Annotated in this window: 42 protein-coding genes and 1 riboswitch; of the genes, 34 read left to right on the forward strand and 8 right to left on the reverse strand. The window is 39.0% G+C overall.

Annotated features, from left to right (window positions below):
• The 6 genes from ADH02_RS09440 to pepF all read left to right on the forward strand — a co-directional run.
• A partial coding sequence (locus ADH02_RS09440) for an LPXTG cell wall anchor domain-containing protein (RefSeq protein ID WP_048782249.1) occupies positions 1-861 on the forward strand: 861 nt, incomplete at its 5' end.
• A gap of 157 nt (positions 862-1,018) precedes the next feature.
• Positions 1,019-1,675 carry a 5-bromo-4-chloroindolyl phosphate hydrolysis family protein gene (locus tag ADH02_RS02255; RefSeq protein ID WP_048782250.1) on the forward strand — a complete coding sequence of 219 codons (657 nt, stop codon included), beginning with the start codon at positions 1,019-1,021 and terminating at the stop codon, positions 1,673-1,675.
• A gap of 6 nt (positions 1,676-1,681) precedes the next feature.
• The gene (locus ADH02_RS02260; RefSeq protein ID WP_048713294.1) at positions 1,682-2,884 is read left to right on the forward strand and encodes a toxic anion resistance protein; all 1,203 of its coding nucleotides are present in this window, start codon (positions 1,682-1,684) and stop codon (positions 2,882-2,884) included.
• 192 nt (positions 2,885-3,076) lie between these two features.
• Positions 3,077-3,544: a helix-turn-helix domain-containing protein gene (locus ADH02_RS02265; protein WP_048782252.1), complete on the forward strand. Its 468-nt coding sequence runs from the start codon at positions 3,077-3,079 to the stop codon at positions 3,542-3,544.
• Positions 3,545-3,555: 11 nt separating this feature from the next.
• Positions 3,556-4,047, forward strand: a complete 492-nt coding sequence (locus tag ADH02_RS02270; protein ID WP_048782254.1) for an endolytic transglycosylase MltG — start codon at positions 3,556-3,558, stop codon at positions 4,045-4,047.
• Between the two features lie 126 nt (positions 4,048-4,173).
• Positions 4,174-5,967, forward strand: a complete 1,794-nt coding sequence (pepF, locus tag ADH02_RS02275) for an oligoendopeptidase F (RefSeq protein WP_048782256.1) — start codon at positions 4,174-4,176, stop codon at positions 5,965-5,967.
• Positions 5,968-6,014: 47 nt separating this feature from the next.
• On the opposite strand, the gene ADH02_RS02280 is transcribed toward pepF, so the two are convergent.
• A complete protein-coding gene (locus ADH02_RS02280) occupies positions 6,015-6,968 on the reverse strand; it encodes a type I phosphomannose isomerase catalytic subunit (protein ID WP_048782258.1) in 954 nt (317 codons plus the stop codon).
• Between the two features lie 11 nt (positions 6,969-6,979).
• A complete protein-coding gene (locus ADH02_RS02285) occupies positions 6,980-7,708 on the reverse strand; it encodes a GntR family transcriptional regulator (RefSeq protein ID WP_048782260.1) in 729 nt (242 codons plus the stop codon).
• A 156-nt stretch (positions 7,709-7,864) separates the two neighbouring features.
• Between ADH02_RS02285 and ADH02_RS02290 the strand changes: the two genes are divergently transcribed.
• From ADH02_RS02290 to ADH02_RS02325, 8 genes are all read left to right on the forward strand, one after another.
• Complete coding sequence (locus ADH02_RS02290; protein WP_048782262.1) at positions 7,865-9,274, forward strand: glycoside hydrolase family 1 protein; 1,410 nt, start codon at positions 7,865-7,867, stop codon at positions 9,272-9,274.
• Positions 9,275-9,291: 17 nt separating this feature from the next.
• The gene (locus tag ADH02_RS02295) at positions 9,292-10,587 is read left to right on the forward strand and encodes a PTS sugar transporter subunit IIC (protein ID WP_048782264.1); all 1,296 of its coding nucleotides are present in this window, start codon (positions 9,292-9,294) and stop codon (positions 10,585-10,587) included.
• Between the two features lie 4 nt (positions 10,588-10,591).
• Complete coding sequence (locus ADH02_RS02300) at positions 10,592-10,894, forward strand: PTS sugar transporter subunit IIB (RefSeq protein ID WP_048710215.1); 303 nt, start codon at positions 10,592-10,594, stop codon at positions 10,892-10,894.
• A gap of 1 nt (position 10,895) precedes the next feature.
• Entirely contained in the window at positions 10,896-11,213 is a 318-nt protein-coding gene (locus ADH02_RS02305; RefSeq protein WP_048782266.1) for a PTS lactose/cellobiose transporter subunit IIA, read from the forward strand.
• A 372-nt stretch (positions 11,214-11,585) separates the two neighbouring features.
• On the forward strand, positions 11,586-12,713 hold the full coding sequence (locus ADH02_RS02310) for a 5-formyltetrahydrofolate cyclo-ligase (RefSeq protein ID WP_048782268.1): 1,128 nt from the start codon (positions 11,586-11,588) through the stop codon (positions 12,711-12,713).
• Complete coding sequence (locus ADH02_RS02315; RefSeq protein WP_048782269.1) at positions 12,706-13,404, forward strand: rhomboid family intramembrane serine protease; 699 nt, start codon at positions 12,706-12,708, stop codon at positions 13,402-13,404. The genes ADH02_RS02310 and ADH02_RS02315 overlap by 8 nt, the downstream gene beginning before the upstream one ends.
• Before the next feature lie 45 nt (positions 13,405-13,449).
• Positions 13,450-14,418, forward strand: a complete 969-nt coding sequence (locus ADH02_RS02320; protein WP_048782271.1) for an ROK family glucokinase — start codon at positions 13,450-13,452, stop codon at positions 14,416-14,418.
• Between the two features lie 60 nt (positions 14,419-14,478).
• Entirely contained in the window at positions 14,479-14,859 is a 381-nt protein-coding gene (locus ADH02_RS02325) for a rhodanese-like domain-containing protein (RefSeq protein ID WP_048782273.1), read from the forward strand.
• Between the two features lie 41 nt (positions 14,860-14,900).
• Here the strand turns inward: ADH02_RS02325 and ADH02_RS02330 are convergent, their stop codons facing one another.
• On the reverse strand, positions 14,901-16,439 hold the full coding sequence (locus ADH02_RS02330) for a response regulator transcription factor (RefSeq protein ID WP_048782276.1): 1,539 nt from the start codon (positions 16,437-16,439) through the stop codon (positions 14,901-14,903).
• Positions 16,420-18,090 (reverse strand): sensor histidine kinase, encoded by a 1,671-nt coding sequence (locus ADH02_RS02335; RefSeq protein ID WP_048782277.1) that lies wholly within the window; start codon positions 18,088-18,090, stop codon positions 16,420-16,422. Before ADH02_RS02335 ends, ADH02_RS02330 begins: the two co-directional genes overlap by 20 nt.
• A gap of 197 nt (positions 18,091-18,287) precedes the next feature.
• Here ADH02_RS02335 and ADH02_RS02340 point away from each other — a divergent pair, with 197 nt between their 5' ends.
• From ADH02_RS02340 to ADH02_RS02360, 5 genes are all read left to right on the forward strand, one after another.
• On the forward strand, positions 18,288-19,205 hold the full coding sequence (locus ADH02_RS02340; protein WP_048782279.1) for an ABC transporter permease: 918 nt from the start codon (positions 18,288-18,290) through the stop codon (positions 19,203-19,205).
• An 18-nt stretch (positions 19,206-19,223) separates the two neighbouring features.
• Positions 19,224-20,120, forward strand: coding sequence for a carbohydrate ABC transporter permease (locus ADH02_RS02345; protein ID WP_048782281.1), 897 nt, complete (start codon positions 19,224-19,226; stop codon positions 20,118-20,120).
• 10 nt (positions 20,121-20,130) lie between these two features.
• Entirely contained in the window at positions 20,131-21,693 is a 1,563-nt protein-coding gene (locus ADH02_RS02350) for an extracellular solute-binding protein (protein WP_048782283.1), read from the forward strand.
• A 113-nt stretch (positions 21,694-21,806) separates the two neighbouring features.
• Positions 21,807-22,460, forward strand: a complete 654-nt coding sequence (locus ADH02_RS02355; RefSeq protein WP_048782284.1) for a DUF624 domain-containing protein — start codon at positions 21,807-21,809, stop codon at positions 22,458-22,460.
• The gene (locus tag ADH02_RS02360) at positions 22,447-24,660 is read left to right on the forward strand and encodes a glycoside hydrolase family 31 protein (protein WP_048782286.1); all 2,214 of its coding nucleotides are present in this window, start codon (positions 22,447-22,449) and stop codon (positions 24,658-24,660) included. The genes ADH02_RS02355 and ADH02_RS02360 overlap by 14 nt, the downstream gene beginning before the upstream one ends.
• 84 nt (positions 24,661-24,744) lie before the next feature.
• Here the strand turns inward: ADH02_RS02360 and ADH02_RS02365 are convergent, their stop codons facing one another.
• A complete protein-coding gene (locus tag ADH02_RS02365) occupies positions 24,745-25,380 on the reverse strand; it encodes a DUF6287 domain-containing protein (protein ID WP_048782289.1) in 636 nt (211 codons plus the stop codon).
• A 103-nt stretch (positions 25,381-25,483) separates the two neighbouring features.
• A riboswitch (M-box (ykoK) riboswitch) is annotated at positions 25,484-25,640 on the forward strand.
• A 142-nt stretch (positions 25,641-25,782) separates the two neighbouring features.
• On the opposite strand from ADH02_RS02365, the gene mgtA reads away from it, so the two are divergent.
• The 3 genes from mgtA to ADH02_RS02380 all read left to right on the forward strand — a co-directional run bounded on the left by mgtA (position 25,783) and on the right by ADH02_RS02380 (position 29,559).
• Complete coding sequence (gene mgtA, locus ADH02_RS02370; RefSeq protein WP_082161653.1) at positions 25,783-28,485, forward strand: magnesium-translocating P-type ATPase; 2,703 nt, start codon at positions 25,783-25,785, stop codon at positions 28,483-28,485.
• 92 nt (positions 28,486-28,577) lie between these two features.
• Complete coding sequence (locus tag ADH02_RS02375; RefSeq protein ID WP_048782292.1) at positions 28,578-29,006, forward strand: OsmC family protein; 429 nt, start codon at positions 28,578-28,580, stop codon at positions 29,004-29,006.
• A 4-nt stretch (positions 29,007-29,010) separates the two neighbouring features.
• Positions 29,011-29,559 carry a GNAT family N-acetyltransferase gene (locus ADH02_RS02380; protein ID WP_239681718.1) on the forward strand — a complete coding sequence of 183 codons (549 nt, stop codon included), beginning with the start codon at positions 29,011-29,013 and terminating at the stop codon, positions 29,557-29,559.
• A 123-nt stretch (positions 29,560-29,682) separates the two neighbouring features.
• On the opposite strand, the gene ADH02_RS02385 is transcribed toward ADH02_RS02380, so the two are convergent.
• Positions 29,683-31,143: a hypothetical protein gene (locus tag ADH02_RS02385; RefSeq protein WP_048782295.1), complete on the reverse strand. Its 1,461-nt coding sequence runs from the start codon at positions 31,141-31,143 to the stop codon at positions 29,683-29,685.
• A 174-nt stretch (positions 31,144-31,317) separates the two neighbouring features.
• On the opposite strand from ADH02_RS02385, the gene ADH02_RS02390 reads away from it, so the two are divergent.
• The 12 genes from ADH02_RS02390 to recA all read left to right on the forward strand — a co-directional run bounded on the left by ADH02_RS02390 (position 31,318) and on the right by recA (position 39,871).
• Entirely contained in the window at positions 31,318-31,800 is a 483-nt protein-coding gene (locus tag ADH02_RS02390; protein ID WP_048712647.1) for a VanZ family protein, read from the forward strand.
• A 112-nt stretch (positions 31,801-31,912) separates the two neighbouring features.
• Positions 31,913-32,983, forward strand: a complete 1,071-nt coding sequence (gene comGA, locus ADH02_RS02395; protein ID WP_048782298.1) for a competence type IV pilus ATPase ComGA — start codon at positions 31,913-31,915, stop codon at positions 32,981-32,983.
• The gene (gene comGB / locus ADH02_RS02400) at positions 32,931-34,001 is read left to right on the forward strand and encodes a competence type IV pilus assembly protein ComGB (protein ID WP_048782299.1); all 1,071 of its coding nucleotides are present in this window, start codon (positions 32,931-32,933) and stop codon (positions 33,999-34,001) included. The genes comGA and comGB overlap by 53 nt, the downstream gene beginning before the upstream one ends.
• Position 34,002: 1 nt before the next feature.
• On the forward strand, positions 34,003-34,299 hold the full coding sequence (comGC, locus tag ADH02_RS02405) for a competence type IV pilus major pilin ComGC (RefSeq protein ID WP_065427004.1): 297 nt from the start codon (positions 34,003-34,005) through the stop codon (positions 34,297-34,299).
• 2 nt (positions 34,300-34,301) lie between these two features.
• A complete protein-coding gene (gene comGD / locus ADH02_RS02410) occupies positions 34,302-34,730 on the forward strand; it encodes a competence type IV pilus minor pilin ComGD (protein WP_048782303.1) in 429 nt (142 codons plus the stop codon).
• Complete coding sequence (locus ADH02_RS02415) at positions 34,708-35,073, forward strand: hypothetical protein (RefSeq protein ID WP_048782305.1); 366 nt, start codon at positions 34,708-34,710, stop codon at positions 35,071-35,073. Before comGD ends, ADH02_RS02415 begins: the two co-directional genes overlap by 23 nt.
• The gene (locus ADH02_RS02420; protein WP_048782307.1) at positions 35,033-35,545 is read left to right on the forward strand and encodes a type II secretion system protein; all 513 of its coding nucleotides are present in this window, start codon (positions 35,033-35,035) and stop codon (positions 35,543-35,545) included. The genes ADH02_RS02415 and ADH02_RS02420 overlap by 41 nt, the downstream gene beginning before the upstream one ends.
• Positions 35,532-35,882: a hypothetical protein gene (locus tag ADH02_RS02425; protein ID WP_048782309.1), complete on the forward strand. Its 351-nt coding sequence runs from the start codon at positions 35,532-35,534 to the stop codon at positions 35,880-35,882. Before ADH02_RS02420 ends, ADH02_RS02425 begins: the two co-directional genes overlap by 14 nt.
• A gap of 90 nt (positions 35,883-35,972) precedes the next feature.
• The gene (locus ADH02_RS02430) at positions 35,973-36,812 is read left to right on the forward strand and encodes a helix-turn-helix domain-containing protein (RefSeq protein ID WP_048782310.1); all 840 of its coding nucleotides are present in this window, start codon (positions 35,973-35,975) and stop codon (positions 36,810-36,812) included.
• Between the two features lie 10 nt (positions 36,813-36,822).
• Entirely contained in the window at positions 36,823-37,416 is a 594-nt protein-coding gene (gene pgsA, locus ADH02_RS02435; protein WP_048782312.1) for a CDP-diacylglycerol--glycerol-3-phosphate 3-phosphatidyltransferase, read from the forward strand.
• A 69-nt stretch (positions 37,417-37,485) separates the two neighbouring features.
• Positions 37,486-38,739: a competence/damage-inducible protein A gene (locus tag ADH02_RS02440; protein ID WP_048782314.1), complete on the forward strand. Its 1,254-nt coding sequence runs from the start codon at positions 37,486-37,488 to the stop codon at positions 38,737-38,739.
• Between the two features lie 85 nt (positions 38,740-38,824).
• Complete coding sequence (gene recA / locus ADH02_RS02445; protein WP_048712013.1) at positions 38,825-39,871, forward strand: recombinase RecA; 1,047 nt, start codon at positions 38,825-38,827, stop codon at positions 39,869-39,871.
• A gap of 58 nt (positions 39,872-39,929) precedes the next feature.
• Here the strand turns inward: recA and ADH02_RS02450 are convergent, their stop codons facing one another.
• Positions 39,930-40,781: an IS3 family transposase gene (locus ADH02_RS02450; protein WP_239681719.1), complete on the reverse strand. Its 852-nt coding sequence runs from the start codon at positions 40,779-40,781 to the stop codon at positions 39,930-39,932.
• Positions 40,760-41,314, reverse strand: a complete 555-nt coding sequence (locus ADH02_RS02455; RefSeq protein ID WP_048782316.1) for a helix-turn-helix domain-containing protein — start codon at positions 41,312-41,314, stop codon at positions 40,760-40,762. The genes ADH02_RS02450 and ADH02_RS02455 overlap by 22 nt, the downstream gene beginning before the upstream one ends.
• Positions 41,315-41,362 lie beyond the last annotated feature (48 nt).

Consider the following 41,362-nt stretch of genomic DNA (forward strand, 5'->3'; position numbering starts at 1 on the left):
ACAACTACAGTAGCGCCTACGACAACGGAAGCTCCAACGACAACGGAGGTACCTACAACTACAGTAGCGCCTACGACAACGGAAGCACCTACAACTACAGTGGCAACTACCACAACTGAAGTGCCAACTACAACAGTAGCGACAACAGAAGCTCCAGTAGTGACAACCTCAGCTCCTGTAGTAACAGAGGCACCAGTAGTAACAACATCAGCACCTGTAGTAACAGAAGCACCAGTTGTAACGACATCTGCTCCTGTAGTAACAGAAGCGCCGGTAGTGATAACCTCAGCACCTGTAGTAACAGAAGCGCCAGTAGTAACAACATCTGCCCCTGTAGTAACAGAAGCTCCGATAGTAACAACTTCAGCACCAGTGGTAACAGAAGCACCCGTAGTGACAACAGTTGCACCTACAACAACTACTACGACAACTGAGGCTCCAACTACAACTACAGCTACAACTGTGACAGAGGAGCCCACAACTACAACAGTAGCCACAACAGAACTACCAACACCAACTCCTGAGGCAGAAGTTTCAGAAACGGTAGCAACAACAGAAGCTCCTGCACCAACAGCTGTTTTAACAAATGCCGTTGAAGACAAAGTTGTAACACCAGAAACAAATACGGAAGCAACTGAGTCACGTGTGTTAGCAACAACTCTTGCTGCTAAAGCAGAACAAGCACAAGACAAAGAAGCAAAAGATGCAAAAGATCCATCTCCAGCGCCCGTTGCACAAGCAGCGCCAGCAGGAGAAGACGAATTACCAAATACAGGTACTTCAATGGGAACTTTATATCTGATTCTTTCAGCAGTGTTCTTAATAGGTGGCGCATTCGTATTCGCTAAAAGCAAAAAATAAAATAGTTCAATAAACTAAGAAGGAATTAGACAGTGAAGGCTGTTTAATTCCTTTTTTTGCGTAGTTATTTTCAGTCTCAAGTCCCAGAGAAATCGGCCTTTAGTACCATGCCCCAAAATTAGGGAATGATACAATAAGTCTATAAGGAGGGAGTACCATGAAACAGTGGAATAGACTTCTCAAACTAGGGTTGTTTATCTTCTTAACACGCGCCTTTGTGAATCATATCTATGGCTCGTTTCCAAGAATGATGTTTGCATTCGTCTTTTTAGCAAGTATCTTTTTCTTCATCCTATTTCCAGAAGAAATGGGGATGAAATCAGTTTTTGGAAAGAATAAGCCGTTGGAGAAAACTTCAAGTAAGGTGCAAGAACGATATGAGCAATCAGGATTATCCAAACAAGATATCGACTATTTTAGACAAAAAATGGCAGTGGTGAAGACGCAAATTGAGGAAATTGATGAAACGATTCAAAGTTATACCAAACTACGAATTATTAGTAATCGATACAATACGACTCAAACGATGAAGGAGTATTTCAAATCTCTCGTCAAACACCCTGAAAAGCTTCCAGATGCGAACTTGTTCGTTCATACTTGTGTACCGTCGTTAAATGAAATGACGAAAGCGTACAAAGAATTGAGTGAGCAACCTGTAAAAGGAAGCGAAACGTATCAAACGCTACAAGAATTAGGAGAAAAAATCGATCTCGTCTGTGCGACGCTGGAAGAGGATTACTTACATTTCCAAGAAGACAGAATTAAAAAGTCAGAAGCAGAGATGGATTACGTAAACCGTACGATAAAGGAGTAGAGAACAATGACTGAAGAAAAATCAATGGTGGATGCACTGATTCAAAACCCATTTGGAGAAGACGTAGTAAAAAATACGACGTTGCAAGATGTGGCGAGTGACTTCCCACAAGAACAAGTAGATGCTAAACGTGCGCTAGTGGATACCTTGCCAGAGAAACAACAAGAACAAGCCCGCGCACTTGCAAAACAAATCGACGAAAAGAATATGCAGGCCATTATTAGTTATGGGGCCGGCGCGCAAAAGCAGCTCGGTGAATTCTCACATTCGATGCTCGCTCATGTGCAAAATAAAGATACAGGGGAAATCGGGGATACGCTCAATGAATTGATGATGCGACTCAATGAGACGGATCCGAACGACCTTGTGGCGCAAGACTCGAATATCTTCCGCAAAATCTTTGGACGCGTGAAGAAGTCGATTTACGAAATGCAATCGAAATACCAAGAAGTGGGCTCACAAGTCGATAAGATTGCCGTAAGATTAGACCATGAAAAAAATGGCTTATTAAACGACAACTTGTCACTTGAACAACTGTACCAACGCAATAAGGAATTCTTCGAGGCGTTAAGTATTTATATCGCTGCTGGGGAATTGAAGATTGAAGAGTTGCAACAAAAACTTATCCCTGAAGCGATGCAAAAGGCGCAAGAGACAGGAGACCAAATGGATGTACAAGTCGTCAATGACTTACATCAGTTCTTAGATCGTCTTGAAAAGAGAAACCACGACTTGAAATTGACGCGTCAAATGACGATTCAACAAGCGCCACAAATTCGCTTGATTCAAAATACAAACCAAACATTAGCAGAGAAAATTCAGTCTTCAATTACGACGACGATTCCTTTATGGAAGAATCAAATTGCCATTGCGATGACATTGCTTCGCCAAAAAGATGCCGTGACAGCGCAACGTCAAGTGTCTGAAACGACGAACCAATTGATTCAAAAAAACTCTGAAATGTTGAAGATTTCTACGATTGAAACGGCTCGTGAAAACGAACGTGGAATCATCGATCTTGAAACTCTTCAAAAGACACAACAAGACTTGATTGAAACATTAGAAGAAACTATCTTAATTCAACAAGAAGGCCGTCAAAAACGTAGAAAAGCCGAATACGAATTGACGCAAATGGAACAAGAACTCCGCGAAAACTTACTCGTTTTAAGCCAAAAAGAAAAACGTGTGAAAGAAGAAATGCGCGGTTAACCATGACAGAAATCTTTACCTTTTATTCCTGAATAAGGACTGGAGTGTAAAGATTTTTTTGTTTTTAGCTAGTGTCTGTAATGTTTCAATTCGTTAACAAAATGATAAACTTCGCCGTGAACCTTGATATTTTGGCTAACATTATTTAAAATAGGATGAAAGGAAAAAATATTATTTTAATGAGGTGAAAAAATGCACGTATGGGTCGTAGTTCTCGCGTTATTAGCATTAGCAGTATTTTTCTTATTCATTTCACTATTCTTAAAGGATAACCAAAATGAAGAAGAAATCGATGAATTAGCAGAAGGTTTATTAGAATTAAATCGTGAAGTATATTCATTAAAGAAAAAAATTCAAGAATTAGAAGGAACAACTGTTTACAAAGGACCATCAGTTGAACCAACTTACGAAGAAGTTCGCGCTGCAAAAGCAGCTGAAGTTCGTGTAGCTGAAAAACCAGAACCAGTAGCTGAAGAAACAGAAGCAGTGGAAGAAGTAACTGTAGAAGAATCTGGTCGCCTGCACAATGTAACAAAACAACAAATCATTACATTATTCAGCCACGGTAATTCAGTAGAATCAATTTCTGAACAATTAAACGTACCTGTTTCAACAGTACAATTGGTAATCGATAACTATTTTGAAGCAGATGCAAATTAAGGAGGAAGAACATGAGTAAAACGAAATTTCGTTCTTTAGGAATGGGCTTCTTATTAGCAGCGTTAATTTTAGCATTGGTTACTGTGATTTGGCCTTTCGTACCACAATCATTAAAGAGCCAATTAGATGCAGTGAATTTGCCAATCGTTTCTGAAGGAGCAAATGAAGCAAGCTATAAAGCAGCTTACGAGTCTTTATTAGCTGAAAAAGAATCTGGTAGCCAAGCGTCTACATCAAGTGCTAAAGCTACTTCACAAGCTTCAACAACTGAAGCAGCAACTACACAATCTTCAAAACCTGTATCTATTACAATTGAAGAAGGCGAATCATCAAACGATGTTGCCGACAAATTAGAAAAAGCAGGCTTAGTTAAGAGTGCTAAAGAGTTCATAGATTACTTAACAACAAATAACATTGCTGATAAGATCTGGACTGGTACTTTCGAAATTAAACCAGGAAGTTCTAATGAAGAAATCGCTCGTGCAATCGGAGCGTTACAATAATAGACATGAATGAGTGTTACAGTCGAAGGGCTGTAACACTTTTTTTGATTTAAATTAAAGTTTTCTGAAAATTAGATGAAAACTGTGGTACAATGGAAGTACGACTTTAGAAAGTGGAGTGAGAATATGATTGAAAGAAGTCAAGTAGATGTAAATCAAACATGGGACTTATCGCATTTGTTTGAAACAGAAGAAGCTTTTAACGAAGCGTTAGAAGACCTTAAAGGAAAAGTAGATGCTTTCCAAAAGGAATACGAAGGAAACATTACAACAGCACACCAAGTGAATGCTGGTTTAGCAACTTACCGTGCCTTATTAGAACAACGCGGTAAAATTTCTGCGTATTGCAACCTTGCAGTGAGTGCGAATACAAGAGATAAAGAAGCACAAACACGTGCTGCACAAACACGTACAGTATTAGCTGGATTAGATGCCAAATTAAGTTTCTTTGAATCTGAATTAAGCCAATTGGATGATGCGGTATTAGAAGAAGCACGCGCGAGTAAAGAAGATGCTTTATATATCGAACGTCTCTTAGAAGATAAAAAACATTTATTATCAAAAGACGTGGAAGCAACCTTAGCTGCTCTAGGAAATACATTGGATGCTGGTTACCAAGCATACAACGATATTAAATTCAAAGACATGCACTTCCCAGACGTAGAAGCAGACGGACAAGTGATTCCGATGACATACAACAGCTTTGAAGGCCGTATGCAATCAGAACCAAATACTGCAATCCGTCGTGAAGCGTTCAAAGTATTTAGCGACACATTACGCAAATACCAACACAGCACAGCTTCAGCGTATAACACACAAATTCAAAAAGAAAAAACAATGGCAACATTGCGTGGATTCGATTCAGTGTTCGACTACTTATTAGACCGTCAAAAAGTTTCTCGTGAACTATATGACCGTCAAATCGATGTCATCATGGAAGAATTGGCGCCACATATGCGTAAATTCGCACGCCTCATCAAAGAAATCTATCAATTAGATGAAGTACGTTATGAAGACTTGAAACTTGAAGTAGATCCAACATACGCTGCCAAAGTAACGTATGACGAAGCAAAACAATACATCTTAGAAGGGTTAGCACCTCTAGGAGAAGGTTACCTCAAGATTATGAAGGAAGCCTTCGATAACCGTTGGATCGACTACGCTGAAACAATCGGCAAACGTACAGGTGCGTTCTGTTCATCACCTTACGGAGCAAACTCATTTATCCTAATGTTCTTTACAGAAGATATGAATGACTGCATGACGCTTGCGCATGAATTAGGACACGCAGGTCACTTCCAATTAGCGTACAAACACCAAAATATTCTAGATGGTCGTCCAAGTATGTATTTTGTGGAAGCTCCATCAACAACCAACGAATTATTGGTTGAGTTCTACTTGAAGAACAAAGCGGGAGATGACTTACGTATGAAACGTTGGATTTCATCTCAAATGGTCGCTAAAACGTACTATCATAACTTTGTGACTCACTTATTAGAAGCGTACTTCCAACGCGAAGTATATCGCTTAGTGGACGCAGGTAAGAGCTTAGACGCGGATACATTGAATCGTTTATTCAAAGAAACATTGGCGAAATTCTGGGGACCAGAAGTGGTTCTTACAGAAGGCGCAGAGTTAACATGGATGCGTCAACCGCACTACTACATGGGATTATATTCATACACTTACTCAGCTGGTTTAACAATCGGTACACAAGTGGCGAAAATGATTCAAAAAGACTCAAGTGTGGCAAACACTTGGGTGGAAGTATTGAAGATGGGCGGAACGAAGAGCGCAGAAGAGCTTGCAAAAGCAGCAGGCGTGGATGTCTCAACAGATGCACCGCTTAAAGATACGATTGCAACAATCGGTGACTTAATCGACGAAATCGTAGATATTACAAAACAATTGAATGCATAAAATAAAGGTCAGCAAGGATTTTCCGTGCTGACCTTTTTGCATTTATTTTATTGGTTTGACTGAGACACGATCAATTGAACGGATCCGCTAACCTGAAGTGCAGGTGTTCCAGAAGGCAGAATAAAGGAATCTGCTTTTTGGATTGGGTACTGCGTTCCGTCGACTGTGAGCGTTCCTTTTCCGTCTAACACCGTTACAAGGTGATAAGTAGAGGATAGGGCATCACTATAGTCGCCGTTGATATCGTATTTCCAAACGGTGAAGAATTTATTCTTCACAAAAGTCGTTCTCGTTCCAGTGTCAGTCGTCACTACTTGTTGATTGGTTGTTGGGACACTGTGCGGAATGGTTGTGACATCTTTTGTTTGTTGAATATGCAGTGGACGAGGGTTGCCAGCGTCGTCGGTGCGGTTATAGTCATAGACGCGGTAAGTCGTGTCCGAATTTTGTTGCGTTTCTAGAATCACAATACCGCCACCAATGGCGTGAATTGTGCCACTTGGAACATCGAAGAAGTCGCCCGCTTTAACAGGAACTTCGGTGAATAGCTCGCTCCATGCTTCATTGTCTATTTTCTCTGCAAATTCTTCTGGAGTCAGCGCTGTATGTCCGTATACAATTTTTGCGCCTGGTTCTGCTTGAACGACATACCAGCATTCATTTTTCCCATATTCGCCTTCATGTTCCAGCGCATATTCGTCATCTGGATGCACTTGAATCGATAAGTCATCGGACGCATCGAGTAACTTAATGAGAAGGGGAAAGCTTGCTAATTGTTGCCCATTAAAGAGTTCCGGATGGGTTTTATAGAGTTCATCTAATCCGAGTCCTGCATATTCTGCAGGGCTTTTTATCGTTGAAATCCCATTTGGATGCGCGCTAATAATCCACGCTTCACCTGTTTTATCTGAAGGAAGAGTAAAGTTAAAGAGCGAATGCAATTTCGTCCCACCCCAGATTTTCTCTTGAAGTACGGCATTTAAAAAGATTGGTGTTGTCATCATCGTGCCTCCTATGAAGAATGTCTTAATGCGAATGAATTGAATTCAAATAGATCGTATCTGTGTCGGCTAATCGAGTACTCAAATGGAGTGCCATTGTCGAGGTAGGCCACTTGTTCTACTTCGAAGACTGGCTCCGTTGGAAGTAATTGTAAGTATTTTTGTTCATCTTCAGAACTTGGTGCCGCACGCAAGATTTTTGTGGCACTTGCGATGCGTAAGCCTAGTTTGCCTTCGATATATTGATAAATAGAGTCTAATAGAACTTCCTCGGTAATTCCTGGAATGACGCTGGTACTCATATAGGTTTGTTCTAATACATACGGTTTACCGTCGATGATGCGAAGTCTATGAATATTATAAACAGGACTTTGCAGCGGTACTTGTAATTTTTCTGCTAGAAATTCCGAGGCAAACTCTAATTTAAAATGAATAATTTTGGATTCAACAGTAGAGTGTGAATCCTCGGAAATTTTCGTGAGCCCTTTAATATCGCGTTCTGGAACGATGAGTTTTCGCTTCGACGTGCCGCGAGAGAGGACAAAGGTACCTTGGCCACGTTTTCTGAAAATAAGCCCTTCGGAAACGAGTAAGTCTAATGCTTTCTTGACCGTCATTCGACTGCTGTTAAATTCTTTCGTTAATGTGATTTCATCGGGTAATTGTTGGTTAATGGCGTATTCGTTATTTAAAATCTTTTCACGAATCGCATGGTAAATCTGTAAATACTTTACGCTCATCGAATGTCATCCTTTCTCTAAACTAGCTATATTATAACAAATGAAGAATGAATAGGCAAAATCGACAATTTGAATACTATTTATAAATATTGTCTAGACAAATATTAAAATTGTGATATACTATACGTGAAAGAGCTTACAGAAAGGAGGTTGATTATGAAGAAACAATTGAGTTTTCCTCAAGGGTTCTGGTGGGGTGCTGCTTCAAGTGGACCGCAGACAGAAGGACAATTCGATAAGGCACATGAAAATGTGATGGATTACTGGTTTAGAACTGATCCAGAAGCTTTCTTTAATGGCGTCGGTCCAGATGTTGCGAGTGATTTTTATCATACGTATCCTGAAGATTTTCGTTTGATGAAGGAGATTGGTTTTAATTCATTCCGTACATCGATTCAATGGAGCCGTTTGATAAAGGACTTCGAAACGGGTGAAGCTGATCCAAAGGCTGTGGAATTCTACAACGCGGTTATTGAAGAAGCAAAGAAAAATGATATTGAATTGGTGTTGAATTTACATCACTTCGATATACCAGTTGAATTGCTTCAACAATATGGCGGTTGGGAAAGTAAACATGTCGTGGACTTATTCGTGAGGTTTGCCAAGACGGCATTTGAATGTTTTGGTGATAAGATTCATTATTGGACAACTTTCAATGAGCCAATGGTTATTCCGGAAGCAGGATACTTATATGCATTCCATTATCCAAACCTAAAAGGGAAAGGGAAAGAAGCTATTCAAGTGATTTATAATCTAAATCTTGCAAGTGCCAAAGTGATTCAACTCTATCACTCGTTAGGATTGGATGGCGAGATTGGGATTATTTTAAACTTGACACCTGCTTATCCAAGAAGTGATGCTCCAGAAGATTTAGCAGCAAGTCAATTTACAGATGATTTCTTTAACAGAGTCTTCTTGAATCCAGCGGTGAAGGGAACATTCCCTGAAACCTTGGTGAAAAGACTAGAGGAGGACGGCGTGTTATGGAGTCATACTGAAGAGGAATTGCAGCTCATTCGAGAAAATACAGTCGATTTTCTTGGGGTGAATTACTATCATCCAAAACGTGTTCAGGCGCAGCCAAATCCAGAGGAGTACAAAACACCTTGGATGCCAGATCAATACTTTAAAGAGTATGAATGGCCTGAGCGTCGCATGAATCCATATCGTGGATGGGAAATCTTCCCGAAAGCCATTTATGATATCGCCATGATTGTGAAGGAAGAATATGGTAATATCCCATGGTTTATTAGTGAAAACGGAATGGGTGTTGAAAACGAAGGTCGCTTCATCGGAGAAAATGGAGTCATTGATGATGTGTATCGAATTGAATTTTACGAAGAACATCTAACATGGCTACATAAAGCGATTGAAGAAGGTAGTCGTTGTTTTGGATATCATACATGGACTGCTTTTGATTGCTGGTCTTGGAATAATGCGTATAAGAATCGTTACGGATTTATTTCTGTAGATTTAGAAACGCAAAAGAGAACCATCAAGAGTAGTGGAAGATGGTATCGTAACGTCAGCGACAATAACGGCTTTGAAGTAGAAGTAGAGGAATAAAGAGAGGAGATATTCAGATGAAAGACTCAAAATTTATTGATAAATTTGCCGCGTTTGCAGGTAGATTGGGGAACCAAATTCATTTAAAAACCCTCAGAGATGCATTCGCAACAGTAATGCCATTATATATTTTGGCAGGGCTAATCGTTCTCTTGAACAACACAGTCTTTAAGTGGATTTTCCAAGGGGATACATTAACAAAATTCCAATATTGGGGAATTACAATTGCAAACGGTACTTTAAGCATTTCAGGTATTATTATTGCCGTAATGGTTGGTTATTTCTTAGCGAAAAACAGAGATTTTGAAAACCCATTGGCAGCATCAATGCTATCATTAGTTTCTTTAATTGTTATGATGCCAAATACAGTTTCTGCTGTTCCTGATGGCGCAAAAGATGCCGTGAATATTTCAGGTGTTCTTTCATTTAACAACACAGGTACAGGCGCAATGTTCGCAGGGGTTATCGTAGCGATTATTGCAACAGAACTATTCATCAAATTATCGAATGTTAAAGCATTGCAAATTAACCTTGGAGACAACATTCCACCAGCAGTTGGTAAATCATTTAGCGTATTACTTCCAGTAATGACAGTTATTTCATTATTCGGGGTTGTATCAGCATTGTTATTCAACATGTTTGGAACAAACTTAATCTCAATTATTACAGTCTTCATCCAAGAACCAATTCGTCATATTGGTACAAGCTTAATTGGGGTAATCATTATTTACTCTCTAGGAAATATGTTATGGCTATTTGGTATTCACCAAGCAGTTATTTACAGTGCAATCCTAGAACCATTACTATTAATTAACATTACTGAAAACATCGCTGCTGCAAATAATGGACAAGCGATTCCACACATCATCAACTTATCTCAAGTTCAAACATTTGCGTTAATGGGTGGTAGTGGATCTACATTATGTTTATTAGTGGCAACATTCTTAGTGAGCCGCAACGCTGCTTCTAAAAACGTAGCTAAATTATCATTTGGACCTGGACTCTTCAATATCAATGAACCTGTTTTATTCGGTTATCCAATCGTTTATAATATTTCATTAGCGATTCCATTTATCTTAACTCCAGCTCTTGGTATTTTAATCAGCTACTTAGCAACAGTTGCAGGTTTCATGAGTCCAGCATTTGTACAAGTTCCTTGGACTACACCTGTATTCTTAAATGCATGGTTAGCAACAGCAGGGGACTTCAGAGCAATTCTCGTTCAATTAGTCATCTTTGCACTTGGAGTTCTTCTATACATTCCATTTATCAAAGTTAATGATAAAGTTGTTGAACAAGAAATGAAGGGATAAGATTATGAAACAAATTTTATTAGTATGTAATGCGGGAATGTCGACAAGTATGCTCGTTAAAAAGATGCAACAAAGTGCGACAGAACGTGGGATTGAAGTCTCAATTGAAGCAAAATCCATTACAGAAGCGAAAAAGAATATCCATGAAGCAGATGTTATTCTCATCGGGCCACAAATTCGTTATGAGTTACCTGCAGTAAAAGAAATCGCAGGGGATATTCCAGTAGATGCGATTGATATGCGCGACTACGGAATGATGAATGGCCCTAAAGTATTAGATCAAGCCTTAGCATTGATAGGAGAATAATATGACAGAAGAAATGGAACTCATCTGTTTCCAGCTGATTGCCAATAGTGGTGCATCAAAATCTTCTTTTGTAGAAGCGATTCAAGCGGCTAAAAAAGGGTTGTTTGAAGATGCGAAAGCAAAACTTGTGGAAGCAGAAGAAGCCTTTGTTGAGGCGCATAAAATTCACGCAGAGCTCATTCAAAAAGAAGCGAGCGGAGAAAAAACAGAATTTTCATTACTGTTTATGCATGCCGAAGACCAAATGGCTTCAACAGAAATCGTAAAGTTATTAGCGCAAGAGCTAATCGAACTGTACCGCGATAAACACGCACAATAAGAAGTTTATAACCACAGATTGGGAATTCTCCTAATCTGTGGTTTTTATTTAGAATCCACCTTAGAAAGATAAGATTCCGTAGAAGCTTACGGATTCTATAATAGCAGTAACGTGTTACGCATTAAATGCGAATTAGGAGGTGTAGGAATTCATTTCGTACACCTCCTTTGAGGCTTTAAAGGTGAGAGACTTAGGCTCGAACCGGTGCAACGTTACAGCTATTATGAAGATATCCGTAAGGCTTCGAAGGAATCTTTCTCTATGTTGAGAAGAGACTTTCATAATAAACAGAATCATTAAGAAATGCCTAAATCCTTTTAAAACGCGTAGATTCAGTGATAAAATAAACTGACATCAACCGTGGAGGAACATATGGAAGACAAAAAATTATTTATGAATACATATACAGGGCTCGTGTTTAATACGCTTGAAATGGTTCCAGATAATGTAGCCATTGAAGATATTGCGCATGCCTTAAGTATGATGTGTCGAGGAAACGGACATCTTCGTTTCTTTTATTCAGTAGGATTACATAGCATTAACTGTGCACAAGAAGCCATTGCCAGAGGATACCAAACAGGAACCGTCCTTGCGTGTTTACTACATGATGCGACTGAAGCGTATATCGCTGACTTAATTCGTCCTGTGAAAAATCAATTGCCAGAGTACGAAATCATGGAAAATAACTTATTCGAAGTGATTAAAGAGAAATTCTTCTTACAACATGTAGAAGAAAAAGAATGGGCAAAAGTGTGGGCGATCGATTATGAAATGCTCTCTAATGAATTGCCAATTATCTTAACGGATGAACCGATAATGGAAAAAGCGCCATTACTGAGCAGTCCAATTCTCGAAGAAAGAAGCATGCGAGCGGTCGAACTCGAATTCTTGAAGTTATTCACCGAACTCTTTGAGGCGTATCAAAAAGACGTGAAGAACTTGAAACGCGCTCAGCAGAAGAGAGAACTAGAGGCGATGACGCCAGGGAAACGCCGAGCGGAAGAAAAACGAGTGGTCGAATGGCTAAAAGGAATGCCACAATGGATTGAAGCCAAAACTGTTGCCTTAACAATGCCAATGCGAATGGAATTCCAATTAGATTTAATCGTTCAAGAGGCCAGAAGCGCTGGGAAAACAATATTCGTTCCTGTGACGATGCCAGATAAGACATTGGTATTTGTCGAATGGAATGAACAAACAACCTTTAAACGTACTTCTTATGGTGTACTAGAACCAGTCATTGATAGCACGCATCCGTTATTTGAAGCCAAGGACCTGGATTTAATCATTGTTCCTGGACTACTTTATAGTACGAAAGGAGACCGTATCGGATTTGGTGGAGGCTACTATGATAGAACCTTACAAAAGGTGGATGATTATCGAATTCTTTCTCTAGCGTATACAACACAGGTGACACCTGTTGTCGACTGGCCGGTATTTGAAACGGATATTCATATTCCAACGATTATTACAAGTGAAGGAGTGGTTCGAGATGTTTAAAATCAATCCATGGAAATTAGAACGTATGAAGCGCAACTTTAATGAGAGCTTCAGCTTTACTTATTTATTTTTAGCGATTCAAGCAGCGCTCTTTATCGTAATGACGCTTGCAGGTGGTAGCACGAATGGACAAGTTCTTGTTAATTTCGGGGCGAAATTCAATCCGTATATCATTCATCAACATGAATATTATCGATTCCTAACGCCAATTTTCTTACATATTGGCCTGGAACATATTTTATTTAACAGCTTGTTCTTATATATGATTGGCCGTCAGATGGAGTACGAAATTGGACACTGGAGATTCCTTGCGGTGTATCTGTTATCAGGAATTATGGGAAACCTTGCAAGTTTTGCATTCTCATCTAGCATTTCAGCTGGGGCAAGTACGGCGCTCTTTGGACTCATGGGAGCTGTAGTTTATTTATCACGAAAACACGGCTACATTCGTTCTTTTAGGCAAATGGGCGTGCAATACGCAGGACTTATCATTATCAACATTGTCCTTGGGTTTATTAACTCAGCAGTCGATAACTATGGACACTTAGGAGGACTCGTTGGTGGGTACTTAGTGATGGCTGCAATCAGCTTTAGAGGAGACCGTTTGACAAAACCTGCTTCACGCATTGCAGGAATTGTTGCGTATTTTGTCATCGCAATTTTACTTTTTGCACTAGGAATGAAAAGATAATGCTGTTATAATGTAAGCATATACAAGTTTCATGGAGTGAATACAATGGAAAAGAAAATTATTGGTATTGATTTAGGTGGGACTTCCATCAAATTTGCGATTATTTCACTTGAAGGTGAAGTTCAACAAAAATGGTCGATTCCTACCAACATTTTAGACGAAGGAAGCCACATTGTGGACGACATTATCGACTCTATTCGTCATCGTTTAGATTTATTAGGACTAACAAATGAAAACTTTGCTGGTATCGGGATGGGTTCTCCAGGTGTTGTTGATAGAGAAAAGGGTACAGTTATCGGTGCCTACAACTTAAACTGGAAAACATTACAACCTTTGAAAGAAAAAATTGAAGGAGCACTTGGAATTCCGTTCTTCATCGATAATGATGCCAACGTTGCAGCACTTGGTGAAAAATGGATGGGTGCTGGTGGAGACCAACCAGATGTAACCTTCTTTACACTTGGAACAGGTGTTGGCGGTGGGATTATCGCTGAAAATCGTCTGATTCACGGTGTAGCAGGTGCCGGCGGGGAGCTTGGACACATCGCTGTTGATTTCAGTGAACGTCCTTTTGCATGTACTTGCGGTAAAAAAGGCTGTCTTGAAACAGTAGCGAGTGCCACTGGGATTGTGAACTTAGCCCGTCGTTATGCAGACGAATATGCAGGCGATTCAGAGTTGAAAGCAAGAATCGACGATGGACAAGACGTGAGTGCAAAAGACGTGTTTGATTTAGCAAAACAAAACGATCCACTCGCATTAATCGTGATTCGTCATTTCTCAAAATACCTAGGAATTGCATGTTCACACGTTGCGAATATGTTAAATCCATCCTTCATCGTTATCGGTGGTGGAGTGAGCGCCGCAGGAGAATTCTTGCTAGAAGGCGTTCGTAAAGAATATGAACAATTAGTATTCCCACAAGTCCGCGAAACAACACATTTACGTTTAGCAGAACTTGGGAACGATGCAGGAGTCATTGGAGCAGCTTCTTTAGTGCTTTTGAAAGATTAGAAGAAACATGATACAATATCTCTTGTCTTATTAAAATTATTTTTGAAGGAGTTTAGTCTCATGTGGTATATTATTTGGGCTCTATTCATGGCCTACGGAATTTACTTATTTGTATTAGTTTGGATGCGTCAATCTGCTGCTAAAGTGGTTAGCGCTGAAGAATTCGGAAAGGATTTACGTCATGGACAATTAATCGATGTGCGTGAAAAAGACGAATTCAAAGCAGCTCATATTTTAGGAGCACGTAACATTCCTTATTCTCAATTTAAAGAACGTTACATGGAATTACGTAAAGACCAACCAATCTATTTATATGAAGAAGGCGTATCAATCGCTGGTCGTTGTGCTTACCGTCTAAAGAAAAATGGATATACAAATATTTACATTTTAAAACATGGCTTCGAAGCATGGAACGGTAAAGTGAAAAAAAGAGAAAACTAATATGAAAAAGAGCTAGTTCAGTTGAACTAGCTCTTTTTTATTTATTCGGCTTGATGCTTTCTGTAGTCCCCTGGTGAGACTCCAGTTTTCTCTTTAAAGATTTTCGTAAAGTAAGAGTAATTATCATATCCGACTTCAGAGGCCACTTGAGAAATAGGGGTCTTCGTATCCGATAGCAATTCTTTCGCAGCATGGATACGTTTATCCGTAATGTATTTAACGAGTGTTTCGCCTGTTTCTTTCTTAAAGACACGAGCAAGGTGATCCGCGCTGAGGTACACCATATCTGCTAAAGTCGTTCGGCTCAAGTCTTCTTTGTAGTGATGGTCGATATATTCGATGATGCGTTGAATACTATTCTTTTGGTTTTCAGCATCCGTGACAAAGTTTCTTGCATGAGACCAGTAGTAATTGAAGTATTCTTCGAAAGACTCAATCGAATGGAATTTTCTTTGGAAGAGGAAATCATGATGCGCATTTTGGAAAAGCTTGTGCGCTGAAATCCCATTTTGGTCTAAGTAAATTCCAATTTGTTGCGTCCAGTCCAGATGGAGTTTTTGCAAGATGGATTTTGGCACCATTCCACCTGAAATATAGTGTAAGAGACTCTTTTCTAGTTCAGATTCATCTAATGAATCCGAGAAGGAGATGGAGTTCGTTGCAACTTCTTTTTCCTGTAAAACAGCAGCGTCAGAAGATACTGGAATAATCGTATTCCAATAAGGCACTTGTTGCCCAGTTGCCGCGTAGAGTTCTTTTACGTCTTGTAAAATATTCGGGCATTGGAAGCAACTGTTGAACGTAATGATGGAATTATGATGCAACTTATCCTGCATCTCTTTTTGGATTTTTCTGACGAATGTCTCACTATTGATGGAGTTGTCCACTCTAAAGAGGCAAACGTAATGGTCCACGTGTCCTTCCATCTTAAACAGACTCGCTAATTGATAAGCTTCATTTGAGAAAGCTTGGAATACTTTTTTCAACTGTGAAGTCCATGATGGAATTTCTGGGGCGTAATCTGCTTCATTAATATGCAATGTAATCACACCTGTTAAGAAATACTGATAATCTTTTAAACTCAAATTGCGACTGCGCATTTCTGCTTGCAATTCTTGCAGACGGTGAATACGTGGTTTTCTTAAATATTCAAACCAGAAATTATTCTCTGCTTGGAAAGATGTCTCAAGAGGTGCGGCTGGACGTTGCTCTGTAATCTTGTCCAGCGCCTTTTGAATGATGAACTCCAATTTTTCGAAGTTAATCGGTTTTAAGTAGTATTCAAAACTTTGCAATTCAATCGCTTTTTGCGCGTAGTTGAAATCCGCATAGTTCGTTAAAAAGATGGTTTTGATGTCGTAATTTTCGTTTCTGACCCAAGAGAGCAGTTCAAGACCACTTCCTTGAGGCATTTCAATATCGCTAATCATTAGGTGGATAGGATATTCTTTAATGATGTCTTGCGCCTGAGTGAGGCTGTTCGCCGCGTATACGTTGTCGATTTTTAATCGATCCCAACGGATTTTTTCACGTAACGCTTCGATGATAAAACGATCGTCATCAACGAGTAGTATATTCATTAGAATCTCCTTTCAACGCTTTATAGGGGAGACGCGCATAAATTCTTGCGCCACCCGTGTCGTTATTTTCAAAAGTAATCGTATAATCATTTGGATAGAGAAGGTTAAGCCGTTCAATCGCATTGGTAATTCCGATATGATGACCGTCTTCTGACATTAATGATTCCATGTTCTTGAGTTTTTCAAGAATCTCTGGAGTAAAGCCTGGACCATTGTCTTTGACGCAAATCTCAATATAAGGCTTTTCTTCTACCATTCGTTTTTGAAGAGAAAGGTCAATGGCAATCCCGTCTTGGAAAGAGAAACCATGCTTAATCGTATTCTCAACGAATGTTTGAAGTAAGAGGGAAGGAACGAGCGCATCGTGCAACTGTTCATCGAATGTTAAAGCAAAATCGATATGCTCCCCGTAACGAATGCGTTGAATCTCTAAATAGTCCTTAATATGTTGAATTTCTTTATCCAGTGGTGAGAAGTCTTGGTCCACCATAAAGAGATATCGTAAGTAGTCGGACGTTAAAATCGTTAACTCTTCAATTTCCTTATAGTTCTCCGTTTGAAGCATACTGTGAATCATGGAAAGCATGTTCAAATAGAAGTGAGGTCGGATTTGACTCTTTAAGTAGTTGAGTTCGACCTTTTTTAATTCCAGCTGTGCATGATACTCACGAATTTTTAAGTCTTGCATATCAAAGAGCACCTGGCTCAATTTATCATTGGCAGTATCGATTTCCAAAATCCCTTCAGAAGAAGCGATGTCGTAAATAGAGGTGTTCTCGTCAATTTTTGAAAGTCGTTCGGTTAGTCGTGTAATTGGGCTTAACATTCTATTTCGAATGAAAATAATCAATACAAGAGAAGCAATCGCAATTAAGATAGGAACAATTGCAATGAACACTTCAAAAAGAACGATACTCTTGAATACGTCTGTATAGTCGACGGCTACGTAAATATCAAATGGCAGTTGCGTCCGTTCGCTATCGGCTTCGATTAAGTGTGTGGAAGACGATAAGTTTTTCGGTTCTTTCAGCGAAATATGTCCATTCTTTCCGATATTCAGTTTCCGAAGTGGCATCAGGATGTCTTCCGCAGAGATAACTGCCATAATCGTTTTCTCTTTATAATGAACGACTTTAATCAAGTATTCCGTATCGTTGATAAGAATCGCTTGCCATTTACGGTCGTCCGTATTATTTCTGAACGAATTGATATTGTTTTTTAAATATAAGTAATCTTGATAGGGAATATAGAGAGTTGAAGCACTCAGAAAATGATGCGTGCCTTCAGTAGCCACCAAAAACGACATATGTGTTTCGTGTTGGTATTCATAGTCATTAAAAGTGGTCTGTACTTTTTTGACGGTTTGCTCATAATCCGTGTAACTTTGTGGCTCATTTAGTTCGTCCAAACCCTTATCGTGAGTGACCGTTGAATACAAAAAGCGTTCAACGGAACGCATTTCATCATTCAGTCCATTGGCGTAAATTTCAATGGAACTCGTCAATTGTTGAATATTTTGATTCTTAATAAAATCTCTTGTGGCATTGCTGACAAAGAGACTGATCACTGTGATGAGGATAAGAAGTACTAATAAGACTTGAAAGAAAAATTTAAAAGAATGTCTTTTAGATAGAATACTATGTAGTTTCATAACTTTTACCTCGCTTCTCAAGTATAACACTATCATAAAAGTTGTCAAAAAACGATATGAATTAAGAAGATGTCGGAAAAGTGATATAAATTTGGCAATATTGTCTGAATAGTGAATAGTTCTTATCGAAAAAGTGATATAAAGAAAGCGTTTTATTTTATAAAATAATGACAGGAATTTGAAACAGGAGGGAAATTATGAAAGATTTAACCCAATTACAAAAAAGAAAAATAAAAAGCAACATTCCTTTATATGTGCTACTATTTCCTTCAATTATTTTACTTATAATGTTTGCATATATTCCAATGTTAGGACTTGTGATTGCTTTTAAAGATTACTCACCGGCAAACGGAATTTTAAATAGCCCGTGGGCAGGGTTTAAATATTTCACCCAATTCTTTAATTCAGTTCAATTCGGAACAACGATGATGAACACATTAAAGATTTCAATCTATAGCATTCTCGTTGGATTCCCATTACCAATCTTACTAGCGCTCTTATGTAACCAATTAAGAGCAGGGAAATTCAAAAAAGTCTTTCAAGTAACGACTTATTTACCACACTTTATTTCAACAATGGTTATGTGTGGGATTATCATTTTATTCTTATCACCAAATAGTGGGTTGATTGCTAATATTTTTAAATCACTTGGATGGACAATGCCAAACTTACTATCAAAACCAGATAGTTTTGCAGGCGTTTATGTTTGGAGTGATGTTTGGCAACATATCGGTTGGGACAGCATCATTTACTTAGCAGCTTTATCAGCCATCGACCCAACGTATTACGAAGCGGCTACGATGGACGGAGCTTCTCGTATGCAAAAGATTCTCAACATCGACTTACCATTACTTTTACCTACAGCAATGATTCTATTGATTTTAAGAGCCGGAAGCTTATTAAGTATCGGTTTTGAAAAAGTATTACTATTACAAAATCCATTGAACCTAGCTGGAAGTGAGGTGATTTCGACTTACGTATATAAAGTTGGGATGCTTAACTTCCAATACAGTTACTCTACAGCAATCGGATTATTCAATACTGTAGTCAACTTAATCATTCTATTATCTGTCAATTGGTTTTCTAAACGATATACCAAAACAGGACTATTTTAAAAGGAGGGTGGTCATAGCATGAAATGGTTTAAAGCTTCAAGAAAATCAAAATCAGATTTGTTTTTTGACGTAGTGATCTACGGTTTTGCAATCTTGTTAATTTTATTAATCGTATACCCATTGTGGTTTGTTGTGATTGCGTCCTTTAGTAATCCTTCTGATGTAGCCAATGGTAAAGTTTGGTTCATTCCACACGAATGGAAATTAGATGGATATCAACGATTAATTGAACAACCACTGTTCTTAAGAAGTTATCTCAACACGATTTTATATACAGTAGTCGGTACATTAATCGCACTACTCATCAACATCCCTGCTGGGTACGCATTATCTAGACGCGATCTACTTGGTAAAAAGTGGCTCAGCGTTCTCTACATTATTCCGATGTTCGTATCAGGTGGATTGATTCCAATCTACTTAACAGTGAAGAGTGTCGGACTTGTCGATACATTCTGGGTAATGGTTGTTCCATTTGCAGTATCTTCTTACAACATCATCGTTGCAAGAACATTCTTCAATAACAGTATCCCAGAAGGAATGTGGGAAGCAGCCCAAATTGATGGCTGCGGAACAATTCGTTATTTCTTCAAGATTGTGGTTCCTTTATCAAAAGCCATTATCGCCGTAATCGGTTTATGGACAGCGGTTGGTATTTGGAACTCATGGTTTAACGCCTTAATTTACTTAACAAAAGAAAACTTGCAACCATTGCAATTAATCTTAAGACGGTTATTAATTAGTAACCAAATGATTCAATCTCAGGCAACAGGGGAACTTGCATCAGACCTTCGGATTAAAGCTGATATGATGAAATATGCAGCGATTGTAATTTCAACAGCTCCGATTATGTTGCTTTATCCATTTGTCCAAAAATATTTCAATCAGGGTGTCATGATTGGCGCACTAAAAGAATAGGAGAGATATTATGAAAATCAACAAAATGAAATATTTGTTTTTAGCAGCCGCTACACTAACAGGACTAGCCGCTTGCTCAAACTCAACAACGAAGTCAAGTGACGAAAAGTCAGATCAAACGAACTTCAAAATCACAACCGTTCGATGGTCGGACTGGGGCGAAGAATATCATAAAGGATTTATCGATGATTCTGCTAAAGAAGCAGGCATTGAAATCAGCTGGGATACTTTAGTAGCTGCAGACTGGACAGATAAAAAATCTGTATTAGTTGCCAGCGGAGACCTACCAGATGCTTTCTTAGGGTCAAACGCATTTAACGATGCTGAAATTGCGCAAAACCAATCTTTATTTATTCCTCTAGAAGATTTAATTAAAGAAAACATGCCAAACCTTACTAAGGCAATGGAACAAGAACCAAAACTAAAAGCGATGATTACATCTCCTGACGGACACATTTACAGTCTTCCTAAGAAATTACCAATGCGTCCAACAGTAGGGAACCAATTATTCATCAATAAAAAATGGCTCGATAATCTAGGATTAAAAGTACCTGAAACTTATGAGGAATTCGTTAAAGTACTTCAAGCATTCAAAGATAAAGATGCAAACGGAAATGGAGATCCAACGGATGAAATTCCATTTGGATCAGGTAACTTTGACCCAACATTCTCTTACATCCTTCCATTTAACAACCGTTTAGGTGCAGATAACACTTATGAAATGTCTGTAAAAGATGGCAAACCTGTATATCTTCGTACTGAAGAAAGCTACAAACAAGGGATTGCAGCAATGCATGACGCATACAAGAAAGGCTTAATTGACCCTGAACTTTACACTGAAGATTCATCAATGAGTGCCGCAAAACGTATGGATAAATCAGTAGCTAGAGTTGGTGTTTCAAGTGGTTGGACTGCCGATGCTACATTTGGATTACATGCTAGCGAATATGTTCCTTTACCAGCATTAAAAGGTCCTGACGGAAAAGGCTATGTTGCTTCTGACCCAGACCACTACAACTATGGACGTAATGAATTATTAATCACTACAAAAGCGAAGAACCCTGCTAAATTATTACAATGGTTCGACAAATTCTATACTGATGATGCAAGTATCCAAAACTTCTATGGTTCATTTGGAATTGCTACAGAAAAAGATGGCGACAAATATAAAGTATTACCTCCAAAAGACGGTAAATCTGCCGATGAATATGCTTGGATTCACTCTCTACGTGACTTCGGACCTAAATACGTGAGCGACAACATCAACAGCCGCGTAGAAATTGACCAAACTCAAGGTGACGGTTTGAAATTGAAGATGGACCAAGAATTAAAACAATTTGCTTTACCAGCTTACCCTAATGTAATCTATTCTCAAGAAGAACTAAGCAAATTAGCTTCAATTTACGTAAGTATCGATTCTTATGTAAAACAACAAGCTTCTAAATGGGTAGTTGATGGCGGAATTGAAGAAGAATGGGATTCTTACTTAGCAAACCTTAAAAATATGGGATTGGATGAATTCATCAAGATTCAACAAGACGCATATGACCGTTATCAAAAAGAAGTTAAATAATCACATTTTAACAAATACCCTAACTGAAACGTTTAAAATACAATGAGTAGAGGGAGCGAGATGAAGAAAAATCTTTCTCGCTTCCTTTTTCTCATATAGGAACGGTGATATCATTGCAAAAACTATTTCGAATAGATGGGCCACTCGTTAGAGGACTAACGCTCATCACCAACTTGATTCTATTAAATACATTATTTATCATTACGAGCATTCCTATTGTGACGATGGGGGCTTCTGTAACGTCTCTCAATACGATGTTGCATCGGATTTTAAAGGGCGATGATGGCGATGTTGTCTATCATTATTTTCGTATTTTTAAATCCAACTTTAAGCAAGCCACTCTCATTTGGGCAGCTCTTGTAGTACTTTCGGTTTTATTATTTTTGAACTACAGTATTTTTTCGAATACAAACTTTTTGAATGGATATGGATTATTACTTCTTGCGCCATTTGGAATGCTTGCGATACTAGGAGTTGTTATCCTTTTACCGTATGTTGGGTTATTTGAGAATAGTTTAAAAGCCAGTGTCATCAATAGCTTTTTCGTTTGTATTTTAGATCCGTTACGTGCAATTTTATTAATTCTATTTAACTGCGCAGTGGTGTATATGAGTGTAAATACGCCAGAGCGATTATTGACGTCGATTTACATATTCACTTTTGGTGGCTTTGCGCTATGGGCATTGTTAAATGTAAAAGTAACGAGTAAAATGTTTGAGAAGGCATATAAATTAAGCAATGGAGGTACGCAAGATGAAAATTTTTAAAGGAGATTTTTATCGTATCAGCGTTCTAACGGATAAACTCATTCGTTTAGAATATTCAAAAAATGGACAATTCGAAGATAGACATACGCAATTAATCCAAAACAGAGACTTTGGTGAAGTAGAGGTAGAAGCAACAGAAACACCAGAGCTATTAGATATTAATACAAAGTTTTTCCGTTTACGCTATAACAAAGGCGAATTCAATAATCAAAATCTATTTATTGAATTAAAGGGTCAATTCGCTATTTACGGAAGCAGATGGTACTTTGGTGAACCAATTGAAACTTTAAAAGGGACGACGCGTACACTCGACCAAGTGGATGGGGAAACAGAACTCGAAGATGGTATTATTAGTAAGAGTGGTTATGCCGTTTTAGATGATTCGAATGGATTTATCAGTGACGAAAAAGAAGGCTTTATCAAAAAAGAAAGTGAAGTGGATCTTTACTTCTTTGCCTACGGACATGACTATAGAGGAGCCATCAGAGACTTTTACCACCTAACAGGCGCAACTCCATTATTACCACGTTATGCCTTAGGAAACTGGTGGAGCCGTTATTGGCCTTATACTGCAGACGAGTATTTAAGTCTCGTTGAACGATTCCAAGATGAGCAAGTACCGCTTGCGGTTGGTGTGATAGATATGGATTGGCATATCACAAAAATTCCAGAACGCTTCGGTAGTGGTTGGACAGGATACTCTTGGAACCGTGAACTCATTCCAGAACCTGAAAAATTATTGAAGAAACTGCATGATAAGAAATTAAAACTATCATTGAATGTCCATCCAGCAGATGGTATTCGAGCATATGAAGATGCCTACCCGGCAGTAGCCAAACGTTTAGGATTAGATGCAGCAAGCGAAGAACCTGCAATCTTTGATATTGCAGACCCACGCTTTAGAGAGTCTTACTTTAAAGATGTGCATTATCCATTAGAAGAACAAGGCGTTGATTTCTGGTGGATTGACTGGCAACAAGGAACACAAGGGGTACAGGATCCATTATGGCTATTAAACCATTATCACTTTGTCGATAATTGCAAGAGAGCAGATGGCGGATTAATCTTGTCTCGTTATGCAGGACCTGGCAGCCATCGTTATCCAGTTGGATTTTCTGGGGACACGATTGTGACTTGGGAATCTCTTCAATTCCAACCATATTTCACGTCAACAGCTTCTAACATTGGTTATAGCTGGTGGAGTCATGATATTGGTGGACATATGCGTGGTTATTATGATGAAGAATTACAAATTCGCTGGTTACAATATGGCGTATTTAGTCCAATTACACGACTTCATAGTTCACAAAGTCCATTTAACAGTAAGGAGCCATGGTTCTTTACGAAGCATACTGCAGAAATCATGAAGCACTATTTACGTCTAAGACACCAATTGCTTCCATATCTTTACACGATGAATGTGGCAACGCATGAAGAGGGAGCACCTCTTGTAAGTCCGATGTATTATTTCTATCCAGAAAATGAAGAGAGCTACCATGTGCCAAATCAATACTTCTTCGGTAGCGAGTTAATGGTCGCTCCGATTACAGAACCAATGAATAAGGATTACCAAACCGCTAAAGTTCAAGTCTGGTTCCCTGAAGGAAAATGGTACGACTTCTTCACTGGAAGAGAGTATGCAGGAGATGTGATGCTTGATATTTATCGTGATATCGAATCGATTCCTGTATTTGCGAAGGAAGGGGCGATTGTGCCGCTCGATGGTTCTGGTGTGAAGATGGGTGTGGATTTACCTGAAGTGATTGACTGGTATGTATTCCCAGGAACTCATCATTCATTCGAAATGGTGGAAGACTTAGATGGCGCTCGTTGTGTCACAACATTATCTGTTGATTGGAAGTTAGGAGCGATTCAATTATCGGTTGAAGGAGAAACAGGCATCCTTCCAGAAAACAGAATCCACCGCATTCATGTTCAAGGAAGCCAAGCAGCTGTCGTTGAATTGGAAAATAAAAATGCAACTGTGGAGTTTACTGTGGGCGAAAAACAAACAGTTAATAGAAACGAAGCGTTCTTCCAAGTACTTAAGAATGCGAACCTTCCATATGTAACGAAAGATTTCTTATATCGTCGATTAGTGAATGCTAAAAATGCGAACGAAATCTTGAATATCTTACATCATGAAGATGAGGAATTAAGAGGACGATTACTAGAAATTTTATTTATTAGTGAACCGTAACAAAAAAACGGATACTTCCAATAGGAGGTATCCGTTATTTTTTATACAAATAAAGCACTGTAGTTAAATACAGTACTTTACCCGTTAATCGACTTTATAGTACATCAATGTTTTGATAGTTTTTCCGTCCGTTACGGTTTGCGTACCGTAAATACGGTCTTTAGAAATATCCGATTGGTCTTTGTCACCAGACATCACACCATAAGTGAGCTCTACATTTTTAGGGATGAATGAGAATACGGCGCCTCCCACAAATGCATTTTCATTGCCTTCTGGAACCATAATCCAGTTGAGAAGTCCTTCTTGGAATTGTTGTTCGGTAATACCAACTTTAAATGTTTTTCCACCAGAAGTAATATTTCCATCTTTATCAATGTGGAATTCCCATCCAGCAGAGTTTCTCCATGTTCCGGCTACGCTACGGAAGTCCCCTTGTTTCATGGCTTGGATATCCATCGATGAAGGAGCAGGAGCTTCGGCAGGAACGGCTACTTTTTCAGTAGATACAGTCTTTGGAACGGGAGCCGTTGCGTGCTGTGTTTCAGCAGTTGTTGCAACGATAGTCGTTGGAGCTTCAGTAGTACTTGTCGTTGTTTGTTTCGTTGTTGTTGTGCTTTGAGTCGTCGTTTGTGCTTGAGTGGTTGTGTCTTCTTTCTTTTGGAAAAATGAACAGCCAGCTAAAACCAATGCGACTAAAATCAAAGAAATTGATTTTTTCATAGGGATTCCTCCTTTTACACGTTTATTATACTACTAATTCATATTTTAATATAGATACAAAGGCCATTTCTTTGACAAAGGGAGAATATAGGAGTATGGTGAGGATGTAAATCGGTAGGTGAGACTACCATGGAGATACGGATGACTACCGCAAAATAGTGGAGACACTATGCGTTGGTTAGCAGCCTCTGCCGTGAAGGCAGAGACTAATGTCATTTCATCGCTCCATGATGTTAAAGCTTGAACGAAAAAATGAGAATTGTTTATTAGGTAAGCATCTTGTCGCGTTTAAGCTATGACAAGGTGCTTTTTCATTTGCCAAAAACTTTTAGAAAGAGGGTGATCATATGCCAGGACCGGAGAGTCAAACGAAACAAATCAATGAGCGAAGGGAAGAGTGTGATGATCACCCGGAGCTTCGCCTATATTAAAAACGAGGTGAAGACTATGAAAACAGCAAAAGAAAGATTCGATTTAGCGTTGATGAATCCAATGGCAGATGTTCTAGAAGCGTTAGGCACATCTGTAAAAGGACTCACTGAAGAACAAGTAGAAACACTCCGCGAAACATATGGAGAAAATAAAATTACAAAGGCTAAAGAAGATCCAATTTGGAAAAAGATTTATGAGTCTATTATCAATCCATTTACGGTAATTCTATTAGTGATTGCGGTAATCTCATTATTCACGAATGTGATTCTTGCAAAACCTGGTGAAGCCGACCCTACTACTTCTATCATTATCGTGGTGCTCGTAGCTGTATCAGGAACGATTCGATTTGTTCAGGAAATGAAGAGTGACAAGGCGGCTAGTAACTTATCTAGTCTAATCGTCAATACAGCAACGGTTATTCGAGATGGCGAACAGATGGAAGTTCCGATTGAAGATTTAGTAGTTGGAGATATTATTAAATTAAGCGCTGGGGACATGTTACCAGCAGACGCATTATTATTAGAAACACGTGACTTCTTTATTCAACAATCCAGCTTGACTGGTGAAAGTGAATCTGTTGAAAAAAAATCAATCTGGGTTCCAGATGAAGAAGAAAAGAAAAAACAAGCACTCGAGAGCGAACGTTTCGTCTTTATGGGTTCAAACGTTGTCAGCGGTAGTGCCTTAGCGGTTATTTTAGTCACAGGGAATGATACGATGATTGGTCGTATCGAAAAAACACTCAATACTTTCGAAGAACAAACGAGTTTCGAGAAAGAAATGAATAAAATCTCATGGCTCTTGATTCGTTTAATGCTTGTCTTAGTTCCAGTGGTATTCTTGATTAATGGATTAACAGACGGAGACTGGTTAGAAGCAGGGGTATTTGCCTTAAGTGTTGCCGTGGGATTAACTCCAGAAATGTTGCCAATGATTATTACTGCCAGCCTTGCAAAAGGGGCGGTTATCATGGCCAAAGAAAAAGTCATTATAAAAAAACTAAATGCCATTCAAGATTTAGGGGCTATCGACATTTTATGTACTGATAAAACAGGTACGCTCACGCAAGATGAAATTATTCTTGAATACCCATTAGATATTCATGCAAATCTAGATATGGGCTTATTGAAAATTGCGTATTTAAACAGCTACTTCCAAACAGGACTTAGAAACTTATTAGACCGTGCTATCATTACACGTACAGAAAAAGAAGCCGACGAACACGAAGATTTACAAAATTTAGCAACACGCTACCAAAAGATTGATGAGTTGCCATTTGACTTCGAACGTCGTCGTATGAGCGTTATCGTGAAAGAAGACGATGAAGCAGTGCTCGTAACAAAAGGAGCACTCGAAGAAATGCTTAGCATCTCTACTCATGTAAAAGACGGAGATGTGGTTCACCCAATTACGGATGAAATTCGCGAATCCATCCTAGAAGCAGTGAGTGGCTTAAATGAACAAGGGCTTCGCGTCCTTGGTGTGAGCCAAAAGAAATATCAAGATACTCACCACGCCTTCACGGTTGAAGATGAATCCAATATGATTCTAATGGGTTATTTAGCCTTCCTTGATCCACCAAAACCTTCTGCAGCTCCAGCGATTCAAGCATTGAAAGAGCATGGGGTAACGACGAAGATTCTTACAGGGGACAATGAAAAAGTAACGCTAACGGTCTGTGAAAAAGTAGGGCTACCAGTAGATAAAGTCTTACTTGGTACAGAAATTGAAGATATGAGCGATGAAGAATTAGCAGCAGTTGCTGAAGAAACAACCATTTTTGCAAAACTATCTCCAGAACAAAAGGCACGCATTATTCATTTACTAAAAGCAAAAGGACACAAGATTGGTTACATGGGCGACGGTATCAATGATGCGCCATCCCTAAAAGTGGCCGACGTTGGAATTTCTGTGGACAGTGCCGTGGATATTGCCAAAGAAGTGGCAGATGTCGTTTTATTAGATAAGGACTTACTCGTTCTTGAAAAAGGATTGATTGAAGGTCGTAAAGTCTATGCGAATATGACAAAATACATTAAGATGACCGTTTCATCAAACTTCGGGAATATCTTCTCAGTATTATTCGCAAGTATTTTCCTACCATTCCTTCCAATGGCTCCAGTGCACTTAATCGTATTGAACTTAATCTATGATTTAAGCTGTGTGGCATTGCCATTTGATAATGTAGATGCTGACTTCTTAAAACAACCACGCGCATGGACAGCAAGTTCCATCACACGATTCATGGCTTGGTTTGGACCAACCAGTTCCATCTTTGACATCATTACCTTTGCAGTGATGTTCTTTGGAATTGCACCAATGATTACTGGAAGCAGTTATGCATCGTCTACGAATCCAGCATTCTTTTTGATGGTCTTCCAAACAGGTTGGTTTATTGAATCTATGTGGTCACAAACGATGGTTATTTATATGTTACGTTCACCAAAATTACCATTCGTTCAATCTAAACCAGCGTTCTCATTGCTAGTGACATCTTTATTCGCTTTATTTGTTGTAACGGTTCTTCCTTACACACCACTAGCAGGACCATTAAAACTAGCACCGCTAAACGGACTATACTTCCTCGCATTAATTCTTATTATTGCAGGATACATGTTCTTAGTAACGATTGTTAAAAAAGCGTATATTAAAAAATATAATGAATGGCTATAATGCAAAAAGAGCTATCTTAACAGTTTGTTAGGATAGCTTTTGTTTTTAGGAATGTGCTATTCTACAAACAGAAACTTGCATGAGGTGAGAGCATGGAGAAAATTTTATATACAACAACGGCCGTTAACGAAGACGGACTAACAGGTGTAGCGTACACTAAAGGAAATGGAGACAAAGACTTTAGCACACAGATTTCTTCGCCAAGAAGTGCAGAAGCTGGGACGAACCCAGAACAATTATTTGCCTTAGCCTATGCCACTTGCTTAAATGCTTCGATTGAATTTGTAGAAAAACGCATGAAATTAGAGCATAAGAGCAAGGTAGAAGTGAAGATTGATTTGACATTGGATTCAGAGGGAGAAGGCTATCTATTCCATCCATCCGTTTTTGTTGCGATGCCAGGTAGAGACGAAGCATTAGCCCGCGAAATTCTAGAGGCAGCAGAGCGTCAATGCCCCGTTCATAAATTATTAAAAGGAGTTACAGTTCCTCCCGTGGAACTTTCAACAGCCAATGAGTAATGTATTGTTAAGAGTAGCAACAGTAGAAGATGCAACATCTATTCAAGCCATTTATGCCCCCTATGTAGAAACGACAGCTATCACCTTTGAAGAAGTGGTCCCTAGCGTGGAAGAGTTTGAAGGACGTATCCAGAAAACATTAGAGAACTTTCCGTATCTGGTGTTAGAAGAGGACGGAGAAGTCGTCGGATATGCGTATGCTGGACGATTCTCAGCACGTGCCGCCTTTGATTGGTCGACCGAAGTTAGTATTTATATTAGCTTAAATCATCAAAGAAAAGGCTATGGTAAACTGTTATATGCCGCTTTAGAAGAAAAATTACTAGAGTTAGGCTATCAAAACATTTATGCTTGTGTAGCCGTTCCTGAAGTCGAAGATGAGTACTTAACGATGAATAGTGTAAACTATCATATATATTTAGGCTTTGAAGAATGCGGACACTTCAAAAAATGTGGCTGCAAATTCAATCGTTGGTACGATATTGTATGGCTTCAAAAACACGGAGCTACAACGATTCCAACAAAACGGCCAGATCAATTTACAGAATTATAAAGTGAAGACCCCATCAGCAAAATTTGTTGATGGGATCTTTTTTAGGTTGGCATTACCAAATATGGTAATTACCATATTTGGTAATGCTCATAAAAGATAATTATCATATATGATAATTTTGACTTATTTGAATTCATTCAGCTTTTGCTTAAAGAACACCCAGCAACATTTCGTCGATTCAGGATTCATCCGCAAGTGCTCGATTAATTGATAGGTTGGATGCCATCTGCGCAGTTGATCTGATGAGAAGTGCTCGAGAAATTCGGAGAATGGATGATCATATGGTTCTTTTGGCAGACCGCTGCAGAAGATGGAGAAGAGGCCTAGTAATTTACCAAAGGCATTTCCGAGTTCGCCTTTAGTCCAGTGAATATGACGAAGTAGCCCATCCATATGCGTCGAAGGAACTTTATGCAAGCACTCATTAGAGCGGACATTCCACTCGTGCGAGAGTTCAATGGATGGGAAGGCACCATTGAACCAGTCTTCCTCGATTTCCATTTCGATGTAGCATTTGAGAATTTCTTGCAAAGGCTGTGGACTCTCGATGCTGTTGTTTAACTTATTCGTTCTAAAATAGTGATATAGCAACTCTTCTTGAATTTGATTTACAAACTTCTCGTCAGTTAGTTTATCCGGATAAATGGTTTTAATAATGGTTTTGGAAATCGTTTGGGATAAAATCGGTAGAAGTGTACAAAATTCTAAAATAGAATGGTGCAAGTGAAGCTGTTCGAAATCGGATTTTTGCATAATCACAAAAGAATGGGTGTATTCCTGAAGAAAGACTTTGCCGAGTTGCTTTAAGCATTGATGCAGCGCAGTCATAAAATCAGTGAATACACCCAAGTTTAAGTAAGTTGTCTGTTCATTATGGAAATGACTAGGAAATGGATTTGGGCCAAAGTTAATGTAGAAGTCTTGTTTTGGCAAAACGGAAGACGCAAGAGTAATCAGCTCCTCTAAAACGAGCAGCGTCTCTTCTTTTGATAAATGTAAATAGTGCACAGGAATATACGTTTGCGGGAATGACTCTAGGTAATCATTATAAAGGCGCAAGAAAGAATCTTTGCTCTCCTTGATGAGCGTGTAATAGAACTCAGTAATTTGTGGGCCAAACGAGAAGGCTAAAACGTCTTTGTAGGAGACGGTAGGTTGGTTGAGGAGTTTCTGGTAATGTAAGTGGAAATAATCTCTCAAGCTATCGAGATGAGGAATGAGATCGATGATGCTGTCGCCGCGCATGCCTTTAATCCACAGCGAGGTCAGCGCGTGGCATTCTTCGGAAAACGGTTTGTTGAAACAGCGTAGGGCGTTTTGATGACGCAAATAATAGCGACGCAGCTTCTGGAATTCTTTCTGCTGGTCATAGGACAGGGCTTGCGGGAAATCTTCAAAGTGGTGGATTAAGAAAGTGGACTCGGAAGTGCCGAGCAAGTATTCGATAATCTCTTCAAAAGACTTGTTGTACGGATTTGGATTCTGGCTGAAGAGATTGTTGTAGTAATTCTGTTGCTGCTGTTGTTCCTCAAGCAGCTGAATCTGTTTGACCAATAAGCTTAAATCTTGAGTATAGCGTTCCATTATAATACACTCTCCCAATAATGTATTTGTTACATTAATTGTAACGCTTTCATAAAGATGCGTCAATATACATTTTTATCTATTTTTTATGGAATTTAAGAAATAGGAAAGACGCTTGACTAAACTTGTAGAGTTGACCATAATAAAGAAAGTTAACGAGGAAGGAGAGGTTTCGTGTCTAGAAAAACAAAAGCAACCATTGCGATTACACTGGCGATTGCAGTCATGGTACTAATCTTTATTAGCTCAAGTATGTCTTACAAGGATCAGTCACTGGTGTCGACGATTCAAAAAGGACTTCCAATGCAACCTTTTTCAGAAATTTTATCTAAAATTAAATTTGAATATGCAGGACAAACCATCAGTATTCCTTCTCTAGGATATGCGCAGTTCATCGAATTTTTCATTCGTAAAGCCGCTCATTTCTTAGCTTACTTCTTTATCGGCTATCAATGGACGAGAGGGTTAAGTGTTCACGTTCGTAAAAAAGGATGGCCGCAGTTCTTGGCGTTCTTTATCGCAGTGCTATATGCGATGACCGATGAATTCCACCAAGGAGTCACTCCAGGACGCACACCACTAATCCAAGATGTCTTTGTGGATGCCGTTGGTGCCGCAGTCGGTGTAGGACTAGGAACCTTGAAAAAAATAAGATAATAACCTTAAAACGTTGAAGAGATTTTCTTCAGCGTTTTTTTGTTGTCCAAAAGACTCCTTTTTATTTTTTATCGTAGTTCTTTATGACTAGTCAAAGAGTGGGGGAAGAACGATGGAAATGAATGAATTAGCAACGGAAGTGTTCACGCAAGCCATTAAATACCAATTAGATGATATTCATTTATTACCGGTTGGAGAGGAGTATGTATTTTATTTAAGAGATGTCAATGGGTTAAAAGAGTTGAGAAAGATTTCAGACGAAGTGGCCTTGCAATTTATTTCGTACTTAAAGTATCAAGCGGGAATGGATGTTGGAGAAAGACGAAGACCGCAGAGTGGTTCCTTAACCTTTGAGATTTCAAAGGACCAGATGATTGAACTGAGATTATCAGTGATAACGAATTTTAAGCAGAAGGAATCCATGGTTATTAGGCTTTTGCATCGGTCTAAAAAGGAAAAGGCGTCGATTCGTTCGATGACTTATTTTCCAAAGGACTGGGCGCTCTTGCAACAATTCCTACGCTATAAGAGCGGATTGATTTTATTTTCCGGACCGGTCAGTTCTGGGAAGACGAGTACGATGTATGCTTTGCTTAGAGGCCGTATGCAAGAAAAGACCCTTCAAGTGATTACGATGGAAGACCCCGTGGAGTATCATGAGCCGATGTTTTTACAGACGGAGATTAACGAGAAGGCGGGAATTACGTATGAATTACTCATAAAGAGTTGTCTACGTCATCATCCTGATATTTTACTAATCGGCGAAATCCGAGACGAAATGACGGCAAAGATGGCGATTCGTGCAGCCTTAACGGGGCACTTAATTCTAGCGACCGTTCATGCTAAGGACTGTAATGGAGTGGTAGCAAGGCTCTTGGAACTGGGCGTCAGTAAGACGATGCTCGAGCAAACCATTATCGCGATTTGTTCACAACGACTTCTCCCTCGATATTGTGCGCTATGCGGTAAGGAATGCCAATTGCATTGTAATCATTTAACAAACGGAGAAAAGCGGGGGACGATTTTTGAAATCGAAACTCATGAAAAGTTAGCGCATTTCTTTAAAACGAATCAATTCGGGACTGACGAAGAAAGAGTACATTCTTTTAATAAGGTATTGAGGAAGGCTTATGCATTGGGATATATTACGGACAAAACTTACGAAACCTATCAAATTATCTAAGAAATGGAAGGGGCCGGTTCAAAGTCGTTTCCTCATTCAGCTTGCTCATTTACTTGAGGAAGGGTTCAGCTTGGATGAGGCGCTCAAATTTCTAGAATATTTATTCGAAGGAGAGAAGAAAGACCTCGAACAAATGCGGGATACGCTTGGAGAAGGGCGGCGGTTTGATGAGTGCTTGAAACGGGTCGGGTACTCAGAAACAAACACCTCACAAATTTATTTATCCATGCAGTTTGGTAGCTTTGAGAAGGCTTGTGCGTCGATTGGGGAGTTTCTAACCCGGAAGCAAAAACAACAAAAGAAAATGCAGCAGATGATGATGTATCCTGCGTTTCTTTTTACGTTTGTGATTGGGATGGTGCTCTGTATCCGAATGCTGTTACTCGACCAATTGTCCAGCATGGTGCAAGAAGAACAACTCAAGCAGTCTGGCTTCCTTTATTGGATATGGCTTGGGTTTCAAAACTTACCACAGCTGGCGCTGGGATTTGTAATAGTCCTCCTCACTATTATTCTTGCGGTCCGCTTGTACTGGAAAAGAAAGAACACCTATGATCAGTTTCGCATGTTGATTTCACTGCCGGTCATTGGAAAGAGTGCGCAGCAATACGTGACGTTTTTGTATGCACGAGAGTTCTCGTATTTTCTCGGAAATGGGCAGTCGCTATTGTCGATGGTGTCCGAACTCAAAAAAGAAGGAACAAGCGCATTGTCGAAGATGATTGCGCAGAAACTAGAAGAACAGCTGATTCAAGGAGAATCTTTTTCTACGGCGCTTGAGAAGATGAAGCTATTCCGGCAGGAGTTTATCTGGCTGGTATTAGAAGGAGAAAAGACAAGGCAATTAGACGTGCAACTACAAGTATACGCCGACCAAATGCTCGACGAATTTACCCAAGGCATCGAAAAGAAAATCAAGTGGATTCAACCGTTACTACTTATGGGGATTGGATTCCTCATCGTTTCCATGTATCTGATCTTATTACTACCGACACTAACGATGATTGGAGGAAATTAAAATGAAAATGAAAACAAAGAAAAAAGGCTTCACGTTAATCGAATTACTCGTGTGCCTCTTTATTATTGGCTTGATGATGCTACTGATTATCCCGAATATTGCTAATCAGAGAGAAACTGCACAGAAACAATCAGATGAAGCGATTGTGAAAGTAATTGAAACACAGCAACAAGCTTATATGTTGGATAAAAAAACTAATGACGTTCCGGATCCACAAAAATTAATGGATAGTCATTATATAACCCCAGAGCAAAAGAAAGCATTTGAAAATCGTAAGAATAAGACTGAACAACAATAATTATGAAAAAGAGAGCATTTACGCTTGTTGAATGCTTAATTGCGCTTGCCATTGCTTGCTTTTTACTTATACTGACTCCGCCTTTGATTAGTCGCTCCTATGTAAATTGGAAGGAAGAAGTATTTCTTAGAGAGTTTGAGCAAGCAATGGATACGGCGCAGATTACAGCTATTTCAACGGGACAAGGTTCGTTTGTAACTGTTTCTGGCGGAATTGTGGAATTAAATTGTCATGGAGCTAGAGAATTGGATAAGAAGATTCGCTTTCCGGATACGATGAAAAGTTATTCTGTTCAAACGTATGGTTTTAAACCCTATAGTGGGAATGTTAGCCAGTTCTCATCCGTGACATTTGATGGGAAAAATCGCAGGTACACTTATGTTTTTCAATTAGGGGAGGCGAAGTATCATGTTGAAATTACCGAAAAGTAGAGGGTATGTATTGCTTGAAGCCTTAATCGGTCTGATGGTCTTAACCGTTATTGTGTCCTTAATCAGTTTTATGATGGGACAACTCTATCACCGTCAACAACTTAAAGGATGCTTTTTGGATGCTGCGGCTACTCAGTTAATGGATTTACAAGCCAGTGTGACTTATCCTGCTAGCGTTGAAAAATTGCCAAATGAAGAATTTCAGAAGATGAAAAAAGTGACATTTGAAAAAGTAAATACAGCAGCCTCTCCAACAGTGGTGATGGTCTCTTGCGGAGAGCATGAGGAGGTGTTTCAAATCAATGCGATTACCGAGAAAAAAGTCCGGATTTCTGCTCATTGAACACCTAATTGCGCTCGTGATTATCTCGATTAGTTTAGTAGCTTTTATGGGACTTTCTACAGCTTTTCTAAAAATCAAGGACCGCCTCAATGTTCCTGACGATGTTAAATGGCATGTCGCTGTTCAGCAAATGAATTTTAATTACGCTGGCTATAGGCTGACATCGTTTAATGGCTATGATCCTTATACCGCACATTTTGAAAATATGACATCAGAGAAAACAGAAGTCATTACGCTTGTTTCTAGTTGGAAAGATGGCGGGAAGATTTATAAAGGAGCAGGAGGAAGTGGAGGACACCAACCGTTTCTTTATGGCATTCGTTCGCTATCTATCAAAAGAAACGGGATCAGGTTACTGATTTCGTCAACGCTCAACCAAGGAAGTACTTTTCGCTTAAATTTCGCGCCAAAGAATCGAGCTATTTATGTCAAAGTGAAAGAGGTTAAGAAAAAGAAAGATGACAAACCCTAAAAGAAAAGGAACGCTACTATTTCAGTTTCTGGGGTTACTTGCGATTGCCAGTTTCCTTATTATCGCGCTACTCAAAATTCATGCCCACAACACTCTTGAATATCGCCTTCTGGAAGATGGGTATCGAATGGACATATTGCTTGAGATGGCGAGTCAGACAGTACGGCAAAAACTGTCTTTTAATGGAGACGAGATGACTTTTCCAGATACCATTCAATTTTCTAGTGGCACGGTGAGGGTAGAATGGAATGAGAAAGCACATCAGTTTACCCTAAAAGCACACCTTCCAAATGGTCACTCAAAGGAAGATACACTATATATTCAGTTTGTAAAATAGGCTAAACACTACATAGCGACTTCTTTTTGTTTTTTTCATTTTCAAGATATGGTATACTTTTCAATGAGAAAATGAAAAGATGGTGAAATAATGACACAAACAATCGGAGAAATTTTAAAAAGTGCAAGGCAATTAAAAGGCTACACTCTTGATGACTTGCAACAAATTACAAAAATTCAAAAACGTTATTTAATCGCAATTGAAGATAATGACTTCGACTTGATGCCAGGTGCGTTTTATACACGCGCATTCATCAAACAAATTGCTGATACAGTTGGATTAGATGGAGCAGCTTTATTAGAAGAGCATGCATCTGAAATTCCGCAGGCTGTTGTGAAGACAACTCCTTCTACAACATATACGACTACTTCAAGTAATCGTTCACGTTTAAATAAAAACAAGAGTAAATGGTCTTCAGTATCCAATACTCTAAAAAATTACTTCCCAACCATTTTATTGGGAATGTTCATCGTGGCGATTATTTTTGCAATCGGGCAAGCTGTATTTAGCAACCGTGCGCAACGCAATACGCCTGTAACAACTCAAGCTACTACGCAAACAGCTGTTGCAGCAGAAACAACTGTTGCTACAACGACAACTGCAGCTCCAGAAGTGACAAGCGTTACTTATTCATATGCGAACGGAAATGCATTGTACTACATTGCGAATGTAAGTAAATTCCCATTAGATGTGAAAGTACTCAATGAAGCAAGAAATGCTTTATGGGCACAAATTTCAGCGGATGGTAAAGTTGTGGCAGACGGAGTTCCAGCTACAAATCAAACAGTGACTGGTTCAATTCCAGAAGGAACAACTACGATTCGTATGGACTTTGGTTATACGCCATTAGGTACAATTACTGTTGGTGGTGTTGAACTAACAATTCCTGAAGGTTCAAACGCTACAAGAATTTATATCACGATTCAATAGGAGAATTGCGATGAATTTACCAAATAAATTAACGGTTTTGCGAATTTTCATGATTCCGGTGTTTATCATTCTGATGTGCTTACCGAGTGAAGCGCTAGGAGTGATGAATCTTATGGGCTCACAAATTAGCGTTGTCCACTTTTTGGCAATGATTATTTTCGCAGTAGCTAGTTTTACAGATTATCTTGATGGATATTTAGCACGCAAATACAAATTAGTGACGAACTTTGGGAAGTTTGCTGATCCTTTAGCGGACAAAATGTTAGTGATGACAGCGTTCATTATGCTTGTACCATTTAACTTAGCGCCTGCGTGGGTCGTGAGCATCATTGTTTGTCGCGAATTAGCAGTAACGGGGCTTCGATTATTATTAGTTACAGATGGCGAAGTCATGGCAGCTGCTTGGCCAGGAAAAGTAAAAACCGCTACTCAAATGTTGGCGATTATTTTCCTATTGACGGACGATTTGTTCTTTAAGGCCATTGGAATTCCAATCGGACAAATCTTACTTTATAGTTGTTTAGTATTTACAATCTATTCAGGTTTGGATTATTTTGTAAAGAATCGACATGTATTTGCGGATTCATTTACTAAAACAGAATAACAAACAAAGCCTGAAACAGTTGTTTTGGGCTTTTTATTTTTCGAAAAAGAGTGTAAGGAAGGCGAAATTATGAATGCTGAAATCATTGCAGTTGGTACAGAGTTACTAATGGGGCAAATTGTGAACACGAATAGTGCATACCTAGCCCAAGAATTAGCAAAAAATTCAATTCCAACATACTATCAACAAGTGGTTGGGGATAATGAAGAAAGAATGTATGAAGCGATTGAATTAGCCGCTTCAAGAAGTGAGTTGATTATTTTATCTGGAGGTCTTGGACCAACGACAGATGATATTACGAAACAAGTACTGGCGCGATTTTTAAATGTGCCACTTGTCGAAGATGAGGCAGCTCTTCAAAAAGTGATCGATTTTCACGTGCGTTCTCATCGCGACATGAGTGAAAATAATCGTAGACAGGCACTCGCATTCGAGGGCGGTACTGTTTTTAAAAATCATAATGGACTTGCAGTTGGTTGTGGTTTTGAAAAAGATGGCCGACAATTCATTGTTCTACCTGGACCACCAAATGAATTAAAAATGATGATGCAAAAAGAAGTGTTGCCTTTCTTAAGAAAAAAAGTGGGCAAAGTGGATTTATTCGAATCTCGTTACTTACGTTTCTTTGGAATTGGAGAATCTCGATTAGTAACCATTTTAGACAATCTAATTGAAGAACAAACAAATCCAACGATTGCACCATATGCCGGTAAATTCGAAGTGATGCTTCGCTTAACCGCTAACGGGAAAACAGAAGAAGAGTGCACAGAACTTCTTGACGGAATGGAACTTCTAATTCAATCGCAAGTAGGAGAATTCTTCTATGGATACGGCGACCATAATACATTACAAGAAGTCACTGTTGATTTACTAAAAGAATCAGGACTCACGATTGCCTCTGCTGAAAGTTTAACAGGAGGACTGTTTGCAGCAAGTGTCGTGGCGTTCGAAGGAAGCTCCGCCTATTTCCAAGGGGGAACAGTCGCTTATCAACGAGAAGCGAAAGAAACGCAACTAGGAATCGACAGTACCTTGCTCGATCAATACGGAATGGTCAGTGCAGAATGTGCCAAAGCCATGGCTGAACAAGCAAGACTTCATTATCAAAGTGATTTAGGAATTTCATTTACGGGAGTTGCAGGGCCTGGCGAAATGGAAGGAAAAGAAGTCGGAACAATTTTCGTCGCATTAGCTTCTCAAGCAGATGTCGAAGTTCTTGAATTACACCTTGCACGTACTCGTAACGATAATCGTGAATTCGCGGTACAATATGGATGGAATTTACTTAGAAAATATTTATTAAAACAAGTCCGAACAAAATAAGAACAAATGTTCGCATATTGCTTGCGCATGGAATAGAACATAGTGTACAATATGTTTGACTTAAAATTCGTGGAGGAATTAAAACATGGCAGAAAATGAAAATCGTCAAAGAGCATTGGAAGATGCGCTAAAGAAAATTGAAAAGAGCTACGGTAAAGGTGCCGTAATGAAATTAGGAGAAAAAGTAGATACACAAATTCAAACAGTATCTTCAGGTTCTCTAGCATTAGATATCGCATTAGGCGTAGGTGGATTCCCACGTGGACGTATTATCGAAGTATACGGACCAGAATCTTCAGGTAAAACAACAGTGGCATTGCACGCTGTTGCGGAAGTTCAAAAACGTGGTGGAGTGGCAGCGTTTATCGATGCTGAGCATGCTCTAGATCCAGAATACGCAAAAGCTTTAGGCGTAAACATTGATGAATTATTATTATCTCAACCAGATACAGGGGAACAAGGATTAGGAATTGCAGATGCTTTAGTATCATCAGGAGCTGTTGACATCGTTATTGTCGACTCAGTTGCTGCGTTAGTTCCACGTGCCGAAATCGATGGCGACATGGGGCAATCACACGTAGGTCTTCAAGCTCGTTTAATGTCTCAAGCATTACGTAAATTATCAGGATCAATTAACAAAACAAAAACAATCGCAATCTTTATCAACCAAATCCGTGAAAAAGTGGGCGTTATGTTTGGAAACCCTGAAACAACACCTGGTGGACGTGCGTTGAAATTCTACGCGACTGTTCGTTTAGAAGTACGTCGTGCAGACCAAATCAAACAAGGTACTGAAATTTTAGGGAACCAAACTAAAATCAAAGTTGTTAAAAATAAAGTGGCTCCACCATTTAAAACAGCTGTTGTGGATATTATGTATGGAGAAGGGATTTCTCAACTTGGGGAATTACTCGACATGGCAGCAGACCTCGATTTCGTGAAGAAGAGTGGTGCATGGTACGCTTATAACGACGAGAAGATTGGTCAAGGTCGTGAAAATGCTAAAGCATACTTGGCAGACCATCCAGAAGTCGTTGCCGACTTGAATCAAAAAGTTCGTGCCCACTATGGCATTGGAGTAGCAGCTCCTGTCGAAGTGGAAGAAGAAGGACAAACAAGTTTATTAGACTAATCAATGAAAAGAATCGAGCGCTTCTGATATGTACCCAGAATCCTGGACACATTAATAATTAAGCTGAACGCATGGATGTTTCCCTGTATTGAACAGGGGACATCCATTTTGTTTTTTCTTGAATTCTTTTGTTATTGTAATAATCTATATAATCTTTAACTGCCGTTTGAAATTCCTTAAAGGTAGAATATTGCTTTTCCAAACCATAGAACATTTCGTTTTTCATTCTGGCGAAAAACGTTTCTATAATGCAATTATCATAACAATTTCCTTTTCGAGACATTGATTGAATAATTCCTCGTTCTTTTAATGACTGTTGATAAAATGCGTGTTGATATTGCCAACCTTGATCAGAATGGAGAATCAATCCATTTACATTAGGGAATTTTTTGAAAGCTTTATTTAACATCCTTTGAATCTGTTCTAAGTTGGGACTTAGAGAAAGATCATAGGAGATTATTTCATTAGTAGACATATCTAAAATTGGAGAAAAGAAACATTTTCCCCAAGGAAAAGTGAATTGAGATACATCTGTACTCCATTTTTGAAGTGGCCTATCGGCCGTAAAATCTCTGTTAATAATATTATCAGCAACTTTCCCAACATTGCCTTGATAAGAATGGTATTTCTCTTTAGGGCGTTTTCCAAACAATCCATTTATATGCATAAGACGTTGAACTCTTTTATGATTAACAACGTGACCTCTCCGGCAAAGTTCTTGGTAAATTCTTCTTACGCCATATCTACCTTTATTTTCATGAAATATTTTTTTGATTTCTGATAATAAAACACCATTTTTCTCAGCCACAGCATCAACTCTATTCAATTCAAAATAGTAAGTAGATTTCGCCATTTTCATCGCTTTAAGAAGATGTTTTAGTTGGTATCCTATTTCTCGTAATTCTTTGATGACCGCTGCTTTCTCGCCTTGAGAAGCGCAGCTTCCTGTTCTTTTCTCAAGGCTCTCAGTTTTTTTATAACAGCAATTTCAGCTTCTAAATATGCATTTCGTTTACGTAATCTAACTAATTCTTCTCGTTCGGATTCTGAAAGGTTATCAGGCACATCTTTTTTATTCATAATAGGCTCCTTAGATAATGGTCGTCGTCTTTTCTTATTCTTTAAACCATTATATCCATAAGTTTTATACTTGTGAACCCAAGAACCTAATAATCCGACACTTATTCCCGCTGGAAAAGCAACCTCTGATAGAGCTTTCCCATTTAAAACCTGTAAAACAAATGTCAATTTTTCATCTACCGTCCAATTTCTTTGTTTTTTGACACGCTCCAATCCTTTAGGACCATGAATCTTTTCAATTTTATCCCAATTCAATATTTTTCTTCTAAAACTCTCTTGCATAACATTTTCAGGAGTTTCTACCCATGTTCCTTTCCGATATAATTCGACACATTTCATTTTGAATTCGAATGAGTAACGCATAATAAATACCCCCTTTACTGGTTTGTCCAGTAAAGGGGGTACATATCA

This window comes from Streptococcus sp. 263_SSPC, from assembly GCF_001071995.1.
GTDB lineage: Bacteria > Bacillota > Bacilli > Lactobacillales > Aerococcaceae > Granulicatella.

Bases quoted from the DNA above. Each gene is read 5' to 3' on its own strand.
- ADH02_RS02430 (WP_048782310.1), top strand. From the start codon at position 35,973: ATGACACAAACAATCGGAGAAATTTTAAAAAGTGCAAGGCAATTAAAA.
- ADH02_RS02320 (WP_048782271.1), top strand. From the start codon at position 13,450: ATGGAAAAGAAAATTATTGGTATTGATTTAGGTGGGACTTCCATCAAA.
- ADH02_RS02360 (WP_048782286.1), top strand. From the start codon at position 22,447: ATGAAAATTTTTAAAGGAGATTTTTATCGTATCAGCGTTCTAACGGAT.
- comGD (WP_048782303.1), top strand. From the start codon at position 34,302: ATGAAAAAGAGAGCATTTACGCTTGTTGAATGCTTAATTGCGCTTGCC.
- ADH02_RS02385 (WP_048782295.1), bottom strand. From the start codon at position 31,143: ATGGAACGCTATACTCAAGATTTAAGCTTATTGGTCAAACAGATTCAG.
- ADH02_RS02340 (WP_048782279.1), top strand. From the start codon at position 18,288: ATGAAAGATTTAACCCAATTACAAAAAAGAAAAATAAAAAGCAACATT.
- ADH02_RS02325 (WP_048782273.1), top strand. From the start codon at position 14,479: ATGTGGTATATTATTTGGGCTCTATTCATGGCCTACGGAATTTACTTA.
- pgsA (WP_048782312.1), top strand. From the start codon at position 36,823: ATGAATTTACCAAATAAATTAACGGTTTTGCGAATTTTCATGATTCCG.
- ADH02_RS02455 (WP_048782316.1), bottom strand. From the start codon at position 41,314: ATGCGTTACTCATTCGAATTCAAAATGAAATGTGTCGAATTATATCGG.
- ADH02_RS02365 (WP_048782289.1), bottom strand. From the start codon at position 25,380: ATGAAAAAATCAATTTCTTTGATTTTAGTCGCATTGGTTTTAGCTGGC.
- comGB (WP_048782299.1), top strand. From the start codon at position 32,931: ATGCATTGGGATATATTACGGACAAAACTTACGAAACCTATCAAATTA.
- comGA (WP_048782298.1), top strand. From the start codon at position 31,913: ATGGAAATGAATGAATTAGCAACGGAAGTGTTCACGCAAGCCATTAAA.
- pepF (WP_048782256.1), top strand. From the start codon at position 4,174: ATGATTGAAAGAAGTCAAGTAGATGTAAATCAAACATGGGACTTATCG.
- recA (WP_048712013.1), top strand. From the start codon at position 38,825: ATGGCAGAAAATGAAAATCGTCAAAGAGCATTGGAAGATGCGCTAAAG.
- ADH02_RS02345 (WP_048782281.1), top strand. From the start codon at position 19,224: ATGAAATGGTTTAAAGCTTCAAGAAAATCAAAATCAGATTTGTTTTTT.
- ADH02_RS02285 (WP_048782260.1), bottom strand. From the start codon at position 7,708: ATGAGCGTAAAGTATTTACAGATTTACCATGCGATTCGTGAAAAGATT.
- ADH02_RS02255 (WP_048782250.1), top strand. From the start codon at position 1,019: ATGAAACAGTGGAATAGACTTCTCAAACTAGGGTTGTTTATCTTCTTA.
- ADH02_RS02315 (WP_048782269.1), top strand. From the start codon at position 12,706: ATGTTTAAAATCAATCCATGGAAATTAGAACGTATGAAGCGCAACTTT.
- comGC (WP_065427004.1), top strand. From the start codon at position 34,003: ATGAAAATGAAAACAAAGAAAAAAGGCTTCACGTTAATCGAATTACTC.
- ADH02_RS02415 (WP_048782305.1), top strand. From the start codon at position 34,708: ATGTTGAAATTACCGAAAAGTAGAGGGTATGTATTGCTTGAAGCCTTA.
- ADH02_RS02335 (WP_048782277.1), bottom strand. From the start codon at position 18,090: ATGAAACTACATAGTATTCTATCTAAAAGACATTCTTTTAAATTTTTC.
- ADH02_RS02265 (WP_048782252.1), top strand. From the start codon at position 3,077: ATGCACGTATGGGTCGTAGTTCTCGCGTTATTAGCATTAGCAGTATTT.
- ADH02_RS02270 (WP_048782254.1), top strand. From the start codon at position 3,556: ATGAGTAAAACGAAATTTCGTTCTTTAGGAATGGGCTTCTTATTAGCA.
- ADH02_RS02350 (WP_048782283.1), top strand. From the start codon at position 20,131: ATGAAAATCAACAAAATGAAATATTTGTTTTTAGCAGCCGCTACACTA.
- mgtA (WP_082161653.1), top strand. From the start codon at position 25,783: ATGATCACCCGGAGCTTCGCCTATATTAAAAACGAGGTGAAGACTATG.
- ADH02_RS02330 (WP_048782276.1), bottom strand. From the start codon at position 16,439: ATGAATATACTACTCGTTGATGACGATCGTTTTATCATCGAAGCGTTA.
- ADH02_RS02420 (WP_048782307.1), top strand. From the start codon at position 35,033: ATGCGATTACCGAGAAAAAAGTCCGGATTTCTGCTCATTGAACACCTA.
- ADH02_RS02260 (WP_048713294.1), top strand. From the start codon at position 1,682: ATGACTGAAGAAAAATCAATGGTGGATGCACTGATTCAAAACCCATTT.
- ADH02_RS02425 (WP_048782309.1), top strand. From the start codon at position 35,532: ATGACAAACCCTAAAAGAAAAGGAACGCTACTATTTCAGTTTCTGGGG.
- ADH02_RS02375 (WP_048782292.1), top strand. From the start codon at position 28,578: ATGGAGAAAATTTTATATACAACAACGGCCGTTAACGAAGACGGACTA.
- ADH02_RS02310 (WP_048782268.1), top strand. From the start codon at position 11,586: ATGGAAGACAAAAAATTATTTATGAATACATATACAGGGCTCGTGTTT.
- ADH02_RS02295 (WP_048782264.1), top strand. From the start codon at position 9,292: ATGAAAGACTCAAAATTTATTGATAAATTTGCCGCGTTTGCAGGTAGA.
- ADH02_RS02300 (WP_048710215.1), top strand. From the start codon at position 10,592: ATGAAACAAATTTTATTAGTATGTAATGCGGGAATGTCGACAAGTATG.
- ADH02_RS02290 (WP_048782262.1), top strand. From the start codon at position 7,865: ATGAAGAAACAATTGAGTTTTCCTCAAGGGTTCTGGTGGGGTGCTGCT.
- ADH02_RS02305 (WP_048782266.1), top strand. From the start codon at position 10,896: ATGACAGAAGAAATGGAACTCATCTGTTTCCAGCTGATTGCCAATAGT.
- ADH02_RS02280 (WP_048782258.1), bottom strand. From the start codon at position 6,968: ATGACAACACCAATCTTTTTAAATGCCGTACTTCAAGAGAAAATCTGG.
- ADH02_RS02440 (WP_048782314.1), top strand. From the start codon at position 37,486: ATGAATGCTGAAATCATTGCAGTTGGTACAGAGTTACTAATGGGGCAA.